The organism is Vibrio sp. D417a, assembly GCF_030248595.1.
Taxonomy (GTDB): domain Bacteria; phylum Pseudomonadota; class Gammaproteobacteria; order Enterobacterales; family Vibrionaceae; genus Vibrio; species Vibrio alginolyticus.
In genome coordinates, this window is the sequence record NZ_JAHGAM010000017.1 from 57,672 (window position 1) to 115,342 (window position 57,671).

At 44.1% G+C, this 57,671-nt stretch carries 48 protein-coding genes and 1 other RNA gene (2 of these 49 cut by a window edge); 28 read left to right on the forward strand and 21 right to left on the reverse strand.

Annotation, left to right across the window (positions count from 1 at the left end):
• From guaA to KI742_RS16640, 4 genes are all read left to right on the forward strand, one after another.
• Window positions 1–54, forward strand: partial view of a glutamine-hydrolyzing GMP synthase gene (gene guaA, locus KI742_RS16625; RefSeq protein ID WP_005381685.1) — the 3' end only. 1,500 nt of this gene lie to the left of the window's left edge; the window shows 54 of its 1,554 coding nt (coding positions 1,501–1,554); the start codon falls outside the window, past its left edge; it ends in the stop codon at window positions 52–54.
• Between the two features lie 165 nt (window positions 55–219).
• The gene (locus tag KI742_RS16630) at window positions 220–1,743 is read left to right on the forward strand and encodes a Na+/H+ antiporter NhaC family protein (RefSeq protein WP_213903820.1); all 1,524 of its coding nucleotides are present in this window, start codon (window positions 220–222) and stop codon (window positions 1,741–1,743) included.
• Between the two features lie 212 nt (window positions 1,744–1,955).
• A complete protein-coding gene (locus KI742_RS16635) occupies window positions 1,956–3,638 on the forward strand; it encodes a chitinase (RefSeq protein WP_005381683.1) in 1,683 nt (560 codons plus the stop codon).
• A gap of 182 nt (window positions 3,639–3,820) precedes the next feature.
• Window positions 3,821–4,411, forward strand: a complete 591-nt coding sequence (locus KI742_RS16640) for a GPR1/FUN34/YaaH family transporter (protein ID WP_005381682.1) — start codon at window positions 3,821–3,823, stop codon at window positions 4,409–4,411.
• Window positions 4,412–4,511: 100 nt separating this feature from the next.
• Here KI742_RS16640 and KI742_RS16645 read toward each other — a convergent pair whose 3' ends face one another.
• A complete protein-coding gene (locus KI742_RS16645; protein WP_203345928.1) occupies window positions 4,512–6,059 on the reverse strand; it encodes a sodium:alanine symporter family protein in 1,548 nt (515 codons plus the stop codon).
• A gap of 307 nt (window positions 6,060–6,366) precedes the next feature.
• On the reverse strand, window positions 6,367–7,623 hold the full coding sequence (locus KI742_RS16650; protein ID WP_005383728.1) for a D-amino acid dehydrogenase: 1,257 nt from the start codon (window positions 7,621–7,623) through the stop codon (window positions 6,367–6,369).
• 106 nt (window positions 7,624–7,729) lie between these two features.
• Between KI742_RS16650 and KI742_RS16655 the strand changes: the two genes are divergently transcribed.
• From KI742_RS16655 to KI742_RS16670, 4 genes are all read left to right on the forward strand, one after another.
• Window positions 7,730–8,641 (forward strand): LysR substrate-binding domain-containing protein, encoded by a 912-nt coding sequence (locus KI742_RS16655; RefSeq protein WP_017635708.1) that lies wholly within the window; start codon window positions 7,730–7,732, stop codon window positions 8,639–8,641.
• 117 nt (window positions 8,642–8,758) lie between these two features.
• Window positions 8,759–10,027 carry an O-acetylhomoserine aminocarboxypropyltransferase/cysteine synthase family protein gene (locus tag KI742_RS16660; protein WP_285385698.1) on the forward strand — a complete coding sequence of 423 codons (1,269 nt, stop codon included), beginning with the start codon at window positions 8,759–8,761 and terminating at the stop codon, window positions 10,025–10,027.
• A gap of 208 nt (window positions 10,028–10,235) precedes the next feature.
• A complete protein-coding gene (locus KI742_RS16665) occupies window positions 10,236–11,567 on the forward strand; it encodes an aspartate aminotransferase family protein (RefSeq protein ID WP_285385697.1) in 1,332 nt (443 codons plus the stop codon).
• Window positions 11,558–12,397: a 3-keto-5-aminohexanoate cleavage protein gene (locus tag KI742_RS16670; RefSeq protein WP_253657034.1), complete on the forward strand. Its 840-nt coding sequence runs from the start codon at window positions 11,558–11,560 to the stop codon at window positions 12,395–12,397. Before KI742_RS16665 ends, KI742_RS16670 begins: the two co-directional genes overlap by 10 nt.
• 74 nt (window positions 12,398–12,471) lie before the next feature.
• On the opposite strand, the gene KI742_RS16675 is transcribed toward KI742_RS16670, so the two are convergent.
• The 4 genes from KI742_RS16675 to KI742_RS16690 all read right to left on the reverse strand — a co-directional run bounded on the left by KI742_RS16675 (window position 12,472) and on the right by KI742_RS16690 (window position 17,349).
• The gene (locus KI742_RS16675; protein ID WP_005381672.1) at window positions 12,472–13,839 is read right to left on the reverse strand and encodes a Na+/H+ antiporter NhaC family protein; all 1,368 of its coding nucleotides are present in this window, start codon (window positions 13,837–13,839) and stop codon (window positions 12,472–12,474) included.
• A 180-nt stretch (window positions 13,840–14,019) separates the two neighbouring features.
• Window positions 14,020–14,607, reverse strand: coding sequence for a DedA family protein (locus tag KI742_RS16680; RefSeq protein ID WP_253657051.1), 588 nt, complete (start codon window positions 14,605–14,607; stop codon window positions 14,020–14,022).
• Between the two features lie 204 nt (window positions 14,608–14,811).
• Window positions 14,812–16,347: a bifunctional GNAT family N-acetyltransferase/carbon-nitrogen hydrolase family protein gene (locus KI742_RS16685; RefSeq protein ID WP_005381670.1), complete on the reverse strand. Its 1,536-nt coding sequence runs from the start codon at window positions 16,345–16,347 to the stop codon at window positions 14,812–14,814.
• 120 nt (window positions 16,348–16,467) lie between these two features.
• Entirely contained in the window at window positions 16,468–17,349 is an 882-nt protein-coding gene (locus tag KI742_RS16690; RefSeq protein WP_085569924.1) for a LysR family transcriptional regulator, read from the reverse strand.
• Between the two features lie 398 nt (window positions 17,350–17,747).
• Here KI742_RS16690 and KI742_RS16695 point away from each other — a divergent pair, with 398 nt between their 5' ends.
• Entirely contained in the window at window positions 17,748–18,311 is a 564-nt protein-coding gene (locus tag KI742_RS16695) for a porin family protein (RefSeq protein WP_005381668.1), read from the forward strand.
• A 121-nt stretch (window positions 18,312–18,432) separates the two neighbouring features.
• Here the strand turns inward: KI742_RS16695 and KI742_RS16700 are convergent, their stop codons facing one another.
• From KI742_RS16700 to smpB, 4 genes are all read right to left on the reverse strand, one after another.
• A complete protein-coding gene (locus KI742_RS16700; protein WP_262589805.1) occupies window positions 18,433–19,014 on the reverse strand; it encodes a hypothetical protein in 582 nt (193 codons plus the stop codon).
• The gene (locus KI742_RS16705) at window positions 19,004–19,489 is read right to left on the reverse strand and encodes a DUF6795 domain-containing protein (protein WP_285385692.1); all 486 of its coding nucleotides are present in this window, start codon (window positions 19,487–19,489) and stop codon (window positions 19,004–19,006) included. Before KI742_RS16705 ends, KI742_RS16700 begins: the two co-directional genes overlap by 11 nt.
• Before the next feature lie 526 nt (window positions 19,490–20,015).
• Window positions 20,016–20,383, reverse strand: a transfer-messenger RNA (tmRNA) gene (gene ssrA, locus KI742_RS16710).
• Between the two features lie 66 nt (window positions 20,384–20,449).
• Window positions 20,450–20,935, reverse strand: coding sequence for an SsrA-binding protein SmpB (gene smpB / locus KI742_RS16715; RefSeq protein WP_005381642.1), 486 nt, complete (start codon window positions 20,933–20,935; stop codon window positions 20,450–20,452).
• 119 nt (window positions 20,936–21,054) lie between these two features.
• On the opposite strand from smpB, the gene KI742_RS16720 reads away from it, so the two are divergent.
• Both KI742_RS16720 and KI742_RS16725 read left to right on the forward strand, forming a co-directional pair.
• Window positions 21,055–21,498 (forward strand): SRPBCC family protein, encoded by a 444-nt coding sequence (locus tag KI742_RS16720; RefSeq protein WP_005381641.1) that lies wholly within the window; start codon window positions 21,055–21,057, stop codon window positions 21,496–21,498.
• Entirely contained in the window at window positions 21,488–21,847 is a 360-nt protein-coding gene (locus KI742_RS16725; RefSeq protein ID WP_025768875.1) for an RnfH family protein, read from the forward strand. Before KI742_RS16720 ends, KI742_RS16725 begins: the two co-directional genes overlap by 11 nt.
• 101 nt (window positions 21,848–21,948) lie before the next feature.
• Here the strand turns inward: KI742_RS16725 and bamE are convergent, their stop codons facing one another.
• From bamE to nadK, 5 genes are all read right to left on the reverse strand, one after another.
• Entirely contained in the window at window positions 21,949–22,308 is a 360-nt protein-coding gene (gene bamE / locus KI742_RS16730; protein WP_017820585.1) for an outer membrane protein assembly factor BamE, read from the reverse strand.
• A gap of 242 nt (window positions 22,309–22,550) precedes the next feature.
• Window positions 22,551–23,033, reverse strand: a complete 483-nt coding sequence (locus tag KI742_RS16735) for a GNAT family N-acetyltransferase (protein ID WP_005381636.1) — start codon at window positions 23,031–23,033, stop codon at window positions 22,551–22,553.
• A 21-nt stretch (window positions 23,034–23,054) separates the two neighbouring features.
• Window positions 23,055–24,719, reverse strand: a complete 1,665-nt coding sequence (gene recN, locus KI742_RS16740) for a DNA repair protein RecN (RefSeq protein WP_005383750.1) — start codon at window positions 24,717–24,719, stop codon at window positions 23,055–23,057.
• A gap of 166 nt (window positions 24,720–24,885) precedes the next feature.
• Window positions 24,886–26,076 carry a DUF3103 domain-containing protein gene (locus KI742_RS16745; RefSeq protein ID WP_005383752.1) on the reverse strand — a complete coding sequence of 397 codons (1,191 nt, stop codon included), beginning with the start codon at window positions 26,074–26,076 and terminating at the stop codon, window positions 24,886–24,888.
• Between the two features lie 265 nt (window positions 26,077–26,341).
• Window positions 26,342–27,226 (reverse strand): NAD(+) kinase, encoded by an 885-nt coding sequence (gene nadK, locus KI742_RS16750; protein ID WP_005381631.1) that lies wholly within the window; start codon window positions 27,224–27,226, stop codon window positions 26,342–26,344.
• Window positions 27,227–27,372: 146 nt separating this feature from the next.
• Between nadK and grpE the strand changes: the two genes are divergently transcribed.
• From grpE to dnaJ, 4 genes are all read left to right on the forward strand, one after another.
• Window positions 27,373–27,969 carry a nucleotide exchange factor GrpE gene (gene grpE, locus KI742_RS16755; protein ID WP_021034134.1) on the forward strand — a complete coding sequence of 199 codons (597 nt, stop codon included), beginning with the start codon at window positions 27,373–27,375 and terminating at the stop codon, window positions 27,967–27,969.
• Between the two features lie 419 nt (window positions 27,970–28,388).
• A complete protein-coding gene (locus KI742_RS16760; RefSeq protein WP_005381625.1) occupies window positions 28,389–29,663 on the forward strand; it encodes a dicarboxylate/amino acid:cation symporter in 1,275 nt (424 codons plus the stop codon).
• Window positions 29,664–30,010: 347 nt separating this feature from the next.
• On the forward strand, window positions 30,011–31,924 hold the full coding sequence (dnaK, locus tag KI742_RS16765; protein ID WP_005381623.1) for a molecular chaperone DnaK: 1,914 nt from the start codon (window positions 30,011–30,013) through the stop codon (window positions 31,922–31,924).
• Between the two features lie 204 nt (window positions 31,925–32,128).
• Window positions 32,129–33,277 carry a molecular chaperone DnaJ gene (dnaJ, locus tag KI742_RS16770; protein WP_005381620.1) on the forward strand — a complete coding sequence of 383 codons (1,149 nt, stop codon included), beginning with the start codon at window positions 32,129–32,131 and terminating at the stop codon, window positions 33,275–33,277.
• A 69-nt stretch (window positions 33,278–33,346) separates the two neighbouring features.
• Here dnaJ and KI742_RS16775 read toward each other — a convergent pair whose 3' ends face one another.
• Window positions 33,347–33,778 (reverse strand): type IV pilin protein, encoded by a 432-nt coding sequence (locus KI742_RS16775; protein WP_053302986.1) that lies wholly within the window; start codon window positions 33,776–33,778, stop codon window positions 33,347–33,349.
• A gap of 103 nt (window positions 33,779–33,881) precedes the next feature.
• On the opposite strand from KI742_RS16775, the gene KI742_RS16780 reads away from it, so the two are divergent.
• The 6 genes from KI742_RS16780 to tadA all read left to right on the forward strand — a co-directional run bounded on the left by KI742_RS16780 (window position 33,882) and on the right by tadA (window position 39,336).
• Window positions 33,882–34,397: a GspH/FimT family pseudopilin gene (locus KI742_RS16780; protein WP_033905824.1), complete on the forward strand. Its 516-nt coding sequence runs from the start codon at window positions 33,882–33,884 to the stop codon at window positions 34,395–34,397.
• 8 nt (window positions 34,398–34,405) lie between these two features.
• Window positions 34,406–35,032 (forward strand): PilW family protein, encoded by a 627-nt coding sequence (locus tag KI742_RS16785; protein WP_033905826.1) that lies wholly within the window; start codon window positions 34,406–34,408, stop codon window positions 35,030–35,032.
• The gene (locus KI742_RS16790; protein WP_053306533.1) at window positions 35,032–36,327 is read left to right on the forward strand and encodes a hypothetical protein; all 1,296 of its coding nucleotides are present in this window, start codon (window positions 35,032–35,034) and stop codon (window positions 36,325–36,327) included. Before KI742_RS16785 ends, KI742_RS16790 begins: the two co-directional genes overlap by 1 nt.
• Window positions 36,317–36,727 carry a prepilin-type N-terminal cleavage/methylation domain-containing protein gene (locus KI742_RS16795; RefSeq protein ID WP_005381606.1) on the forward strand — a complete coding sequence of 137 codons (411 nt, stop codon included), beginning with the start codon at window positions 36,317–36,319 and terminating at the stop codon, window positions 36,725–36,727. Before KI742_RS16790 ends, KI742_RS16795 begins: the two co-directional genes overlap by 11 nt.
• 288 nt (window positions 36,728–37,015) lie before the next feature.
• Window positions 37,016–38,575 (forward strand): AbgT family transporter, encoded by a 1,560-nt coding sequence (locus KI742_RS16800; protein WP_017635695.1) that lies wholly within the window; start codon window positions 37,016–37,018, stop codon window positions 38,573–38,575.
• A gap of 212 nt (window positions 38,576–38,787) precedes the next feature.
• Window positions 38,788–39,336 carry a tRNA adenosine(34) deaminase TadA gene (gene tadA, locus KI742_RS16805; protein ID WP_086046558.1) on the forward strand — a complete coding sequence of 183 codons (549 nt, stop codon included), beginning with the start codon at window positions 38,788–38,790 and terminating at the stop codon, window positions 39,334–39,336.
• A 588-nt stretch (window positions 39,337–39,924) separates the two neighbouring features.
• Here the strand turns inward: tadA and mltF are convergent.
• On the reverse strand, window positions 39,925–41,502 hold the full coding sequence (gene mltF / locus KI742_RS16810; RefSeq protein WP_031779069.1) for a membrane-bound lytic murein transglycosylase MltF: 1,578 nt from the start codon (window positions 41,500–41,502) through the stop codon (window positions 39,925–39,927).
• Window positions 41,503–41,801: 299 nt separating this feature from the next.
• On the opposite strand from mltF, the gene purL reads away from it, so the two are divergent.
• A complete protein-coding gene (gene purL, locus KI742_RS16815) occupies window positions 41,802–45,695 on the forward strand; it encodes a phosphoribosylformylglycinamidine synthase (protein ID WP_285385689.1) in 3,894 nt (1,297 codons plus the stop codon).
• Between the two features lie 279 nt (window positions 45,696–45,974).
• Window positions 45,975–46,283, forward strand: coding sequence for a DUF3622 domain-containing protein (locus KI742_RS16820; protein WP_025998700.1), 309 nt, complete (start codon window positions 45,975–45,977; stop codon window positions 46,281–46,283).
• 90 nt (window positions 46,284–46,373) lie between these two features.
• Here KI742_RS16820 and KI742_RS16825 read toward each other — a convergent pair whose 3' ends face one another.
• The 3 genes from KI742_RS16825 to KI742_RS16835 form a co-directional block, all read right to left on the reverse strand.
• The gene (locus KI742_RS16825) at window positions 46,374–46,814 is read right to left on the reverse strand and encodes a DNA-directed RNA polymerase subunit beta (protein ID WP_222712425.1); all 441 of its coding nucleotides are present in this window, start codon (window positions 46,812–46,814) and stop codon (window positions 46,374–46,376) included.
• A 118-nt stretch (window positions 46,815–46,932) separates the two neighbouring features.
• A complete protein-coding gene (locus KI742_RS16830) occupies window positions 46,933–49,119 on the reverse strand; it encodes a TonB-dependent receptor domain-containing protein (RefSeq protein WP_158157274.1) in 2,187 nt (728 codons plus the stop codon).
• Window positions 49,120–49,382: 263 nt separating this feature from the next.
• Entirely contained in the window at window positions 49,383–50,450 is a 1,068-nt protein-coding gene (locus KI742_RS16835) for a succinylglutamate desuccinylase/aspartoacylase family protein (protein WP_285385688.1), read from the reverse strand.
• Window positions 50,451–50,780: 330 nt separating this feature from the next.
• On the opposite strand from KI742_RS16835, the gene KI742_RS16840 reads away from it, so the two are divergent.
• A complete protein-coding gene (locus KI742_RS16840; RefSeq protein ID WP_248487409.1) occupies window positions 50,781–51,320 on the forward strand; it encodes a DUF3332 domain-containing protein in 540 nt (179 codons plus the stop codon).
• 64 nt (window positions 51,321–51,384) lie between these two features.
• Here the strand turns inward: KI742_RS16840 and KI742_RS16845 are convergent, their stop codons facing one another.
• Window positions 51,385–52,857, reverse strand: a complete 1,473-nt coding sequence (locus tag KI742_RS16845; RefSeq protein ID WP_005381594.1) for an aminoacyl-histidine dipeptidase — start codon at window positions 52,855–52,857, stop codon at window positions 51,385–51,387.
• Between the two features lie 1,024 nt (window positions 52,858–53,881).
• Here KI742_RS16845 and KI742_RS16850 point away from each other — a divergent pair.
• From KI742_RS16850 to crl, 4 genes are all read left to right on the forward strand, one after another.
• Window positions 53,882–55,171, forward strand: coding sequence for an NCS2 family permease (locus KI742_RS16850; protein ID WP_005381592.1), 1,290 nt, complete (start codon window positions 53,882–53,884; stop codon window positions 55,169–55,171).
• A gap of 263 nt (window positions 55,172–55,434) precedes the next feature.
• Window positions 55,435–55,899, forward strand: a complete 465-nt coding sequence (tet(34), locus tag KI742_RS16855; protein ID WP_005381590.1) for an oxytetracycline resistance phosphoribosyltransferase domain-containing protein Tet(34) — start codon at window positions 55,435–55,437, stop codon at window positions 55,897–55,899.
• Between the two features lie 91 nt (window positions 55,900–55,990).
• Window positions 55,991–57,238: an esterase FrsA gene (frsA, locus tag KI742_RS16860; protein ID WP_005381586.1), complete on the forward strand. Its 1,248-nt coding sequence runs from the start codon at window positions 55,991–55,993 to the stop codon at window positions 57,236–57,238.
• Window positions 57,239–57,353: 115 nt separating this feature from the next.
• Window positions 57,354–57,671, forward strand: the 5' portion of a protein-coding gene (gene crl / locus KI742_RS16865) for a sigma factor-binding protein Crl (protein WP_005381584.1). Its footprint extends 72 nt past the window's final position; only the first 318 of its 390 coding nucleotides appear in the window; its start codon is at window positions 57,354–57,356; its stop codon lies beyond the right edge, outside the window.

Genomic DNA, 57,671 nt, shown 5'->3' on the forward strand with positions numbered 1-57,671 from the left:
CGTGTTGTTTACGACATTTCAGGTAAGCCACCAGCGACTATCGAGTGGGAATAATTTTCCTCTAGACAGTTGAGTTTATAAGAACCAGCCTTCGGGCTGGTTTTTTTGTACTTCAAGTTTGTGAAGAGGTGGCTCAACTTTTTTGTGAGAGATATATACATGCGGTTAAATTAAATATATATTCATTTTAATTGTTTGATTATCATAAATGGTATTGCTATGGAACAGGCTGACGTTACCTCTCTCATTCCCATCCTTATTACTCTTTTCCTCGCGCTGACCACAAGAAATGTCGTTGTTGGTTTATTCGCCGGTGTGGTGAGTGGTGTCGCTATGCTCGAAGGGACATTTGTCGAAAAAGGGCCACTAGACTCGTTTAGTGCATTGATGAAAAGCTATCTACTGCCGCAATTAACTGACAGCTACAATGCGGGCGTCATTTTGCTCTTGGTCTTTATTGGTGGCTTTGTTGCCTTGATGGAGAAATCTGGCGGTGGTGTGGCGTTTGCTAAAAAGGTTACTCAATGGGTTGCGAGTAAATGCCAAGCTCAACTGTCCGCATGGTTCGGTGGTGTGGTTATTTTCTTCTCAGACCTTGGTACACCACTGATTGTTGGCCCTGTTTTTCGCCCTTTATTTGATAAGTTAAAAGTATCACGCCAAAAATTAGCTTTTATTATCGATTCGACTTCCTCTCCGGTGGCAATCTTGATCCCTTTTATCGGATGGGGCGTTTACATCATGGGATTGATTCAAAAAGAGTTTACTGCCCTGAATGTCAGTATGAGTGATTGGGATGCTTTCATTGGTGCGATCCCGTATCAGTTTTACGCCTTTCTTGCGATCGCGATTGTGCCGATTGTCTCTTTCTTCAAATTAGATTTCGGACCGATGGCGAAGGCTGAACAACTAGCAGAGCAGGGCTCTGACTTTGGGAAAGTGCAGGAGTCCATGAATGTGTTTACGCATAAAGATGCAAAATCTAGTTTTGTATGGGCACCTTTGCTCGTTATGCTGGCGGTTCTATGTACCATCCTCGTGCCACACGGTTTTCCATTTCAAAAAGTGGCAGGATCAACGTTTAGGGCTGCACTTTCTTCTGCATATTTCTTCGCGGCCTTCACTTTAATTGCGCTGATGGCGTTTTATGGCGTAAGAAAGCTTTCGGATGGTATTCAGGTTTATCTGAAAGGGATGTCAAACATGATGTCAGTGGCGGTGATTCTGGTATTGGCTTGGGCGCTTAGCTCGGTTGGGAAAGAATTAGGTGCAGCTGCATACATTGCTGAACAAGCTCAAGCCGGTTTCCCTTACTGGTTATTGCCAGCGGTTGCGTTTTTACTGGCCGGTATTATCTCGTTCGCTACGGGATCATCTTGGGGGACGTTTGCCATCATGATGCCATTAGTGATCCCAACTGCCGTCGCGATTGATGCACCACTGTTGGTTTGTATTGGTGCGGTATTATCTGGTGGCTTGTTTGGCGATCACTGTTCTCCCATCTCTGAAACTACGATTTTGTCGTCGACAGGAGCGGGGTGTGAACAGTATGAGCACTTCCGTACACAATTGCCTTACGCATTACTCAATGGAATGATCGCATTGGGGTGTTTTCTTTTAGCTGGAATCAACGCCTCACCAGTGATTGTGCTTGCCGCAATTATTTCTCAGTGTGTGGTTTATTTTGTGCTGTCTAAACAAAAGTCAACCGCGAAGCTAGAGGTGGTTTCGGCAGAACAATAAAGAGAGAAACATCACAAAGCGGAGGCTCACAGGGTCTCCGCTTTTCTTTTGAGTCAAGGTAACATTTTTCTTGTGACAAAATGTGTGTGAGGACCTATTTATTCATTTTGTCTCGCAGAATCAACGTACTTGGCTCGGTGTTTCGTATATATGATCCACTATATGTCTAGTTATTCCTCGTATATTGTATTGTTGAAATCCGGAGACTAGACATGTTTGCACTCAAACATCTTCCTCTTGCATTGAGTTGTGTCTTAGCAGCACAAGTGAATGCGAGTATGAATATTCAGCCCGATCCGCAAAATCCGAATGGTTATGTTATTGCTCGTGGTGACGTTCAAGCCGTAGAGCAAAGCAAAACTTCTGATCCTATGTATGCCATTTGGTCACAAGCATTAGAGACACGCCCGAACTCAGTGGTTGAAGCGATTGTTCCAGGGGCGACAACCAACCCAGAAAACGTGAAGCGTGTAGAGCGTGTATTCCCCGAAAGTGAGTGGGACTTCCTGACTCAAATGGCGGCACCTGAATACACTTACACGCGTTTCCTACGTGCAATTGGTAAGTTCCCTGCATTCTGTGGTGAGTACACAGACGGTCGTGATTCGGATGCAATTTGTAAAAAATCGATCGTGACAGCGTTTGCTCACTTTGCACAAGAAACCGGTGGCCATATTTCGATTGATAACGTATCGGATAATCCGCTAGGGTTGGAAGAGTGGCAGCAAGCTTTGGTTCATGTGCGAGAAATGGGATGGTCTGAAGGGCAAGAAGGTTACACAACAGGTTGTGGTCAAAATGACTGGCAAAACAAACGCTGGCCATGTGAGTCTGGACAAGGTTACTTTGGACGTGGTGCAAAGCAGCTTTCTTACCATTTTAACTATGGCGCGTTCTCTGAAGTGATGTTTGATGGCGATGCATCTGTATTGCTGAAAAATCCAGGCTTGGTTGCGGATTCGTGGCTGAACTTAGCATCGGCTATCTGGTTCTTCCTAACCCCACAAGCACCGAAACCTGCAATGCTACATGTGATTGACCGTACTTGGGTGCCTTCACAGCGTGAGCTTGATGCTGGCATTGGTTACGGCTTTGGTACCACCATCAACGTGATCAATGGTGGTATTGAGTGTGGAGAGCAAAACAAAGATAAAGGTCAACCTGTTAACCGTATTCGCTATTGGGAAGGACTTGCCGCTCATTATCAAATTCCAATTGAAGCCGATGAGACCAATACCTGTTGGCAGCAGACGCCTTACGGCAGCTTAAATCTGAATGGTGCGACAGACGTGTTGTACACCAACTGGGATGGGAACTGGAAATACTACTCAGATCGTCCGGGAGGCCACTCTTTTGAATGTGAACTTGTTGGTTTCCAAACGGCTTACTCTGCGCTAGTTGCGGGTGACTATGAGAAATGTGTAACTAACTTCTACCAATCTCATGCGGGTTGGCCAGAAGTTCGTGTAGTTGACAAGTTAGACCCAGTGGATCCGGTCGATCCGCCTGTAGGTGGTGTGGCAGCTTGGGATTCTGGCAAAGTATATAACACGGGTGATCAAGTTTCTTACCAAGGTGCTGTTTACGAAGCGAAATGGTGGTCACAAGGTAATGAGCCAACGAAAGGAGACCCTTGGAAGCTGGTTTCAGGCACTCCTACGGAGCCGCCTACAACGGAACCTGAACCACCGGTGACTGAGCCAGAGCCGCCAGTAACCGAGCCAGAACCACCAGTGACAGGCAATTTTATTCAGTGGGAGCCGGGTGTAACGCAAGTCGCTAACGGCGATAAAGTGACGTACCAAAACAAATGTTTTGTTGCGAAAAATGGCCCAGGAGTGTGGGAAAGCCCAACGCAAAGCAACTGGTTCTGGGACGAGATTTCTTGTCAGTGATCGAGTAAAAAACAACCTAACCATCTATAAAGACTCTGCTTTTTTGCAGGGTCTTTTTTTATATATGTAGTGGTTTATTTATGGAATCTAAGTTTTCAATAACAGCTTTTCTCTTTTGTTCTGCAGCCCATTAAAATTCGCGCGCATTTTTTATCAACATTTTTGAAAAAAGGTATTTGTACATGTCGACAAAACTGGCTAACCCAGCACCGCTAGGTCTAATGGGTTTCGGTATGACCACTATTCTGCTCAATATTCATAATGCAGGATTTTTCCCAATTGACTCTATGATCCTAGCGATGGGCATCTTTTACGGTGGCCTTAGCCAAGTAATCGTTGGCATCATGTGCTTTAAACGCGGTGATACGTTCGGCACAACTGCGTTTACTTCTTACGGTCTATTTTGGCTAACATTGGTTGGTCTAATCGTAATGCCTCACATGGGTCTTCCTGCAAGCCCTGCAAGCTTTATGGGTTGGTACCTAGCGCTTTGGGGCATCTTCACTGGTTTCATGTTCATTGGTTCTCTATGTTACCCAACAGCGAAGCAAGTGGTATTTGGCTCTCTAACTATCCTATTCTTCTTGCTTGCTGCTCGTGATTTCACTGGTAGCGAAGTGATCGGTGCTATCGCTGGCTTCGAGGGTATCTTCTGTGGCGCAAGTGCAATTTACTTCGCAATGGCACAAGTACTGAACAACGAATTTGGTCGTGAAGTGTTACCTGTAGGTAAAGCAAAAATCGCTCGTAAAGTTGAAGCGGTTATCGCCTAAGCTGTTACTCATAATGAAGAAAGGGGGATTAACCATTGGTTAATCCCCCTTTTTTATGTCCTCAATCGGACCACTGCTTTTTCTTATTTATGTGATAACGCTATGTTGATGGTTGCTCAACAGTTTCTGCGCTATTGCTGTCTGCCGTTGGTGCTTTACCCGTTTTACGTCGGTACTTATCTTCCCAGTAATCTGCGCCTTTAATGCCCAGTGCAACAGGGTTAAATGTAAAATCGGTCACACCACGTTTTTGTTGCTCTTCGTAGTCGTTCAGTGCTTTGAGTGCAGGCTTCGACATAAAGAAGATGATCAAAATACCGATGATGTTTAGCCACGCCATCAGTCCTACGCCTACATCACCCATCGCCCATGCTAAGTTGGCGGTTTTCACGGTTCCGTAGAACACGGATGAAATAATGATGACTTTCAGAATAAACATCAGTCCATTTACTTTGAACGTACGACGAATGTAAGCAATGTTCGTTTCTGCAATGTAGTAGTAAGCCAGAATGGTCGTAAACGCGAAGAAGAATAGAGCGATTGCGATGAATGGTTTACCCACGCCAGGTAGTGCGCTTTCGATCGCCATCTGTGTAAACACAGGACCATTTGCACCAATATCCGCTGGTAGGTTTTGAACCAGGAATGTACCTTCAATCGCACCATTTACGTTGTACGCGCCAGTGATAAGAATCATGAACGCGGTTGCTGAACACACAAGTAGTGTATCGATGTAAATAGAGAAAGATTGAACAAGACCTTGCTGAGCAGGGTGATCAACACTCGCTGCTGCTGCTGCGTGAGGACCAGTACCTTGACCTGCTTCGTTGGAGTAGACACCACGTTTTACACCCCAGCCGATTGCTGCACCAACGCCTGCCATTGGTGTGAACGCGTCACCAATGATCATGCCGAAAATGCGCGGAACCTCACCAATGTTTAGAAGGATGATGACAAACGCAGTAATGATGTAAGCTAACGCCATAAATGGTACAACGACTTGGGTAAAGTTCGCGATACGCTTTACGCCACCAAAAATGATGAAAGCCAAAATGACACAAACAACCGTACCAGTGAAAATTTTAGCAAAACTGAAGGTACCAATAGCGGTTTCAATCATGTCACCTGAGCCAAATGCGGCTTCTACTGCGTTACCGATACTGTTCGATTGAACGCCAGGAAGTAGAACACCACAAGCAAAGATGGTCGCGATAGCAAAGATCCAAGCGTACCATTTTTGTCCCATTGCTTTCTCAATATAGTAAGCAGGGCCACCACGGAACTCGCCTTCGTCTTCTTCTTTATAAATTTGTGCAAGTGTTGATTCTGCGTATGCGGTTGCAGCGCCAAAGAAGGCAACGACCCACATCCAGAATACGGCGCCTGGGCCACCGAAACCGATAGCAGCGGCAACACCAGCAATGTTACCTGTACCTACACGGCCAGATAGTGAAACGGCAAGTGCCTGAAATGATGATATCCCTTTTGCTGAACTCTTCCCTGAAAGTAATAAGCGCCACATCTCAAAGAAGTGACGAATTTGTACAAAACGCGTCATGATTGAATAGAACAAACCTGCGCCAAGGCACAAATAGATCAGTACCGGGCTCCAAATAATTCCATTCAGAAAATCAACTAATGACTGCATGAGTATTTTCCCTGTTAGTTGTGTTTGTGGTTGTTTTTCACACAATACATTACCCTTTATGTAATGCAATTGTTAACTTTTTTAGCTACAAATCCTTTGTAGCGTGATGATGAACACAGAATGGAGAGTAGTTGTTAAAATTTGGTTCTTGTTGCTTATTTGCTCCTTTTAGGTAGAAGATTTGCCTGATGATTAATTATGCAGCACATTGTCATTTAAATGTGCTGCGATTTTGATGAGTTAAAAATGCCAGTGGTTATGCATTTTGTGGAGTAAGTGTCTGCCTGTTTTTTGTTCAGTCATGTCCTCAGGCGTAACGACAAAGGTTAAGCTCCGCATTATCCATCACTTTTGCTTTTTCACCTTTCATTACGCTTGCTAGCAATTGACCTGAACCACAAGCCATCGTCCAGCCCAGAGTTCCGTGTCCGGTGTTAGTAAAAAGGTTATCGTATTTAGTCGCACCGATAATTGGTGTGCCATCAGGCGTCATTGGCCTAAAGCCGCTCCAAAACTCAGCTTGGCTGAAGTCACCACAACGAGGAAAAAGATCACGGATGACCATTTCGATGGTGTTTTTGCGCTTTTGTGGAAGGGAAGCATCAAACCCTGCTAATTCTGCGGTGCCAGCTACGCGAATTCTGTCATCAAATCGAGTCATAGCGACTTTATAGGTTTCATCCATTACAGTAGATCGAGGTGAGAAGTGTTCATCTTCCATCGGTATGGTGAGTGAATAGCCTTTGACAGGGTAGACCGGAATATCAATATCGAGTTGCTTGAGTAGCGCTGTAGAGTAGCTGCCAGAGGCCACCACATATTGGTCTGCTTTAAATTGTCCTCGGTTCGTTTGGACACCTATGATCTTTTTGCCTACTGTAACCCAATTGCTTACTTCAGTATCGAACTCAAATCGGACACCGTGTGCCTTAGCAAGCTCCGTTAGTTGTTGGCAAAATTGATGGCAATCGCCCGTTTCGTCATCAGGTAGATGCAAGCCACCAACCAGTTTGTCTTTCACAAGTGCAAGCCCTGGCTCTTGTTCAATACATTGTTCGACGTCCATTAGCTTAAATCGGGTTCCGCTTTGTTCAAGGAGCTGCATGTCCTTTTCAATGGCTTGCAGCTGTTGATGTGTTCGGAATACTTGCAAGGTCCCAAACTGACGTCCTTGATACTCAATGGCGTGTTCTTGGCGTAACTGTTCTAAGCAAATACGGCTGTGGTTGGCGATCGAAAGCATGCGAGCCTTGTTAACTTGATAGCGAGGTAGGGTGCAGTTCGCGACCATTTTACTTGCCCAGCGGATCATGTCGGCATTCAGAGTGGGTTTGATTTTAAGTGGAGCATGCTCCTCCATTAACCACTTAATGGCTTTAACAGGAACACCAGGCGCAGCCCAAGGCGAAGAATAGCCATATGAGATCTGCCCGGCATTGGCGAAGCTCGTTTCCATGGCACTGCTTGCTTGGCGGTCAATGACGGTAACTTGATAGCCTGCTTGAGATAAATACCAAGCAGAGGTTAAGCCGATAACGCCGCTGCCTAATACGATGACTTCCATTGATGCACTCCACACATTTATCAGAGTGCTCAGTTTCTTTTCTTTACCTTTTGTTAACAATCGATATAAATTACACACAGCGTTTAGAAAAATTATAGGCTCAAGGATGAAAAGTAATCTGATAAGTGGTTTGTGTTTATTTAGCCAAGTCGCGGAGTACAACAGCTTTACTGGTGCTGCAAGACATTTACACCTCACCACTGGTGCCATAAGCCAACAAATTATTCATTTGGAGGCGTTATTAGGTTTTACTTTATTTGAACGCCACTCTCGCGGTATTCGTTTAACCGTAAAAGGCACTCAGTTACACCAAGCGACGCAGTTTCACTTTTCGGAACTGAGCAAATTGCTTGATGAGCTCAAAGTAGAAAAGCAAACCAATGAAATTCGTTTGAAGTTGACGCCTTCTTTTGCTTTCAAATGGTTAGTCCCAAAGCTCGAAAGCTTCCATCATGATAATCCGGATATCCAAGTACAAATCTTTGCGGAAGGTGCGCTGGTAAATAGTGAGATAAAAGACTATGACGTCGCAATTGACTATGGTCTTCATCCTTATAGAAATGCTAACGCGGAGCTGATTTTGGATGAGCATCTGCTACCGGTGATGAGTCCAAAATACCTTGAGGATCATGGCTGGCTAAAAACGTTGTTTGGTGAGCAAAAAAACTCAATGCCAGTGAAGCAATGGCAAGAGGCGACGCTACTACACGATGCGATGCCATGGGAAAAAGCGACGCGTGACTATGAGTGGCTATATTGGGCGTCAGCGATGGGGTTGGATTTTAAAACCGATATCGGACACTTTTTTAATCGAACGGATATGGCGATGTCTGCAGCCGAAGCAGGCGTTGGGATTGCGATGGCACGAATGGCACTGATTGAGGATGAATTGACGACAGAGCGTTTGGTTTCTCCATTCAAACCGATTCCTGCCAATGCAGGGTATTACTTGATCATGAACACACGTACGAATGCGACAGAAACGTTTCGTCACTGGTTACTTGGACAGTTGAATTAGCGTTTTATCTCTGTGATTCATCCCTACGTTATTTGTTGAAAAATTGTGCAATATAAGTTTTAAGCAAGGTAAGTGCTTTGCTTGCCGCTATTTGAGTGATGAAAGACAGGGAAGAACATGAAAGACGAAACGCTATCCATCCATTTTGGTTACGAAACTGACCCTACCACTAAATCTGTCGCGACGCCGATTTATCAAACAGTCGCGTACGAGTTTGACAACGCGCAGCACGGCGCTGATCTGTTTAACTTGGAAGTGCAGGGGAATATCTACACTCGCATCATGAATCCGACTAACGATGTTCTGGAAAAACGCATGGCGGCGTTAGAAGGCGGCATTGCTGGATTGGTCGTGAGTGCGGGGAGCGCAGCGATTAACTATGCAATTCTGACCTTAGCGCAAGCGGGCGATAACATCGTTTCTACGCCGCAACTTTATGGCGGTACTTATACCTTGTTTGCGCACATGCTCCCAAATCAAGGTATTCAGGTGAAGTTTGCTAAAGATGACAAGCCAGAAAGTTTGGCCGAATTAATTGATGAAAATACCAAAGCGGTGTACTGCGAGAGCATTGGTAACCCTGCGGGCAATATCATCGATTTAGAACGTGTGGCGGAGCTTGCTCATGCACAAGGCGTACCTGTGATTGTGGATAACACCGTTGCGACGCCAGTGCTTTGCAAACCCATCGAATTTGGTGCGGATATCGTAGTTCACTCTCTCACTAAATACGTTGGTGGGCATGGCACCACATTAGGTGGCGTGATTGTGGATTCAGGTAAATTCCCTTGGGCGCAGCACAAAGACCGCTTTCCTGTTTTCAACCAACCAGAACCTTCTTACCACGGCGTGGTGTATACCGAAGCGTTTGGTGAGGCGGCATTTATCGGGCGTGCGCGTACCGTACCACTGCGTAATACCGGAGCCGCATTATCACCGATGAATGCATTTATGCTTATGCAAGGGCTAGAAACGTTACCGCTGCGTATGGAGCGCCATACCGAGAACACACTCAAAGTGGCTGAATTCTTGGAACAGAATGACAACGTCAGTTGGGTAAGTTATGCCGGATTGCCAAGTTCTGAACACTTCCATCTCGCCGAAAAATACATGAAAGGTAAGCCTTCTGCGATTTTGTCGTTTGGTTTAAAAGATGGTTATGAAGCCGGAGTGCGCTTTTATGACGCTCTGAAAATCTTTAAGCGTTTGGTGAACATTGGCGATGCAAAATCATTGGCTTGTCATCCAGCATCGACGACTCATCGTCAGTTGAGCGAAGCAGAACAAAAACAAGCTGGTGTGTCACCAGAGATGATTCGTTTATCTGTGGGTATTGAGCATATTGACGATATCCTAGCCGATTTAGAACAGGCACTAAACGCGTAAAACGATTCTTTTTTTAGCTTTTGGTTACCCATAGGCCAGCCTTTAAAAAAGCTGGCCTTTATTTTTTTTATTGTTTAAATATCAAAGGTTTTATTGTTTTTGGGTTGTGGTATTCCAAAAGCTCATGGTGGGTGAAATTTATTCCCTTGTCGCGTTTGGGTTTGTTCCTGATGATATGTGCAAATCTTATACATTGGAAGGGACTCAAATGTCTTACGTATTTCACCGTCATTGCCATGCCACGCTGCCAATCATCGATAAAGGTGAAGGTGTTTATCTATTCGATAAACAAGGAAAACAGTATCTCGATGCTTGTGGTGGCGCTGCGGTATCAAACCTTGGCCATAGTCATCAAGCCGTTAAAAAAGCCATGTTGGAACAGCTCGAGAGAGTGCCATTTGCTCATACTGGATTTTTTACTAGTGACAGCAGTGAGCGACTAGCGGAATTGATTTGTCAGCATATGCCTGAGCAGTTCAACCATGTGTATTTAGTCAGTGGCGGATCAGAGGCGGTGGAGTCGGCACTAAAAATGGCGCGGCAGTATTTTGTAGAATCAGGTAAGCCAGAGAAAAAGCAATTCATCGCGCGTCAGCAAAGTTATCACGGCAATACGTTGGGGGCTTTGGCTGTCGGAGGTAATGAATGGCGACGTGAACCGTTCAAACCCATCTTACACCCGAGCCATCATATCGCCCCTTGCTATGCTTATCGTTATCAGCATAGTCATGAGTCGGAATTGGATTACTCATTGCGAGCGGCGAATGAACTAGAGGCAAAAATTCTTGAGTTGGGCGCTGATAATGTAATGGCTTTTGTCGCCGAGCCTATTGTGGGAGCCACAGCTGGAGCTGTGCCTGCGACTCAAGGTTACTTCAAACGTATTCGCGAAATATGCGACCAATACGATGTGTTATTGATCTTGGATGAAGTCATGTGTGGCGTTGGGCGAAGTGGCAGTTTTTTTGCGTTTGAGCAAGAAGAGGCAGAGCCCGATCTGGTTTGTATGGCTAAAGGGCTTGGTGCGGGTTATCAACCTATTGGCGCGGTGGTTGCGAATGATCGAGTCTATCAAGCTATTGCTGATGGAAGCGGTTTTTTCCAACACGGTCATACCTTTATGGCGCACCCTATGGCGTGCGCTGCCGCCGTGGCAACAATTGAAACCATCTTCCAAGATGACTTATTAACGGCGGTGAATCGGCAAAGTGTTTTGCTGCGTAATGAGCTTACTTCTGCATTGGCCCATTTACCGTACATTGGCGACATTCGTGGTAAAGGCTTGTTTGTTGGCATTGAGCTGGTGGCGGATAAAGAAAGCAAGGCGCCTCTGAGTAAAGCCACATTGGCAGACAAACGCATCAAACAGCGAGCAATGGAAAATGGCTTAATGTGCTATCCAATGGGCGGAACGATTGATGGCGTTAATGGGCACCATATCTTGCTTGCGCCGCCATTCATTATTCAGCCTCACCATATTGATGAGCTAGTTGGCAAACTCTCATTAACGCTAAAAGAGGTAGCGAAGGAATGGAATTAGAAAATCGATGTATACGAGAGCCTATCGCTATTATCGTGGCCCCAAACGGTGCAAGAAAAACTAAGCACGATCACGCCAGCTTACCCATGACAACAGACGAACTGGTTGCAGAGGCTATCGCTTGTCAAACGGCAGGGGCTGCCATGATCCATTTGCATGCTAGAGACGCCAACGGACGTCATTCATTAGACATCGACGACAACATGGCAATTTACCATGCCGTGAAAGAAGCGGTGGGACAAAACATGATGGTACAGCTCACCACAGAGGCGGTGGGCTTGTATTCTCCGCCACAACAGATGGCGTTAGTTAAAGCTGTGAAACCAGAAGCGGCTTCTTTTGCATTGAGGGAGTTAATCCCTGATCGCGCAAGTGAGAAAGAAGGGCATGCCTTTTTCCATTGGGTGGCAGAACACAACATCGTGAGCCAAATTATTCTCTACGATGCAACCGACATTGAACGTTATTTCCAACTGCGTGATGCGGGCGTGTTACCTAAAACGCATCAGCATGCATTAGTGGTGTTAGGGCGTTATCACCAAGCTCAACAGTCTTCGCCATGGGATTTACGAGGTTTGAATTTGGCGCGTTTTGACGAGGAAGAAATTCGATGTGCCATTTGTGCTTTTGGTGCGCGAGAGCAAGACTGTTTAGCGAGTGCGATGTTACTTGGATTCGATGTGAGAGTGGGGTTTGAGAATAACCACGTCGATGTGGCAGGCGAATTAGCAATCAGTAACGCGGCTCAGGTGGAAGCTCTACGTGATGTGGCGCATCGCTTTGCGATTCCTTTACGCAGTGCGCAAAGTTTGCGTTCAGCTTTGAAGTAAATCTGCTCGCGGAAAAGAAAAAAAGAAGAAAGGAAAGTAAAAAGGCTCCATCGGAGCCTTTTCGGTATTTGTCGTTAGTTCTCAGTTTGCGCTACAGGTTGACGAGCGGGATGTTTGATAAACACCGCGACAACAGCCGCTATCGCTAATGCAAAACAGTAGTAAGAATTGGCAACTACTTCAAGTGGCGAGAGGTTGAACACGGAACCTAGCAGTAGTACTTGAGCACCGTAAGGCAACACGCCTTGCACCACGCATGAGAAAATGTCTAACAAGCTTGCTGAGCGGCGAGGAGAGACATTATTCTCTTCCGCCAGTTGGCGAGCAACGCTGCCCGATACAATGATGGCTACGGTGTTGTTTGCCGTACAGCCATTGACCATTGATACCAAACCTGCAATACCTAGCTCGCTTGCACGACTGTTCGCATGCTTAGAGTGACTAGAGCCAAACGCGTGGATAAGGCTACTAACGAAATTTGTTAGAAAAGCAAGACCACCTTGGCGACGCATCAGTTCACTCAAGCCACCAATCAGCATGGATAACAAGAAGATCTCTTGCATGTTACCAAAGCCTTTGTATACGTCTTGGGCTAGATTAGTTAGTCCGTAATTGTCAATCGATGCCAAGCTCACGCCGCCAGCCAAAAGAATGCCAATCGACAGAACCACAAACACATTCACACCAGATACCGCTAGGATCAAAATAGTGATGTACGGCAAGACTTTTAGCCACTCAATATCGCCAGTTGCAGGCACTTGAGTCGCAGTACTGTTGAAAGCGAACACTGCAATCGCGATCAACGCCGCAGGTAAAGCAATACGAATGTTCTCTTTAAACTTGTCTTTCATCTCACAACCTTGAGAGCGTGTCGCCGCGATGGTGGTGTCAGAGATGATAGAAAGGTTATCACCAAACATAGCGCCGCTCAGTACAACGCCTGCGGTTAACGGTAAGCTCATTCCTGCTGATTCAGCAATACCCAACGCTACGGGGGCAACGGCTGCGATGGTACCCATCGAAGTCCCCATTGCTGTTGCGATAAAAGCAGAAATCAGAAAAATGCCCGGTAAAATCATGCTGGTTGGAATAGCGGATAAACCAAGGTTCACTGTTGCATCAACACCGCCAGAGGCTTTTGCTACCGCAGCAAAGGCACCTGCAAGCAGATAGATCATACACATTGCGATGATGTCTGGGTGGCCAACACCACGCATGAAGTGTTCGATTGAGCGGTTAAGTTTCTCTTTACTTAAAAGAAACGCAATGATGATGGCTGGTAACACCGCGATGGGTGCAGGCAGCTGGTAGAAGGCAAATTCCACGCCTTGCAAAGATAAGTAAGTGCCTACGCCAATAAATAGCGCAAGGAATACAATTAATGGGATCAGTGCGACCGCAGACGGTGCAACTGTTTTAGTAGTTTGTTGGGAACCGGACATGTAAACGACAATGTTAATGATAAGAGAGAAGAGCAGACTAATATCACACTTCTACATTGTCAACGTCTAGACGTCTAAATGGCTGTTTAAATTTTACACGTAAAGAAAAAGATAAAAGCTCGTGTTGCGTATCTCACTGATACCACGAGCTTTAGTTATGCGCTAATGAAGAGACTGTTGTTATTGCATTGATTTGGCTTTTTTGCGTTTAACAATACCTAAAACCATCCACGTAAATAAGACAGCAGCAAATGCCCATACCAGATATTTGTATTCGGTGTACAGGTTGCTCAACACGCTTAAATGCTCAAATGCAAAGTGAGTTAACAAGCTGAATACCAATACCCAAACCGTCGCCGCGAGGGCGTTACCGAGCAAAAACTCTCTACGTGGCATTTTCGCGATACCGCATGCAAGAGGCATAAATTGCTTCATTCCTTCAATAAAGCGGCTGACGACCAAGCACGTAGGGCCGTATTTCTGGATAGTCAATTGAAGCGTTTGCATCTTCGGGCCGGAAATGTAGCCTTTTTTATCCAACCAGCCTTCAAAGTAATAGCCGATTAGGTAACCACAGGTATTACCCAAAAAGCAGCTCAGCCACGATACCATAATTACCATACTTAGGTTCATGACTTGTTCTGACGAGAGCAAAGATGCCGCGATCATCAGTGATTGACCAGGCATCGGGATACCTATCCCTTCTAGAAATATACTGACAATCAGCGCAACGTAGCCGTATTGCTCAAGCAAAGGCTTCATTGACACGAGAAGTTCGTTAATATGTTCCAAAAGCTTTCCCCTAATAAAAGCGGAACGAAGTTGGAGTGATACTCCGAATGTCCTATTGGGTCAATTCTTGTTTCTCACCATTGAGAAAAACTGACATGCCTCTGATAATTGCGCAGAATCAACCTGCAGCAGGCTTTATTCGCCGCCACGCTCTTTGGTAGCGGCGAATTAGGGAGATCCTTATGACTCTTTGGCTTTGGTGAATGCACCATACAAATCAAGGCGGCGATGACGTAAGTTGGTGACAGAGCCTTCGGTATTAAGCTGTTTCAACTTAGTCAAATCAACATCAGCGAAGATTATCATTTCGGTGTTGGCGCTTGCTTCTGTCAAGGTCGCATCGTGTGGAAAATAGATATCCGACGGTGAAAATACGGCAGATTGTGCGTACTGGATATCGACATTATCAACACGAGGTAAGTTGCCGACACTGCCCCCAATTGCAACGTAGCATTCGTTTTCGATGGCTCGTGATTGGGAACAGATTCGTACTCGTTGGTAGCCATTTTTTGTGTCTGTCCAGAAAGGAACGAACACAATTTGTGCGCCTTGCTCGGCGAGCATTCTTCCCAACTCTGGGAACTCGCTGTCATAACAAATCAGTATGCCGACTTTGCCTGCATCGGTTTCGAACACTTGAACATTGTCACCACCGTCGATCACCCAGTCTTTTTGCTCATGGGGCGTGATGTGGATCTTATATTGAGCGTTTATTTCACCATCTCGTTGCAGCAAGTAGGCCACATTATACAACTTGCCATCTTCGATGACGGGCATACTGCCTGCAATAATGTTGATGTTGTAGGTGACGGCCATCTGCGAGAAGCGGTTTTTGATCTCTTCTGTAAAGCTAGCCAAAAAGCGAATTGCTTCGACGGAATTTTGGTCGTTTTGCAATCCCATCAGCGGCGCGTTAAAGAATTCAGGGAATAGGGCGAAATCGGCTTTGTAGTTCGCAAGAGAAGAGATGAAGAACTCAGCCTGATCGAGCAAGTCCTCTAAGTCATTCATAGCACGCATTTGCCATTGCACAACACCAATCCGAATCAGCGTTTTTTCTACATCGTGTACGGATTGAATATCCTCTTCGTAGAAGAAGTTATCCCACTCCAGTAGAGTTGCGTAGCCTTTAGAAGCACTATCCTCTGGCAAGTAACCACGCATAATACGCTTTACATCGAAGTCATTTGCAAGCTGAAAAGACAAAATAGGATCGTGAAGCTCACGGCGTTTTATCTTGTCGATGTATTCAGCCACGCTCAATTCGTCAGCATATTTGTGGTAATTCGGGATGCGGCCACCGGCTAAAATTGCTTTGAAGTTCTTACTCCGGCAAAGTTCTTTACGCGCATCATACAGACGGCGACCTAAACGCAGTCCACGGTAGTCCGGGTGAACAAATACATCGAGACCATACATGGCGTCACCGGTCACTTGGTTTTGGATGACGTTGTTCTCGGTGATGATGTCGGTGTATAGGTGAGGAAGTGAAAATCGGTTGTAGTCCACTTTGATTGTTAGCGCTGCGCCGACAATTTTTCCGTTATCCTCAATACAGATTTGTCCATCAGGAAACTGATGAATGAGATCCATGATGGTCAGGCGTGGCCATGAGCCACCAACATCAGGAAAAACAAGGTCCATTAATTCCGCGAGCTCTGGGTAATCGGTCGGCTCAATGGTGCGTAAAGAGAGTCTTGGCGTGTTGCTGTCCATATCCTACTATCCATTTATCCTTTTTAAATAGTATGGATGAGAATGCCATAAATTTGAGCAGACAGATACCGAAGTCTTTGAGTTGTTTTGGTTTACCTAAACGAGCTTAAAGAAATAACATTAACTTAGCTTGCTCTTCAGCCATTCGTGAAACACCGCTACTTTTTTAGCCGAAAGTCGATAATTTGGAATCATCACGTAATAACCATAACCGCTCTGTAAAGAAAGGTTGAGAACATGCTGAATGTCCCCTCTTAAAATCGAATACTGCGCCATAAAATCGGGAAGCAAGGCGAGCCCTTTTCCCATTCTGACAGCTTCGCAAGCTAGGTAAAAATGTTCGACGCCTACAGGTTGATAGGTAACGGGAGATTCTACAGTGTAGACAGCTTTAAATTGCTCCCATAGCTGAGGGCGAGTGATTTGAGGTATAAACGGATAATTACTAACAGCGTGCACACTCTCAATTGCAGGAGCATTTGTGCAACCGACTAATAACAATGTTTCTTCGCACAGTAAGTGGCTGTATTCATAATGTGTGGATAATGGAAGGCAGCGAATATGTAAGTCACTTTCGTTGCTCGAATCTTTGACGTTCCCATCCCCGGTACAGACTCTTACTCGAATGTTAGGATGTTGCTGGTGGAAGTCATCAATATTAGGTATCAACCAAAGGCTGGCAAAAGAAGGGGTTACGTCCACGGTGAGTAATTCTTGCTTTGAATCTGACTGGATTAAGTTGGCAGTTGCATGCTGAATAAGCTCCAAAGCTTCTGTGACTTGCGGCAGATAACGCTTGCCCTCTTCGGTTAACTCAATACCACTCGCCCCTCTTTGTATTAAAGGTAAACCCACCAATTGCTCCAGCGATGCGATTTGTTTGCTTACTGCGCTTTGCGTAATACATAGGGCATCCGCTGCTTTAGAGAAACTGAGGTAATTAGAGACCGCGACAAACGTCCTTAATGCTCGAATAGAAGGGTATTCACTGCCTTTTAACATACTTCTGTTCCATTAAACTCTGCTTAGGCAAAGAGTAGAATATTCACGGCTTGAAGCAAAGTAAGATGCAACGTATGTGTGATTAGCTTCCTTTCTTATAAAAACTAGCTAAGCGTTTTTTGACGGATTAATCTACAAGAGTATTTTAGATGTTTATTTAATTTCTTTGAAAAATCTACAAATTAACAAGAATCTTTTTCACATCATCGATTAACCTCAATTTAGTGTTGTTTATATAAAGTAAACAGACAGATCGTTTTTTCTGTTTTTGTTCGGCGTTCTTTAGAGGATTGTCAGTATTCTATAAAATTAAACATATTTTTCATTAATTTAAAGTTGGCATTGCATTTGCTCTTTACTATTCGAACCTTCAATGGAACTTATATTAGGAGAACGAAATGAAAAGCAATGTTGTTACTTTGATTAGCCTTTTTTCTTTAGCAACGTTTAGTACTTTATCACATGCTGCGGACTCCAACGATCATGGTGTATATGTTGGCGCCAACTACGGTTACTTAAAAGTTGATGGACAAGATGACTTTGATGATGACAGCGATGTTATTCAAGGTTTAGTTGGTTACCGTTTTAATCCTTACTTAGCGTTGGAAGGTGGTTACATTGATTTCGGTAGCTATGGTAATAACCTAGCAAATGCCGAAACGGACGGCTATACAGCGGCTCTAAAAGTTACCGCTCCCATTGCTGATCGTGTCGACCTTTACGCAAAAGGCGGTCAAATGTGGTACTCGACGGATTACAACGTTGCGGGCTTCCAAGGCAACAAAGATGATGAAGGTGTATTCGCTGGTGCCGGTGTTGGTTTTAAAGTTACTGATAACTTCTTAGTTAACGCAGAATATATGTGGTACGACGTAGAACTCAATGCGGAGAATGTCGCGAACGGTGCAAACACGGAAACAGACTTTAACCAAGCATCACTAGGTGTGGAATATAGATTTTAATATTGTTAACAACTCTAAGCCCTAATAAAAAGCGAAGCCTAAATAGCTTCGCTTTTTCTGAACTCAATCTAGTTGAGGATAATAGAGCGGTTTTTAGAATAATTGTTAGTGTCTTTTACTGTCACGCTACTATATTTAGAGCATTTCTAACATGACTGTCTAACCTTCTTACTAGTCTCGAAAAACAAAGTTTTATCACTCTATAAGTAATACTCGATAGGTCGATCGCTGCGCTACCTGACATTACATTCATGTGACCTAAAATACCGCGAACGTGTTCTGTATACTCGTTTTTTAGTTTTGAGATGTACGCCATAGCTTTAGCTAGTTGATCCCAAGCAGTAAGGCCTACAGTTGCTATTTGTTGTATTATATGACCCAGACCTGAAATTCTTAATAAGGTCAAAATTGAAGAGACTATTTTACTTACCCAACCATCAGTCATCCGAGCATTATATCTATTGTTGAAGTCAAGAAATACGTTGCGTTCTAGGTAAGCTTGAGATTTGGGTTGTAGTGCCGACCACTCATTACTTGTAGCGGTATTGACATAACCCGGAACAGATTTTTTTCCTAGTCCATGAGCGCAGAAGTAGATGCCAGAACTTCCATCTAGCCGATACTCAATACCACCGTGAGTAAATGGCCAAAGAGGAGACATAGGAACTGGAGTTGTATCATGAGTGCATTGTTTAATTTCCATATAAGTCAGAGTCTATATAACCAAATAAATTACATTGGCTGTTTACGTAGTAGTCATCGTTTTCTTCATCATCAATTGAAAAAGCAAAGTACTTAAGAGGGTTCTCAGTGTCACAAGCAAGGTTAGCCATGTTATTTTTTACGTAATCCTCTATTTTATAACCATCAAAGCTTCCTTCCCAAATAATAGTACTTTCATCATTGCTGAGTTCTGCGACTAAAACAATAGTTACATAGTGCTCAATAAGAGGAGTGCTTATGACGTCTTTATTTTCATAGACTGGAGAAAACTCAAAGCGACCAGTACTGTCTGTGAATGTTGATAAGTCTATTGATTTCCCTGACGTGCTTAAACCAATACTAAGGCTAACCTTCAGGCTACTAAGGGGTTTTCCTTTCTTTGTTAACACACCATTGATTTGCGGTGTGTATTGATTAACGTGTTCGTCATTCAATTTACTTTCTTCAAAATTCATTACAATGCTCACTAATATGACTGTAATAATTCCAGCAACTTAATTTTTCACAACAATATTTTCATTTTGAAATTTAAAAATCTATATATGTTGTGTTTCTGTTCAATATCTAAGGTTACTTTGTGATTAGAGTTACATTATTTTTTGTAACTACTGTTTGTAGTCATTACATCTATAGAGTTGTAATGAAACAAGCGAGTAGGGACTAACAATGAATACATCAATCAATTCATCGAGGGAGATGAGTATAGACTTTAGACTTAGATCTAGTTATCTCTTAGAAAGGATAGGTAAGCAGAAGACTTTTAAGTTACAGGGCTTTTAGTACCATGCTCTCTGCCTTTTTGATTAGTACTTATGAACTTCTTGTTTACTGATTAATACTCAACGAGTTTGTAAACCTACATGGGCCAAAGGTATGCGGTAATCCATGTAGTAAGATTTCAGAAAGCATGAATGTTTGAAAAAAGAGACTATTTTAGTTGATACAAAAAAGGCCACCCGAAGGTGGCCTTTTCCAAACGTTTGGTGGAGCTGGCGGGAGTTGAACCCGCGTCCGAAAACCGTTCATCATTGGTACTACATGCTTAGTCGATCTTTAATTTCGCCACCCACCTGCGAACCGACACGCTAATGAATGACTAGCCTGAATTAAAATTCGCCGTTCATCTCTCAGGCGGGAGAATCCGGGCTAGCGCGTTTGGGTTTGATCCCTCGTTGTTCCCCGTCTTACGTGCGGAAGCTAGGGCGAGAGAGCTCTTAGCAGGTTATTAAGCTGCTAGTGCGTAGTTTTCGTCGTTTGCGACTATTTTTTTGCGGTTTGTTAACGAGGCCTACCGCACCTCGGCATGCACCTCAGACTTCTGAATTCCCGTCGAATCCTAAATCAGCCCCAGGTAATATTCGCATAGTAACAGAAAAGCATTGGCTGTCCAGTACTATGCGTTTAAGTGGTCAAGATTAACGCAGCGCGCTCTTCATTACGCGTGCTTTTTCTCTTGCCCAGTCTTTTTCTTTTAGATCCGTACGTTTATCGTGCAGCTTTTTACCTTTTGCTACGCCAATTTTTAGTTTCACCCAAGAGCGAGACCAGTACAGTGAGAGGGCCGTTAATGTCATACCTTCACGGTTTACACGTCCGAATAGGTTATCCAGCTCACGACGACTCATTAGTAGTTTACGCACACGTGTAGGGTTCGCCACAACGTGTGTCGATGCCTGATTTAAAGGAGTGATTGTCATGCCACTCACAAAGGCTTCACCGTCACGCATAAATACGTAACTTTCAGAAATATTGGCTTTACCTTGGCGAAGGGCTTTCACTTCCCAACCTTGGAGCTCCAAGCCAGCTTCGATTTCATCATCGATGAAATACTCGTGGCGAGCTTTTTTATTCAGCGCGATAGTATTGCTACCCGCTTTTTGTTTCGTTTTTTTCTTTGCCATAATAGCGTCATTATACGGGTTGGATATCGGATAGGAAATCCTTTTATTTGCGCAATCGTGGAATAAAAGTAAAATTGGCGAGTAGCTTTAAATCTGTACATGTATCGATAGGAGTATGTATGAAGCAAGTCAGCCGTTCTGCGCTTGTGTCTTTTAGCGCCGAACAGATGTTCAATCTGGTTAATGATGTTGCTAAATACCCTGAATTTCTGCCTGGTTGCTCGGGCTCTAGAATCATTGAGTCTTCGGGGAATGGTATGGTGGCTTCTGTCGATGTGGCGAAGGCTGGAATCAGCAAAACGTTTACGACTTCAAATGAGTTGATCCCCGGTCAGGCAATTATGATGAACTTGGTGGATGGCCCGTTTAAGACGTTGCGTGGTGGTTGGATTTTTACCGCGCTAGATGAACAAGCTTGCAAGGTTGAACTAAAGCTTGAGTTTGAATTCTCAAGTAAAATGATTGAGATGGCCTTCGGTAAGATTTTTAACGAGCTTACTAGTAATATGGTAAATGCATTTACTAAACGCGCAAAACAGGTCTACGAGTGTTATGAGTATTGAGTCAGATATGATTCACGTTGAGGTTGTCTATGCTCTTCCTCATGAACAGCGTGTATTTAACTTAGTGGTAAATAATCACGCAACGGTAGAAGAGATCATTCGACAATCCGGTGTATTGGAGTTGTACCCTGAAATTGATTTGTCCAAGAACAAAGTGGGTGTGTTTAGTCGTAACGTGAAGTTAGATGCGACTGTTCGAGATCGAGATCGAATAGAGATTTATCGTCCGTTACTCGCCGATCCGAAAGAGATTCGCCGTAAGCGGGCGGAGCAGGCTAAAACCGAGGGGAGTGCAGACCCAGTCACCGGTGGCAAGCCTAGTTCTGTACGTAAAAATAAGCAGGATTAATATAAACCCAATAGCTCATGTGAGTTACTCAAAGTTTGACTAACGTGATTTCTATATAATAAAAAACCTCCCAAACGGGAGGTTTTTTTGCAAAAGTCAGTTTACTGAATTTGCTCGTAAAATGCGTCACTTTTTGGAAAGTCACCACTGATGTCTGCGAGTGTGCCTTGGTCATTAAAGTTTACAATCAGATCTTTTTGTACTGGTTCGCCATGGCCAGGAGTATGATGATAGATGTAATACCAAGTGTTTGGATAGCCGTTTTCAATAAGCATTGGCGACCCTAATACGAAGCGAACCTGTGCTTTAGTCATCCCAAACTTTAATTTATCAACCGCACTTTGTTCTACATAGTTGCCTTGGTTGATATCAATACGATAAACCAGTCTTTCCAATACCGAACATCCTGTCAGCAATGTCATTGCTAATGGTACGGCAACTAACCACTTCTTTAATTGCATAATAATTTCTTAGTAACCTTTAAAATACTGCGCTGATAATAAACAAGCTCGACGCAGATGTAAAAAGCTATGCGTCGTATGGTAGACAATCTGACAACGAATTTTGAGTTGAGTTGCATTTATTCACCGATATTAGGCGGTAAATGTCAACACATGACGTATTAGTTAGGTGACGAAGAGCACATTTCAATCGGAGGTAGGGTGATGGACGCTTTCAGCGGTGAGCCAAGCCTAGTGACTCGTTAGTCGGTTTTGGCGAATTCGCGTAATGCATCACCTGAAAAACGATAATACTCTTTTTCATGAATTAGTGTTGCACCAATTGAGCGGTAAAACTGACCTGCGGTAGGGTTACTACTTTCAGCTGTCCAGTCCAACCTTTGGCATCCACACTTGATCGCCAAAGATGCCAGATACTTCATTAACTTGAGACCAACCCCTTTTCCTCGAACCTTCGAAGATACGAACAGATCTTTTAAGTACATCTGCCCTGAGAGTTTTGGGGCAGGGAACATGACGGTATAAGATGCAAAGCCTACGACGTCATCATTATCGTAAACCGCAATGATATTAACACCAGAATGTTCAGAGAAGACTTGGCTCTTTAGATAATGGACCAGATCGTGTTTTGATGAAGCTTTTTCTTTGAAGTAGTAATGTTCTAACTCAATAAAAATAGGGATGAGATCTAAGCAGTTGGTTTTGTGTATTGCTCTGATATCCATATCTCATCCCTTGTCGATTTATTAAGCGGCGATAAGCAGTTCTTTTGCGTTTGCCAACGTTGAGTCGGTTATTTGACTACCACCAAGTAAGCGAGCTAATTCTGCCACACGTTGTTGTTCATCTAATGCGTGCATTTGGGTTTCGGTTTGGCCTGCTTTGGTTTGCTTAGCTACAAACATTTGTTGATGGCCGCATCCTGCAACTTGAGGGAGGTGAGTGACACACAATACTTGAGTAGATTCGCCAAGCTTGCGTAGCATTTTGCCCACTACGGCAGCTGTTGGGCCACTAATACCTACATCCACTTCATCGAAGATTAAACTTGGTGTATCTACTTTCTGAGCGGTGATCACTTGGATCGCTAGAGAGATGCGTGATAGCTCACCGCCTGACGCAACTTTTGCTATAGGTTGTAATGGTTGTCCCGGGTTGGTCGATACTAAGAAGCACACGCTGTCCATGCCAAGCGGCGATGGGTGCGTGTTGTCATTGCTAACTTCGATACTGAATACTGCTTTCTCCATGCTCAATTCGTGCATGCTTTGTGTGATCAGTTTGTTCAGTTCTTTTGCGTAACGGCTGCGTGATTTGTGCAGTTTTTCTGCTTGTGTTAGAAAGCTTTGGTACTTGTGTTCTACTTCTTGAGCAAGTTCATCTAAACGTTCATCGGAGCAATCTAACGCTTCTACTTGGGCCAGAAGATCTTGATGATGCTGGTAGAGTTCTTCTGGCATTACGTGGTGTTTACGAGCTACAGACATCACTTTAGAAAAACGTTCTTCTACATAAGCCATACGAGCTGGATCAACATCGATGCCGTCTAAGTAGCTGCGTAATTCATTCTTCGTTTCTTCAAGTTGAATCATCGCTTCTGACAGCATGTTAGGTAGCTCAGATAGCTTTTCATCTAATTCGGCTAATTGAATTAGGGAGTGATTGGCCGATTGCAAAATACCAAGCGCATTGACTTCTTCACCTTCGTAAATAAGTTCGATGGCTTGCTGACAGGTAGTGGCGAGTTCACCACTGTTGGATAGTCGTTTGTGCTCTTGCTCGAGCTCTGCAAATTCTTCTTCACCTAGCGATAACTCATTTAGTTCTTTGATTTGGTATTCAAGCAATTGTTTTTGCGCCTGGTTTTGCTGGCTATTTTCTTTTAGTTGCTTGAGGTTATTGTCTGCCTGACGCCAATGCTGGTAAGCACTTCGTGTGCTTTTTAGTAGGTTTAAATGCCCAGCATATTGGTCGAGCATGGCCATTTGGTGCTCACTTTTCATCAATTGATGATGAGCGTGCTGCCCATGGATATTGATAAGTAGCTGCCCTAGAGATTTGAGTTGTGATAGTGGAACAGGGCTGCCATTAATGAAGGCTCTTGAGCGGCCTTCTTTTGTGATAATACGACGCAAAATACACTCACTGCCATCTAGCAGATCGTTATCTTCTAACCAACGTGTTGCATGTAAGTTGTTGTCCAATAAAAAAGCGGCGCTAACTTCGGTTTTCTCTTCACCTTGTCGCACCATGCCGGCATCGGCTCGTCCGCCTAAGCAGAGCCCTAAAGCATCGATAGCAATGGATTTACCCGCGCCTGTTTCACCTGTAATGGTGGTCATGCCCTTAGAAAGCTCGAGTTGTAAAGACTTAACAATCGCAAAATTATTAACACTTAGATGAGCCAGCATTTTATTTACCTGTATAACCGAACAATACTGTATAAGAGAACAGTATATACTGTTTCTTTATACAGTAAAGTCAGGTGAGGAAAATTTTCTTTGTAGGCTGTTTTTTTGTGATGAAGTGGGAAAAATGAGCCGATGTGATTACAACGACTCATTAAAATTGAACAGGTTACGGACGAGTTGGGTTAATCGTTAGTGGTTCTAGTGTGACGACTGCATTCACACCTGCACCTGGGTGATCTACGTATGAAGTATCTTGCATTAGAGTGTAGTAAACGTCGACGAAGTCATCATCATTCGTGAGTACACCATCGGGGATAGTGTCGATGATCTTGTTCGTGATTTGCGGAATAATCGCGTAAGCCTGAACTTCTGGATCTGGAATCGCTTTCAATACTTCTTCGGCAACTTGAACAAGGAGTTTTGCCAATTGTTTATAGTCTGTGCCGTCATCTTGCTCCATGAGCACAATGTCTGCCGCACCCCAGCGGTAACGAGACCAGTGAATAATGATCTGATTTGGATAGTAATCTTGGTTATCGTAGTCTAAGTATGGAAGCTCCACCAAATCGAGAGTAGGTTCATCACGACTTGGATTGACGCCCGTTACGATAGCGTAGATTTCTGCCTTGCCAGAGATCCAAGGTTCTTTGTCATCGGCTAGACGGATCTTTTTCAACTGCGTGGTTTGAATTGGAGCCGCTTCGCCCACTGCGCTACTTGACAATAACGGTGTATTTTGGCGTTGTTCATCAGCAATATATGGTTGAACTAAAGCTGGTTGACCGAGTTTTTTCATCTCAGCTTGCATAGCTTGCAAGCCTGCTTTTAGCTCTGCAGAGCTATTGTTATCAACGACAAGTACAGGTACCTCAGGGAGCTGGTAAACATCGAGTTGATGGATGTTGCCATAAACATCAAATGCTTCGATGTATTGCCAATTCTCATCATCACCACTTGGTTCAAATGCAAATAATGGCTCGACCTCGCCACTTTGCCATGCTGTTATCATGGCTTCATTTGCCAAGCGAACTTCTAACAACTGATCTGAGTATTCAGAAATACCTTTCCAGCTACGAATTTGAGTGTCAGCTTGTACAAGCTGGCGGCTGAACTCTGAGTTAGGGTTTTGCTTAACAAATGCTGATACAGACACGTTAGTCTGTTGTGGAGTAATATCTCTTCTCAACATGGGTTCAATGGCAGCATAGTTCTCACTCAATTGTTGAGCGAGGGCACGCTTCGTCTTAGTGATATCTTCCGCTTTTGCGTTGGATACACTGTTGACTTGCGTTTCCTCTGATTGGCAGCCAATAAGTGCTAATGTACTGAGAACAGACAGAATGATGGTTTTCTTCATAATATGTCCTTTATTGATTTTATGAAATAGAGTTAATACTCTATTCATGGTGAGAATATCACCGGACATAGATCATTGAATTTGCTTTTCTATCTTTTGTGTAAAGTTTGCCCACAGGATCAAAATTTATAAGCTTCTCTTTAATGATGACAAATATCGTGTCGCCTCACTACTTTGTGTCTATTTCTTGTCTAAGAAAGCCAAAAGCCAGTAGCAATTGAGCTGCTGGCTTTTTTATTGAAGTTATTGCCCTGAGTAACAAGTGTTAGAACAATTTACTAGACCAGCCAAGCTTATTCCGTAAGACGTGATAGTAGCTGTAGTCTTTTGGATGGATGAGCTTTAGTACATTTGGACTTTGATAGATGTGAATTTCGTCGCCAGGGGTAACTGGAAGCGAGACTTGTCCATCACAGCTAACTTCTTGTGTTCCACGGTTTTCTGGTGATACCACCAATTTAATTCGACGTTTTCCATCAACCACCAAAGGTCGACTCGACAATGTATGAGGGAACATTGGCACGAGTGAAATGGCATTCAAGCTAGGAGAAAGAATTGGGCCGCCGCCAGAAAGTGAATATGCCGTCGAGCCAGTCGGAGTGGAGACAATCAAACCGTCGGCCCGTAAAGAGAAGGCGAAGCTTTCATCTATGTACACTTCAAATTCAATCATATGAGCAATTTGCCCTGGGTGAAGTACGGCTTCGTTTAGCGCAGCGTTATGGCTCTTTATTTGTCCGTGGCGGTGTACTTCCGCCTCTAAAAGAAAACGTTCCTCTTCAATATACTCACCGTCGAGTACCGCTTGCAGAGACGCTTGGAAGTCGTCTGGGTTCAAGTCAGTTAAGAAGCCCAAATTTCCACGGTTCACGCCTATAACTGGCACATCAAATCGGGATAAAATTCTTGCCGCACCTAACATGTTGCCATCGCCACCAACCACAATGGCTAGATCGGCATTTTTTCCTAGTTCAACTAAGCTAGCAAACTGACTCTGTGGGATATCATCCAGTATTGCGGCAAGGCGATCGTCAATGAATACTTTATAGCCCTCAGAGGTCAACCATTGGTACAACTCTTTATGAGTTTGAATTGCTTGTTGATCTCTTGGTTTTCCGATAATCGCGATCACGTTACATGGATTTTTCATAGCATTTCCGCATTAAAGAGGCTTGAATCAGGAATCTTCATCCCCATAATAATGGCAAGTCACCTAAATATGCGAATTTTTATGTGGTTAAAGCCCGCAAAAACGCGCATGGCTTTAAGGGCATTATGTTGAATTCTGGAGATATCATGAGCAACGAAGAAAACAAAGTTACAGAAGAAGAGCTTGATCAAATCATCGAAGAGGCTGAAAAAGTAGAAGCTGAAGCACAAGAAGTTGAAGCTGAGCTTGAAGAGCTTGGTGATGAGACAGACGCTAAGATTGCTCAACTAGAAGCGGCACTATTGTCTAGCGAGGCAAAAGTAAAAGAGCAACAAGATGCGGTGTTGCGTTCTAAAGCTGAAGTAGAAAACATGCGTCGTCGCACTGAGCAAGAGATCGATAAAGCACGTAAGTTTGCGTTGAACAAGTTTGCAGAAGAGCTGCTTCCTGTTATTGATAACCTAGAGCGTGCAATTCAAGCGGCAGATACAGAGAATGAAACTGTGAAGCCGTTCCTAGAAGGCGTTGAACTAACACATAAAACGTTTGTAGACGTTGTAGCGAAATTTGGCTTGAAAGCAATCAACCCTGAAGGTGAAGCATTCAATCCAGAGTTCCATCAAGCGATGTCGATTCAGGAGAGCCCTGATCATGAATCAAACACTGTTATGTTTGTTATGCAAAAAGGTTACGAACTAAACGGCCGTGTGATTCGTCCGGCAATGGTAATGGTTGCTAAGTAACTTTAACTACCTGTTTTTTTTAAATATAAAAGCGCCCATCATTTTTGATGGGCGCTTTTTTGTTTTAAACATAAATGACTGCATCGAACTTCGTTGTATATCGATAAATGAAAATTTGATCCCCTTCATATTTTTTCCTATTGGTTAATTATTTTCCTATAGGAGATTTTCTCTCATCTCGCTGCGTGTTTATTAACGGAAAGGACTATAAGTGATTGTAATCATTCGCTGTGTGAATGTTTATTCTGCATAGGAATGTAAATATAGTCATTTTTTCTAAAATAATTTCGTTAACAAAAATGTAAATTATCACTTTATTTTGTAACTTCGGTGTGTATGATTTGCGACTAATGCTTTAAAAGTAAGCATATATAACTACAAAAATGTAAATAGCAAACACAACATATCGGAGATTTATAATGGATAAATCGCTTTCTAGTAAGATTTTTATAGGCTTGTTTGCCGGCCTTGTGCTGGGGACAGCAATTCAGTACTTATTTAGCGGTATTGCGATTTTTGATACATACCTACTTGGAGCAGCAGAAGGTGTTGGCGGCATGTTCGTCTCACTGATCAAATTGCTTGTTGTTCCTTTAGTTTACGTTTCAATCGTATGCGGCATTGTTGACTTGAAAGACATCAGTGCATTTGGTCGTCTTGGTGGAAAAACTTTTACCCTTTACATTCTTAACACCATCATTGCGATTACGGCGGCTTTGACTGTCGGCTTGATCTTCCAGCCAGGAGCGGGCGCTAATCTAGCAGGAACGGTATCTGAGGCTGTACAGCTGACAACGACAGAGACGCCGGACATTTTCTCTTTAGTTGTTAACATTGTTCCTAGCAACCCTGTACAAGCGTTTGCTAGCGGCGACATGTTGCAAATCATCTTTATGGCAATTTTGACGGGGCTTGCAATTCAAGCTTTGGATTCTCGTGGTGGCCCAGCTATTCGCACATTCAAAATGGCAAATGAAATCATGATGAAATTGGTTGGATTAGTGATGAGTCTTGCACCATATGGTGTGTTCGCACTAATGATTCAACTAGGTGCAACGCTAAACGCCAATACATTAATGTCCGTTGCCGGTTACGTGGCTTTGGTGGTTGCGATGTTGGTGTTCTGGATCTTCTTCTTCTACCCAATGGCAGTGAGTATTGCGACAGGAACCTCTCCAAAGACTTTCCTACGTGCAACTCGTGAGCAGATTCTTTTCTCTCTATCTACCGCGAGCTCAAACGCGACTATCCCGGTAACGATGCGCACACTGACAGAAAAGCTTCAGGTCTCTAAATCGGTTGCTGGCTTCGGTGTACCACTGGGCGCAACGATGAATATGTCTGGTGTGTCTATCTATATTGCTCTAGCAACGATGTTTGTTGCGAACGCTTTTGGCCAGCCAATTAACACCGCAGACATCTTCACACTTGGCTTAACTATTCTTCTGTTATCTATTGGTGCGGGCGGCGTTCCTGGGGGTGGCGTGGTAATGGTAGGCGTTTTGCTTCACCAGCTAGGTTTACCACCTGAAGGTTTAGCAATCATTGCAGCGGTCGACCGTATCAATGATATGTTCTGTACATCATCTAACGTTGTCGGCGATACGGCAGTGAACACCATTGTTGCAAAAACAGAAGGTGAGATAGGTAAAGAAGAAGGTGTTGATGCTGAGCCTGCTCAAGCGAACGCCTAATACCTTGAATAATTTATTTTAACCCTAATATTGAAGCGAGCTCTTATGAGCTCGTTTTTTATTTAGGAAGAGTCGGACATTCATAAATTTATCTGGGAAATGACGTTTTGTTGCGCTACAGCAGTGTGACGAGTTCCCAACTAATCAGAAAGAAACACATAAATTTCGAAAAAAGACGCTTTTTTTTAATTCTGCCCTTGAAAAGCATTTTGCCGCCCTTATCTATGTGGCATAGAGAAGCAAACATTGATTATTTTTGTTTGTGAGCAAGGGTTGAAACCCGATTCTCCTCCCCCCACATTGGGGTTATAACCAAACGAAAATAGAATTTATTCGGAGATAGCCAGATGGGTAAAATCATTGGTATTGACTTAGGTACTACTAACTCATGTGTTGCTGTATTAGACGGCGACAAACCACGTGTAATTGAAAACGCAGAGGGCGAACGTACTACTGCATCGGTTATTGCTTACACTGACGGTGAGACGCTAGTAGGTCAACCAGCGAAACGTCAAGCAGTAACTAACCCAGAAAACACGCTATTTGCAATTAAGCGTCTAATCGGTCGTCGTTTTGAAGACGAAGAAGTTCAGCGTGACATCGAAATCATGCCTTACAAAATCGTTAAGGCTGACAACGGTGATGCTTGGGTAGAAGCGAAAGGCCAAAAAATGGCAGCTCCTCAGGTTTCTGCTGAAGTTCTTAAGAAAATGAAGAAAACTGCTGAAGACTTCCTTGGTGAGGAAGTAACTGGCGCAGTTATCACAGTACCTGCTTACTTTAACGATGCTCAGCGTCAAGCGACAAAAGATGCTGGCCGTATCGCAGGTCTAGAAGTTAAACGTATCATCAACGAACCAACGGCAGCTGCGCTAGCTTACGGTCTAGATAAGAAAGGCGGCGATCGCACTATCGCGGTATACGACCTTGGTGGTGGTACATTCGATATTTCAATCATCGAAATTGATGAAGTTGAAGGCGAGAAAACATTCGAAGTTCTAGCAACTAACGGTGATACTCACCTAGGTGGTGAAGACTTTGATAACCGTCTAATCAACTACTTGGTTGATGAGTTCAACAAAGAGCAAGGCATCAACCTTAAGAACGACCCACTAGCAATGCAGCGTGTTAAAGAAGCAGCAGAGAAAGCGAAAATCGAGCTTTCTTCTACTTCTCAAACAGACGTAAACCTACCTTACGTTACTGCAGATGCAACTGGTCCTAAGCACATGAACATTAAAGTGACTCGTGCAAAACTAGAATCTCTAGTTGAAGACCTAGTACAACGCTCTCTTGAGCCATTAAAAGTAGCTCTAGCTGACGCTGACCTATCAGTAAACGACATCACTGACGTAATCCTAGTTGGTGGTCAGACTCGTATGCCAATGGTTCAAGCGAAAGTTGCTGAGTTCTTTGGTAAAGAAGCGCGCCGTGACGTAAACCCTGACGAAGCAGTAGCAATGGGTGCTGCAGTTCAAGGTGGTGTACTTGCTGGTGACGTTAAAGACGTACTACTACTAGACGTAACTCCACTGTCTCTAGGTATCGAGACAATGGGTGGCGTGATGACTAAGTTAGTTGAGAAGAACACAACTATCCCAACTAAAGCGAACCAAGTTTTCTCTACAGCGGAAGACAACCAGAGCGCGGTAACTATCCACGTTCTACAAGGTGAGCGTAAGCAAGCGATGTACAACAAGTCTCTAGGCCAATTTAACCTAGAAGGCATCCAGCCTGCACCACGTGGTATGCCACAAATCGAGGTTACTTTTGACCTTGATGCGGATGGTATCCTACACGTATCTGCGAAAGACAAGCAGACTGGTAAAGAGCAGAAGATCACTATCCAAGCTTCTGGCGGTCTAAGCGATGAAGACATCGAGAAAATGGTTCAAGAAGCAGAAGCTAACAAAGAAGCGGACAAGAAGTTCGAAGAGCTAGCAACTGCACGTAACCAAGCTGACCAAATGATTCACGGTACTCGTAAGCAAGTAGAAGAAGCTGGTGAAGCGCTACCTGCGGAAGAGAAAGAGAAGATTGAAGCAGCAATTTCTGAGCTAGAAACAGCACGTAAAGGCGAAGACAAAGAAGCTATCGATGCTAAAGTTCAAGCACTAATGACTGCTTCTCAAAAGCTGATGGAAATCGCTCAACAACAAGCTCAAGCGCAGCAAGCACAAGGTGCTGACGCAGGTGCACAGTCTAAAGAAGACGACGTTGTAGATGCTGAGTTCGAAGAAGTTAAAGACGACAAGAAATAATATTTCTTAACCAGATGGCTACTTAGCCATCTGGGGTCGATAAGACTTCGTGTGCGGGCGTTTGGGGCAACTCTTACGCCCGTCTGTTTGTAAACGCTGTCTTTCTAGTTAAGTATGTTGCAGACAAGTGCACTTACCTAGAACGATACAAACACCAAGCGGTGAATCGATGCCGTTTGTAGTAATTAACTGGTGACGAAGAACATGTCAAAACGTGATTTTTACGAAGTATTAGGCGTAAGCCGTGATGCCTCAGAGCGCGATATCAAAAAGGCGTATAAGCGTCTAGCGATGAAATTCCACCCAGACCGAAACCAGGGTGATGATTCTGCGGCGGACAAGTTTAAAGAAGTAAAAGAAGCGTACGAAGTTCTGACCGACCCTCAAAAGAAAGCGGCGTACGACCAATACGGTCATGCTGCTTTTGAACAAGGCGGCGGTGGTTTCGGTGGCGGCGGCTTTGGCGGCGGCGGTGCTGATTTCGGCGACATCTTTGGCGATGTATTCGGTGACATCTTTGGTGGTGGTCGTCGTGGCGGTGGTGGCCACCGTGCCCAGCGAGGTGCTGACCTACGTTACAACATGGAATTAACGCTAGAAGAAGCAGTTCGTGGTGTAACGAAAGAGATCGAAGTACCGACACTAGTACACTGTGATACCTGTGATGGTAGTGGCGCGAAGAAAGGTTCATCTGCTGAAACATGTGGTACCTGTCATGGTCATGGTCAAGTACAGATGCGACAAGGCTTCTTCGCAGTGCAACAAACCTGTCCTACCTGTCACGGTAAAGGTAAAATCATTAAAGACCCTTGTAATGAGTGTCATGGTCAAGGTCGTAAGCAGAAAACAAAAACACTTAACGTTAAGATCCCTGCAGGTGTTGATACTGGCGACCGTATTCGTCTATCTGGCGAAGGTGAAGCGGGAGAAATGGGGGCGCCTGCTGGCGACTTGTATGTACAAGTGCACGTGAAAGAGCACCATATCTTCGAGCGTGATGGCAACAACCTATACTGTGAAGTGCCAGTAAGCTTTGCGATGGCGGCTCTAGGTGGTGAAGTTGAAGTGCCAACTCTAGATGGTCGCGTAAGCCTAAAAGTACCTTCAGAAACGCAAACAGGTCGTATGTTCCGCATGCGTGGTAAAGGTGTGAAAGGCGTTCGCGGTGGCGGTGTTGGTGATCTTATTGTGAAGTTGGTTGTTGAAACACCAGTAAACCTAAGCTCACGCCAAAAAGAACTGCTCAAAGAGTTTGAAGAGTCTTGTGGTGGTGAAGCGGCGACAAAGCACAAGCCTAAATCAGAAGGCTTTTTCAACGGTGTGAAAAAGTTCTTTGATGATTTAACCAGCTAAAACGTTAGTGAAAAGCACAAATACAAAGGCCTGCTAAAATGCAGGCCTTTTTGTATCTCGGTGTTCTTGCTAGTTCCAGCAATCACTTGGTTCTTCGACATTTGTTGACGTTAAAGTAATCGTTTTAGAACCAGTCAAGCACTCGTCGTCGTCTTGTCCAAGAGGTGATTTTGCTGTTGCTGTAATGGTATAGGCCGTACTTGCAGAGCTAGCAATATCGAAAGAAAATCTATTTTTGTCTGAGTCACATAGAGTGCATGTTCCTCCAGAGAGAATATGACTCCAGTCGTACCCACCATCATAAGATGTCTCTAGCTCTAGCTGAATTCGACTAAGATCGCTCAAGGCAACCGTCCTATGAGACTTGATTACATGATTAGTGTAAGAAGGGTAGGCGATCGCAGCAATGATCCCGACAATCACGACAGCTATCAGTAATTCGATCAATGTCATCCCTCTCAATCCTTTTTTGTAGCCGTTACAACGAGAAATTCGAATCATCACGAGTAGTTTCCTTTTCACTTTTCCGCCTATTTTTGGCAGGTGATAGCATCTGTGCAAGATGAATTACGGCCCTTTTGCCGTTTACATAGGAATTTGGGAAATGCCTCGCGGGTTTACGTTGTTGGAGCTTCTTATTACTGTTGCTGTACTGAGTGCTTTATTGGCTACAGCTGCACCATCTTTCAAGAATGTCTTTGAAACCAACAAAATGCAGCGCTTAGCTAATGAATTGCATGGCTTTGTTATTGAAGGCAAGTCTGAAGCAGTATTACGGCGTGAAAGACTTTGGGCACACATCATCATGTCTGGGAGCTCATCCAGTGACGGAAACTGGCGTATTGATTTGACAGATAACGGAGCTGAGGGAGCTGGGACTGTGTTGTTCTCTTTATCAGGTAAGCCGTATTACGGTATTGTCGTTACCCCGAGCTATGCTTCCGATCAAATCAGCTTCGACGATGTCCATGGTCGACCATCATCAGGAAACTTGAAGTTTCATCCTGTTGGTGAATCATCAAAAGCCTTAAAACTCATTTCTCATACTTTATCAGCCCGCGTAAGAGTATGTAGTGATAACAGCGGCACAGAATATTACGGTTATTCAACTTGCTCTTAAGGATGGCTATGTTTAAACAAAAAGGGGCTAGCCTTATTGAGTTTATGATCGCATCTGTGCTTGGGCTTATTTCTCTTGCGACAGTGGGGTCAATCTATGTGAGTGGTCAACGAGTGATAATGGAGCGTTCGAAAGAGTTAATGTTGTTACAGAATTCTGAAAGTGTCGTGCAGATGCTCAAGAGCGACATTCAGCGTGCTGGTTTTGACGGTAACAATGGTCATTCTATAAAAATATCGGGCTCAGCGAACACAATTTACACTCTTGATGATGTTGATAGAGGGCTAATTGCTTACGCCTATTACATAGGTGTTTCTGGCTCTGCTCCTTTATATAAAAACGTGGCTTATGAGCAACGAGTTAATACGCCAGAGTCGCTATTTGTGTGTGAAAAAAAGCAAATAACGATATGGGATGTTAATGACGTGGTCAACCTTGCAGGCACAGGCTCATGTAACACTCTCTTTGATAAAAAAGTTATTCACGTTAATCGATTTGACCTGACTAGTGATTTGCTAGAAAGCACTGATGCAAAAAGTGCGCTGGTGACCATTACATTGGGAACCGAATTGAAAGACGTGACAGATATTCGCACGCAGCAGTCGTTTACTGCGATGCAAAGGAACTGGCAGTAATGAAGAAACAACAAGGTGCAGCAGCGTTATTAGTTGTGGGTGTATTGCTAGTTGCGGCATTAATGATGTCGCTTGGTAGCTACAAGTCTCTTTTTTATCAGATCAAGCGTGCCAACAATCAAATTGAAGCACGACAAGAACATTGGCTTGCAGAAGGGGGATTGGAGTGTTTCTATTCTTTAGTTCAAAGTACCGGTGATATTTCTTCTGCAACTTCACTAATTTCAAGCCGATGTGAAACACCTTTAGGTTTACATCAATTAGCATTGGAACCCGACAACAAGCTGTTAAGCAAACCAGCTCCAAACTCCAGCCGGACCGTTGAAAAACAACTTGTCCTTTCAAGAGGAAGAGCGTCCGGAGCACTAAAAAGTAGTACAGATTTATACGTTAATGGTAGCTCCGCATTTTCAACACCAGATCCTGGCGAATTTGTAGGAAGTGGGTGGGAGTGTGTTGCTATTCGCTATAAGAATGCATTTCACTCACGTGCTGGAGCGACAAACCAAGGGGTTATACATGGTTCTGCCCCTTATGCTGATTTTGTTCACAACAATATAGATTGTAAATCGGAACATATGAGTGTGACCTCTTCTGACTCAGATTACGGAGAGGACTTTATTCAAGATGCAGACCTAGAGCCATTTTACGACATTTTTAGAGAGCAACGCAGTGACTGGAACTCGGTGAAATCAGGCTGGGGGTTTACTACGATTGATTACGACGACTCAACTAACCAAGTCGTTACTGATTGTGGAAAGAAAGTTGGGGAGCAAATTTCAGCAGGGAAAACTCATATTTGGGTTACGGGGTCCTGTGAGTTTACTTCCTCTAAAAAGAATAGCTCTGGAGAGTATGAGAATGATTCTGATGGGATACTAATCAAAGGAGGCATTGATTATCTTAATGAAGCTTTTGCCGCTACTGGAGAAGCTCCAATATTACTTGTGGTTCAAGATGGTATTTTTGCTGTACATGGTTCAATGACATTCCCTGGTATGCTCTATCAACTTACGACTAATTCACTTACAGATTTAGATACACATTGGAACTTGTTCGAGGCCAAAGATCATTTTGGGGATGCGGCTAACTTTCCCACGCTTGCTCTAGATAAAGTCGTTTACCTGCAGCGTGGCTCATTTAGTTTTTCGGGGGGACAAGTCTTAGATAGTCCAGGTTACAGTGCTTATTTTGTTAACTCTCTAAATTTTGCTTACAACCGAGATAACATCGATGAGGTCGTTGATCCGATTATTAATTTCCGCTGGAAGAAGGGCTCCTGGAATGATCTCTAAACAAAAAGGTTTTAACCTTCTTGAAGTTCTAATTTCTTTTCTGCTTATCGGTGTTGGGGCTCTAGGTTTAACTAAGCTAAACGTGTATCTAGAACGCGAATCCGAATATGCCATAAAAAGTATTGAAGCACTTCGTCTAGCAGAAAACCAGCTCGAATGGTTCCGGACGCGTGGTGCTTCTGCGGCGATGTCTACCATCACACCTGCAAATTTTGCTTCTATTGCAACAGGCTCTTCTGTTACTGGATCTTATGTCGTCGAGTGGGAAGTTCCAGCTGCCACGGTTTCAGGAACACTGAAAACTATCACCATTACCTCTAGCTGGAAGGATAGAATCGGCGAGACGCGATCAGTTCAGCTTAAAACGATGATCTCACAATACAGTGAATTCGAAAACTAAGTTCAATTGCATACATGGGCTGGGACAAATGCGGGTGTAATTCCTGTTTAATACCGGATTTGTCACGGTTAATAAATGGTTTTTGAACTGTTAATTGAGTTGATGTGCTACTGTTTTTATTATGTTTAATTGAAGTGGTGTTTTTGCAAAATATGTCTCCAATTATGAAAAAAAATCTAGAACCTTGTGCTTTCCCCATTAGTGTTTACTAGAATACTCGTTGGATAGTAGGCCGTTATAATTATTCAAATAGGCCTTGGCACCAACATCATTCACTATGGAGTTACCATGAGTAACCAAGCTGTAAATAAGGCACCATCATCGAAGCCGAGCGGGATGGAGCGCTTTTTAAACTTTATCGAGAGGACAGGTAACAAAATTCCTGACCCTGCGATTTTGTTCTTCTGGGCATTGATCATTACTTGGGCGGCGTCAGCACTTTTGTCGAATGTATCATTCGATCTTCCAAACCCTCGAACGGGCGAAGCTCTTACTATCACCAACTTACTTACGGGCGAAGCGCTAGCAAGTTTCCTTGCTAACATGGTGACGACGTTTACTGGCTTTGCGCCACTGGGTATCGTACTTGTCGCAATGCTAGGTGTGGGTGTTGCAGATTCTTCGGGCTTTATTACGACGGGTCTTAAGAAGATGCTGAACTTCACGCCAGCTAAGCTTCTTACTCCAATGCTTATTTTGGTTGCCATTGTATCGCATACTGCGGCAGATGCAGGCTATGTTCTGGTTATTCCTCTTGGCGGTATTATCTTCCATGCGGCAGGTCGTCACCCTTTAGCAGGTATTGCGGCAGCATTTGCAGGTGTATCTGGTGGCTTCTCTGCAAACTTTATCCCTTCAGGTATAGATCCACTACTAGCAGGCTTTACGCAAACTGCGGCGCAGGTTCTTGATCCTGAATACGTGGTTAACCCATTAGCGAACATCTTCTTCACTGGCCTATCCTCTATCATTATTGTGGGGATTGGTTGGTACGTGACAGAGAAAATTATCGAGCCTCGTTTATCAAAAATGCCAATTGATGATGATGCGGAAACCGCGCCAAACCTAGGTTCATTTACTGAACTGGAATCAAAAGCATTCCGTTATGCAGGTTGGGCAATGATGGCGGGTATTGCTTTACTTGTTGCAGCGTTAATTCCAGAAACATCAGCACTTCGCTCGCCTGAAGGTGAAATTACTGCCTTCTCAGCACCGATAATGAAGTCTATCGTGCCGTTGATCTTTATTCTGTTTATCATTCCTGGTTACGTTTACGGTAAAGTGTCTGGAACGTTCAAGACCAGCAACGACATTATCAAAGCGATGGCTGATACTATGTCAACCATGGGCGCATACATTGTTATGTCGTTCTTCTGTGCTCAGTTCCTATCTGCATTTGCTCAGTCAAACATCGGTACGATGCTAGCGTTGTATGGCGCAGAAGGCTTAAAAGCGATGAACCTACCAGGTGAAGTGACCATCATCGGTATGATCCTTCTAACCGCGTCTGTAAACCTACTTATTGGTTCGGCATCGGCAAAATGGGCTTTAATTGGTCCAATCCTAGTGCCAATGCTAATGGCGGTTGGTATCTCGCCTGAGCTGTCTCAGGCGGCTTACCGTGTGGGTGACTCTGTATCGAACATCATTTCGCCTCTAATGGTATTTTTCCCTCTTGTTGTGGTTTACTGTCAGCGTTATGTAAAGTCTGCTGGTATCGGTACGCTTGCGTCACTAATGATGCCATTCTCGATCGCAATGCTGATCGGTTGGTCTATCTTCCTAGTTGCTTATTGGATGGTAGGTATCCCGCTAGGCATTCAAGCTCCTTACACTTACACAATGTAAAAACGTGTAGGGTGTGAAAGCCGCTAATTGGCAGCCAAAAAGCGCAGGTCTTCGATCTGCGTTTTTTTGTTCTCGTAAAACGAACATCGATAGGTCTTGTAACTAGTTTTTTGGAGTTGCAGACTTTGTCCCGTGATGTGTTGCTGTAGTGAAACCGAAGTTGGTGATAAAATTCCTGACTTCAATCGTTTTTTGTTTCTTTGGAGCCTCCTTTGTCTAACCATCCGTTTTCCCCTCAAGATGAATTGTTTATGCGCAGAGCGATGGAGCTTGCTGAGCAAGCAGAAGCTGAGGGGGAAGTACCTGTTGGCGCAGTGCTTGTCAAAGATGGTGAAATTATCGCTGAGGGCTGGAACCGCTCTATTGGTACTAATGACGCTACCGCACATGCTGAGATCCAAACACTGCGTAAAGCAGGCCAAAAGCTAGAAAATTACCGCCTTCTGGATACGACGTTATATGTAACACTTGAGCCATGCCCAATGTGTTCCGGAGCCTTATTGCATAGCCGCGTTAAGCGGGTTGTTTTTGGAGCGCCAGATTTAAAAGCTGGAGCAGCAGGAACAGTGCTTAATTTGTTTGAAAGTCAAGCCGCTTACCATTACGCCTTAGTTGAAAAGGGGCTGCTAGAAGATGAGTGCCGTACTCAGCTACAAGCGTTTTTTAAGCGCCGCCGAAAGGAAATTAAAGCGAAGAAGCAAGCACAAAAAGCATTAGAAAATGGAGAGAGCGAACAAGGTAGTAGGAGTAGTGAGGGCTAGCAAACACCTACAACGTGGTAGATGTTTGCTTGGACGCACTAGTGATTGACTAAATGTACAAAAACACGATTACGTGAACTTACTTTCTTTTTCATACATGTCAGTTTACGTTTACGTCGGATAGCAGCTACTGTGTTATTTAAACGCTTTGACTGCACTCTACGTCTTCTCATATTCAAAACCTCCTGCAGACAAGACTTTTACCAGTAAAGTGCGGCTCATCGATGCTTGGCAATAGGCTCGATAATCGCACTAAACATTGTATGGTTTAAACGTTCTTCATTTGACTTCTGCATTGCACAGAGCCAGCAAACAATTTCAATACGATGCTTAATAATAGGAGTGACGTTATTTCGGCAGAGTGTAGCCGAAAGCGCCGCTTCATCAAGTGAGCTAAACCATGTGGTTGTAAAGTAATCTGTTACAAAGCAATCAGTTTTACTAACGATGAAGAAAAGGCGACCAACCAAAGGAATGGTTGAGTGTGGTTGGTGTCACTCAGAATATTGGAGTCTAGATAAGTTTTCGTTAGGACTCAACAAAAATGACGAGCTTCATAGGCTCGTCATTTTTTAGTTTACCGCGGGTTTATTCTTCAATGCTTTCTTGTTCGGTGTCTTCTTCAACCGTGACGTCAGAAGCGCCAGAGACTTGTTCTACGACGGTCTCTACTGCGCCCGATATCAAAATGTCGGGGTTGAGCGGCGGAATCACTTGCAAGTCATCGCTATTCTCATCAATCGCTGGCTGTTGGCTGACATGACCAATGATGGATTGGTAGTAACGTCGAATATTTTCTACGTAATTACGCGCTTCATCGCCTCTGGCGTACCCATAGCGAGTTTGGCTGTAATAGCGCTTCTGACGCAGTAAAGGCAGCCTATCTTTTACATCGGCCCAAGCGTTCGGATCGCCACCTTGTGCTTTGGTGAGTCGTCGTGCGTCCATCATGTGGCCGTAACCAATATTGTATGAAGCTAACGCAAACCATATTTTTTCATGCTCGTTAATGCTATCAGGCACGCGACTTACAATACGACGTAAGTACTCGACACCACCACGAACAGATTGCTCAGGGTCTAAACGGTTTGTTACCCCGACGCTTTTCGCTGTTGGCAGAGTCAGCATCATCATCCCCCTAACACCTGTTGGCGATTTTGCTGTTGGTTTCCAGTGTGACTCTTGATAAGCCAATGCTGCAATTAAGCGCCAGTCGAACTCTTCGCTGTATTTTTGGAATAAAGGTGCCCATTTAGGCAATTTGTCATCCAGAGCTCGAATGAATGCGCGAGTATCAACGTAGTCAAATGCTTCAATATGACCAATGTACTTTTCTTCGAGGGTGGACAGTTCTCCTGATTGTTTGATGTTACCGAAAAACTCTATCAGCATCGCATACAAACTTTCGTCTTCAGAACGTCGAGTAAACCAAGATACTGGTTGATCTTCTGTAAGTTCAAACGCGAGCGCAAGATCGGGGTAAAGGCGTTGAGCAAGGGAAAGTTCCACCGAATCAGTCACAGTAAAACGTAACTCACCCGTCGATACGTATTTGAGTAAGTCTCTCGTGTCAGCATCACCAACAATTTCAAACTGAAGTTCTGGATACTGCTTCTTTAACGCTGTTAGGGTCGGAACATATTGCGATTGTTCAACGATCTTTAATGTTTGAGCGCCTGCATTTGTATCTTCGTCGGACTCGTCGTCTTTCGAGGCTTGGTATTCAATGAGTTGTTCGATATCACGTGGTCGAAGTTGCCCTTTTTTATATACCACTTGTTGGCTTACATAATAATAGGCAGGGCCTGGTCTAAATCGTTTGACTGCTTGTGACGTTTGATTTAAACCCGTAGCGATGATATCGATATCTCCTTTCTTAAGAGCAGGAAAAAGCTCAGCCTGGCGAAAGGCTGGTTTAATCTCGAGTTTGACGCCGAGCTGTTCCGCAAACTGACGCGCCAATTCGTAATCCAACCCTGCGGGACCATCGGGACCTATGTAGTAGGAAAGCTGATTGTTTAGCGTGCCAACACGAAGCACACCACGTTCTTGAATTTTTTCAAATTCACTTTTGGGCTCCGACTCAATCTGGCAAGCTGAGAGCAAAAGAACAGAAACTAAAATTAGAGCACTGCGCTTGAGCCGGTTGAAGTGACTTATTTGCATTAATAGGTACATCTTGGAAAATTTCTATTTGCCTTTATATCAAAGCGAGCTCATGGGGCAAAGTGAATCACACACTTATAACGTGACATTGTGTGTTTTATCGACATTTTAGTTGTAATTCAAATTTGACAAAAAAAATGACGCAAACGGTTGCTTTTGGTGTTACATCACAAAAACAATTACTATATAATGCGCTCGCAATGACGAGGTGGAATCGGCATAGGTTCGACAGGGCTTATTTTAAGTGTCTGAATTTATTCCAATATCACCTTAATCAATTGCATAAGAGACCTAAGCACATGAGAATTTTGCGTGGCTCCCCAGCTCTTTCTGAGTTTCGTGTTAATAAACTACTGGAACTTTGTCGTGAACAAGATCTGCCTGTAACTGGCATTTATGCCGAGTTTATGCACTTTGCCGATCTAAAGTCAGACCTTGATGACCAAGAGTTAGAAAAACTTGAAAAGTTACTAACTTACGGCCCAACCATCGAAGAGCATGAGCCTGAAGGTCTTCTACTTCTTGTCACGCCTCGTCCTGGCACTATCTCGCCTTGGTCTTCTAAATCTACCGATATCGCTGTTAACTGTGGTCTGGATAAAGTGAAACGTCTAGAGCGTGGTACGGCTTATTATGTCGAGTCTTCAGTTGTTCTATCAGAAGCTCAAGCTGACGCTGTTAAAGCGTTAATTCACGACCGCATGATGGAAACAGTATTCACAGAATTTGAAGCCGCATCAGCATTATTTACTGTTGCAGAGCCTAAGCCTGTCGCACATGTTGATATCTTAGCTGGCGGTCGTCTTGCGCTTGAAGAGGCAAACGTTTCCCTTGGCTTGGCACTCGCAGAAGATGAAATTGATTACTTGGTAGAGAACTTTACTAAGCTTGGGCGTAACCCAAACGACATTGAATTGATGATGTTTGCTCAGGCGAACTCAGAGCATTGTCGCCACAAAATTTTTAACGCAGATTGGACTATCGACGGGGTAGATCAACCTAAGTCTTTGTTCAACATGATCAAAAACACTTTTGAAACGACACCTGACTATGTACTGTCTGCATACAAAGACAACGCAGCCGTTATGACAGGTTCTAAAGCGGGGCGTTTCTTCCCTGACCCTAAATCTCGTCAATACACGTACCACCATGAAGATACGCACATCTTGATGAAGGTAGAAACGCACAACCACCCAACGGCAATCTCTCCATGGCCGGGCGCATCGACTGGCTCAGGCGGTGAAATCCGTGACGAAGGCGCGACGGGTATCGGCGGTAAGCCAAAAGCGGGTCTGGTTGGTTTTACAACCTCTAACTTACGTATTCCTGGTTTTGAACAGCCATGGGAAACCGACTTCGGCAAGCCGGGTCGTATTGTAAATGCGTTAGACATCATGCTTGAAGGCCCTCTAGGAGGCGCGGCATTCAACAACGAATTTGGTCGTCCAAATCTATTGGGTTACTTCCGTACTTACGAAGAAAAAGTCACTTCTCATGCGGGTGAAGAAATTCGTGGTTACCACAAACCAATCATGATTGCTGGTGGTATGGGTAACATCCGCGATGAACACGTGCAGAAGAAAGAGATCCCTGTAGGTGCGAGCCTAATCGTACTTGGTGGTCCGGCAATGAACATCGGTCTTGGTGGTGGTGCGGCATCTTCCATGGCATCTGGTCAGTCAGCAGAAGATCTGGACTTCGCTTCAGTACAGCGTGAAAACCCAGAGATGGAACGTCGCTGTCAGGAAGTGATCGACCGTTGTTGGCAGTTAGGCGACGACAACCCAATCGCATTTATCCACGATGTGGGTGCAGGCGGTATCTCTAACGCATTGCCTGAACTTGTCGACGACGGTGAGCGTGGCGGTAAGTTCCAATTACGCGATGTACCAAACGATGAGCCGGGCATGAGCCCACTGGAAATCTGGTGTAACGAATCACAGGAACGTTACGTTCTAGCGGTAGCGCCAGAAAACATGGAAGCATTCGACGCCATCTGTAAGCGTGAACGCGCACCGTATGCAGTGGTGGGTGTGGCGACAGAAGAGCGTCATCTAACGCTAGAAGATTCTCACTTCGACAATACGCCGATCGATATGCCAATGGATATCCTGCTTGGTAAGCCACCGAAGATGCACCGCGACGCAACCACACTAAAAGTGGAAAGCCCTGCCATTGTTCGTGATGGTATTGAGCTTAATGAAGCGGTGGATCGCGTACTTCGTCTTCCTGCTGTTGCAGAAAAAACATTCCTAATTACTATCGGTGACCGAACAGTAACGGGTCTGGTTGCTCGTGATCAAATGGTTGGTCCTTGGCAGGTACCAGTAGCAAACTGCGCAGTAACAGCGGCAAGCTACGACACTTACCATGGCGAAGCAATGTCGATGGGTGAGCGCACGCCAGTTGCATTACTAGACTTTGGTGCATCGGCTCGCCTAGCCGTTGGTGAGTCACTAACGAACATTGCGGCAACAGACATCGGTGATATTAAACATATTAAACTGTCTGCGAACTGGATGTCTCCAGCGGGTCACCCAGGTGAAGATGCGGGTCTTTACGAAGCAGTGAAAGCGGTTGGTGAAGAATTGTGTCCTGCGTTAGGTTTGACTATCCCAGTTGGTAAAGACTCCATGTCGATGAAAACCAAGTGGGAAGAAAACGGCGAGAGCAAAGAAGTCACTTCTCCACTGTCGCTAGTTATCACGGCATTTGGTCGTGTGGAAGACGTACGTAAGACCGTGACTCCACAACTATGCACTGACAAAGGAGATACCTCTCTAGTTCTTGTTGACTTGGGTAACGGAAAAAACCGCTTAGGTGCGACAGCATTGGCACAAGTATACAAACAGCTGGGTGACAAACCTGCTGACGTAGATAATGCAGAGCAGCTAAAAGGCTTCTTTGATGCAATGCAAGCGTTAGTACGTGATAACAAGCTAGTGGCTTACCACGATAAAGGCGACGGCGGTCTGTTTGTTACACTGGCTGAGATGGCGTTTGCGGGTCACTGTGGCGTAAAAGCGAACATCGCAGAGCTGGGTGATGATGCGCTAGCCGTTCTATTTAACGAAGAGCTAGGTGCGGTTGTTCAAGTTAAGAATGATGATCTAGATTCAGTTCTATCTACTCTGGCGGCAAACGGCTTACAGGCATGCTCACATGTGATTGGTTCTGTTGAAGCTTCAGACGACTTTGTTATCACTTCTGGTGATGCTGTTATGCTTGAACGTTCACGTACCGAACTACGCGTTATCTGGGCTGAAACAACGCATAAGATGCAAGGTCTACGTGATAACCCAGCGTGTGCAGACCAAGAGCACGAAGCTAAGAAAGATAACTCTGACCCGGGTCTAAACGTTAAGCTCAGCTTCGACGTAAATGAAGACGTTGCAGCACCGTACATTGCGAAAGGTGCTAAACCTAAGATGGCAATTCTACGTGAGCAGGGCGTTAACTCCCACGTCGAAATGGCAGCAGCGTTTGACAGAGCTGGTTTTGAAGCAACCGACATCCATATGAGCGATATCCTAACAGGCCAAGCGGTACTGGATGAATACCATGGCCTAGTAGCTTGTGGTGGCTTCTCTTACGGCGACGTACTAGGTGCGGGTGAAGGTTGGGCTAAGTCTATCCTGTTTAACGCACAAGCTCGTGAACAGTTCCAAGCCTTCTTCAACCGTGAAGAGACGTTCTCTTTAGGTGTATGTAACGGTTGTCAGATGCTATCAAACCTGAAAGAGCTGATCCCAGGTGCAGACTTGTGGCCACGTTTTGTGCGCAACGAATCTGAGCGTTTTGAAGCGCGCTTTAGTCTAGTTGAAGTTCAGAAATCTGATTCTGTATTCTTCGACGGAATGGCTGGTTCGCGCATGCCAATCGCGGTTTCCCACGGTGAAGGGCGTGTAGAAGTACGTGATGCAGAGCACCTAGCAGCGATTGAAGCATCAGGTACGGTTGCGGTTCGTTACGTGGATAACCTCGGTAACCCAACACAACAATACCCGAACAACCCGAATGGTTCGCCAAATGCGATTACCGGTTTAACAACAGCAGACGGTCGCGTAACTATCATGATGCCTCACCCAGAGCGCGTATTCCGCACAGTTGCGAACTCTTGGGCTCCGGAAGGTTGGGGTGAAAATGGCGCTTGGATGCGTATGTTCCAAAATGCCCGTAAGAATATCGGTTAATTAACCAAAGGTTAATCTAGCTTAAGTAAAGCGTTGGTTGAGAGACCAGCGCTTTCTTTTTTCTTCGTCGCTCTTTCTAGTGACTTGGCGAAACGTTGCTTTGTTCTGCCTCTTCTTTGTCATCTATTATCTAGCGTAAAAAACTTGCAGCGTTTAGATTACTTTTATGCTCTAATACCGCGCTTACCAAGGGATGGTGTTAAACAGCTCAGCTTAGATGGAGTTATCAAGTTGACCGAATCCCTGATTGATCCCTAAATCCCTTAGGAAATGAAAGAAATGTCTAAGAATCCAAAATTTGCTATCCGCGTCACTGAAAAACGTAACGGCTGGAGCGCAGAAATCACTCGCCAAGTGACATCTCGTAAGACTGTAGTATCAAAGCGTGAAACAGGCTTTGACAGCGAAGAGAAAGCACAAGCTTGGGCTGAACAAGAACTGGCTGGATTTATCCAAAACCAAGTGGTTCGTAACGAGCGTAAAGCAGCGCAACGTCAAGAGCGTGAAGCAGAACAACTAGCGGCAAAAGTTCGTAAAGAAGAAGCCCGCAAAGCACGTGAAACCGAAGTAGACACTGACGAAGAATAAGTTTAAATCGGTGAGATGGTGACGTTACCCATCAAACAAATAGTGAAAATGCCCTGAGTTTTGTCTCAGGGCATTTTTTATTTATATCGGCTAAAAACAATCCGATGATACGGACAGGCTAAACGTGCCGTCTTCAGGGGCTGCAAATTGTTTATTGCCAGGAAGAAGGTGAGGGTTATTAGCATAAGTGCGATGTATCGATTTGACCTTTGCAGAATGTCTTTCCGGTAAATCAAAGTGTTGTAAGCCGTCAGATAGATCGTTTGCTTCACCGTAGTCGAAATGTGTTGCGACGTCTTTGGGCTGCTTGGCGTAACGACAGTGATCCGGCTTACCATCTTCGTGCCAAGTTAAAGAGTTAGTTTTTGCATCTAGATTCAGGTTATTTGCTGTTGGCTGTGCGTAAAAATCTTCTGAAACTTGGTGCTTGCTTTGTTCTTGTAAGTAACCTGCAATGTTCTCAGAAGCTTGCGCTAGGCTACCTACAGGGAAGAAGCAAATCAGAAGAAGCCGTGTTTTTAGATTGTTCATAATGTGTATGCAAGCAAAAGGAAATGATAATACTGATAAATAAAACGGCGTGCAATTATGGCCATTGGATACGATATAACAGGGCAGTTAATGTCTGCCCTGCATCTTTTAGGTATGGTTAGTATTGATAAGTGAGGTGCAGTTTGACTTCGCGACCAGGCGAAGGCACGCCATTAGATAGGTATGCTTCGTAGTAACGATCGGTTAAGTTTTTCACAACCGCGCCAACGCTCAAGCCTTCGACTTGTTGTATTTCCCAAACCACGTAAGCGTTTTGTAGCGTGTATTGCTCACTTGGCGATTTCACTTTTAAATTGTTACCGCTTGCCTTGGTTTTGGTTTGCGCATCATACCAACGGACTTCCCAGCCCGCACGTAAACCAGGAATCCATTCGTAACCTAAACCCAGATTAATGTTTAATGGCGGTACATCAGGATGATCATCATCTGAACCTGTAGAGTCAGATAGGCTACCTTTGTTTTTGCCGCGAATGTAACTTGCTGAGAAATTACTGTAGAAATCTTCAATCCGGTATTGTGAAATTAGCTCAAAGCCATAGTTTTTAAAGCCATCTAGGTTTGTATTCCAGCTTTGTAACTCAGTAGTATTTTTGTCGAGGTTTTCGCCCGTTCGTATATCAACTGTGTCGCTAACATCGTTATAGAACATAGTTAACTCTGTTGCGAGGTTATCGCGAGAGTTCACCAGCCCTTCCGTTAAGTTGATAACGCTTGCTTGATAAGCATGGATACGAGACACGTCCAGATTCAAAGCAGTAGCCGTAGCGGTAGCTCGCGCATATTGCACTGAGTAGATGTTATCAACGGTTGGTGCTTTTAAAGCGTAGGCGTAGGAGGCGTTTAAACGCGTATTATTGCTCGCATCAAAGTCGATATCCAAACGTGGGCTAAAGCCTTTATGCGTCGTTTCACCGTAGTTATGTCCGGCAGCTGGATCATTATAATCCGGCGCTGCGTTCCCTTTTCCTTCACTCTTGATGTATTCGTAACGCAGAGAAGGTGTGATTGTTAGGCGGTCTGTTGCTTGATAGTGATCAGCAATGTAAGCGGCATAAATTGACTGCGTGCCAGATGGTTCGTAGTAAGGGGTGTACCAACCGTAGTTTTTCGCTTCATTACTGTCGTATGATGCGTTGAATACTAACGAGTCTCTATCGGTTTTTTGATATTGAAGCCCAGTGACTAGAGTGTGGTCTCCGAATTGCGCTTGGTTAAACACATCAACGTAATCACGCTCGTAACTCAGCCATGACTCATGACCGTAACTGCCAACAGAAACGAACATTTTCTCGAATGCTACGTCAGGGCGAACCCAATGACGATCGTTTTCGGAACGTGCCATTTTGATATTGAAATCAATATACGGGTTAGTCGGCATGTAGTGGTAAGAGATGGTCGTGGTGTTGTCCGTGTATTTGTTATCGACGGTGTAAGCGTATTGGGCTTTTTCTAATGAGCCGTATTTCTTGATATTGTATTCGGTGATGTTAGGCATTTTTCCGCGGCGGTTAGCCCAAGGTTTACGACCTTCATCTTTGTAGCGAGTGTGGCTAATTTCAAACTCGTGATCGTTATTTTCATAACCGACCTTTACGAGCATGTTTTCTTGCTCATAACCTGAGTAATCCAGCGTTTCACCACCTCCGACTTTAATGTCATCAGAATCTTTTACCGAGCCATTCGCTAGAAAATAAAAACCAGTATCGTTTTTACCATAGAGTGTTAGCGTGTAGGCGTTCTCATCGCCGTTGGTGTTGTATGCACTTGAGATGCGGGCACCAAAGTTTCTTTCGCCGTACAGGAGATCATCGACACTTTTGGTTTTAATGCGAATGGAGCCACCAAACTTCCCGTTGAGTGCTCGATAGTCGTGCGCGCCCTTGATAATTTCTGCTTCGCCAATTAAGAACGGATCAAAAAAGAAGGTACCGTAGCGGTATTGTTGAAAGCCAATTGGAGCGCCATCGACAAAGACGGCGATATCGCTTGGATCATCAAAACCACGAATGTTAATACGTTCGCCACCAGAACGACCGCCACCATCTATTGATGCACCGGGAACGGCATCGATCATTGAGGCAAAATTAGAGTACTGTTGCTCTTCAATCTCTGACCAATTAATGGTGGTTTGCGCAGGCTCAGCAATGGTAATAGGTTTGGCATAACGAACGCCTATGACTTCAAGCTCTTCATTTGGCGCTGTCTCGGCATATGAATAAAGAGGGAAGAGCAAAGCCAGTGAAATGAGATTTACTTTGAATGGATGACTTTTTAATCGTTTCATATTGATGATTTATAGTGTTTTTATGAAGCTGGGATTATAAGAACATTATTACGATTAATAAATGATAATGAGATTAATTATCAAATGTGTTTTTGCGACGGATTGTAAAGTTTTTTATCCATTCGTGGAAACTACGATAAGTATCGTTAGCGTACATAAAACAAAAAGCCCAGCATCATGGACGCTGAGCTTATTGGTTTTAAACAAGATAGTGCGAGCACTGTTGCCCCTTTTGAGCTAATCAGGCGCCTACTTGGTAGGAATTACTGAGTTTCTAACGGTATCTGTCCGGTGGTCAGCGGCTCGGCATCGAATTCAGTGAGGCCTTCAATATAGCTTTCGACTGCTTGCTCTAAAGCATTATCACCTTGGTTAAAATAGGCAAGGTGGAAAATTGCATCGCCTTCGTTCACCAATGGTAATGTTTGTTGACCGATAACCAAACCACGCTTCGGGGCTTTTAGTTCTATCTCATCATGACCAAGAGGAGAGCTAATATAAGCGAGCGTTTCCCCCTGTTCTACTTTGTCTCCCAGATTAACGACAGTACGCAAAATGCCGTTACCTGACGCGCGAACCCAGCTGGTGGACTTCGCTATGATAGGCTCAGGCAGCTTTTTCCTGCTCGCACGCAACATACCAATGGCTTGCATTACGCGCCGAACCCCGAGTACACCAGCGCTTATCGAAAGTGGATCAAAACGCAATGCTTCGCCAGCTTCGTAGGTGAGCACTGGAATATCGCATTTTTCTGCTTCACTGCGTAAAGAGCCATCACGCAATGCTGAATCAACAATCACTGGCGTCGAAAATGCTTGAGCAATACGTAGAGTTTCTGGGTTGCTTAAGTTTGCGCGAATCTGTGGCAAGTTCGTGCGATGAATTGCCCCTGTGTGTAGATCCAAAATGTAGTCACAACGCTTGGCAATGTTGTTAAAGAACCCGTGTGCCATACGAGATGCAAGTGCGCCTTTTTCACTGCCAGGAAAGCAACGGTTGAGATCTCGTCGGTCGGGCAAGTAACGAGATTTATGGATGAAACCAAAAACGTTAACGATAGGTACTGCAATGACAGTGCCTTTCAGTTTTTGTGGTTCCAGTTGGTTAATGATCTGACGAACGATTTCTACGCCATTAAGCTCATCACCATGGATAGCGGCATTCACCATTAACACTGGTCCTTCTTGTTTCCCATGGATGATTTCCACAGGAATAGATAAAGGCGAATGTGTATATAGCTTCGCTGCTTCAAATTCGATCTCTAATCGTTGTCCTGGTTGTATTTGATGTCCTAAGAGCTCAAACACTTTGCTTTTTTTACTTCTGGCCATAAACCATCTCTGTCAAATGCGTCATCAGCAATGTAACAATTGCTGCAAAATCGCACTAATCATTCTCATTAAGGACACGACAAATTACTTTAATCGTCATGCGTGAAATTTTGGTATGTGTGAAGTTTTTGTTTTCAATATGATCTTTTCTATCAGTTTAATACATAACAAGCCATAGAGAAGAGAGCGCAATAATAGCCTTAAAAAATGTGACTGTATTAAAAATAATACTGTTCATGGAGGACAAAAAAACGGACTTTTAACCCTACTTTTTATCCGATAATATCCGCGCCGAATTTGAGGTTTCACACTTTCTAACTAGAGGTTTTGATGAAAAAGGCAATTGCTAAAATTGGTGCATTGACTGCGGTAGCAGTTTCACTTTCAGGTTGCGTAGGTAGTAATGCCGTGACAGGTTATGTCATGGGGTTTAACTTGAAAGCTGTTGACAACCGTTACGCTCGAGGTGGCCTAAATATGCTTTTAGCGCCTGTTTATGGTGTCGCGATCGCAGCGGATTATATCGTGTTTAACTCTCTAGAATTTTGGACGGGTAAGAACCCGTTAAATGGTAAGCCACATATCTTCGATACAAAGGTAGATACTTACATTGATGTCAATCACCAGTTAGATAAATCGTTAACGACGGCACCAATTGCACCATTAGCGGATAACCGTGTCATTGAGCAGGGGCGAATGCAGCAAATCGATGAGAACACTGTTCAAATGGATATTACTTACAGTAACGGTGAAAAGGCGACACTCTTGGGTGTACGCGATGGTGAGTTTGTTACTTACTACATTGATGGTGAAGTTGTTGCACAAACCTCAATGGATGAATTAGCCGCTTACGCGCAAAACCGTGTGTAGTTGGGTTCAACTAAACCAAAAAAAGGGTGCCGTATGGCACCCTTTGTCGTTTTTCGTGATTGAATTATGCTTTCTCTGGAATCGCTTCTAAAAGCGCGACCATCTGATCCCAGTACAACTGAACAGTATCAATCTTCACTTTCTCATCTGGAGAGTGAGGGAATTTTATTGTTGGACCGAAAGAAACCATATCCATGTGTGGGTATGGTTCTTTAAATAGGCCACACTCAAGACCAGCATGGATGACCATGATGTTCGGCTTATGACCGTAAATGCCTTCATACATATCACGGAAAATTGCCATGATCTCGGAATCTGCATCTGGCTTCCAGCCAGGGTAAGCGCCTGAGAACTGAATTTGTGCGCCTGCTAGCTCAGTAATCGAGCGCAGCATGCTTTCCACTTGGCTACGGCCAGAGTCAATGAGAGAACGAATCAAGCAAAGCACGGTGACTTTATTTTCTTCTGTGCTGATCACACCAACGTTTAGAGAAGTTTCAACAACGCCTTCCACCTCATCACTCATACGGATTACGCCGTTTGGACAAGCGTTAAGTGCCGCAATGAATCGTTGCTGATCGGCGATTGAAAATACTTGCGCGTCAGTCGTGATCGCTTCATTAAAGGTTACGATACCTGTTTCGATTTTACCCAATTCAGTTTTAAGCAGCTCAGTGTAGTGGTTGAACAGCTCAGCAAGTTTGTCTTGGTTTTCGACAGGAAGCGCGACAGTAACAAACGCTTCGCGAGGGATTGCATTACGTAAGCTACCACCACGGAATTCGACTAAACGTAAATCAAGCTCTTGAGCATGACCGGCAAGGAAACGACCAAGTAATTTGTTGGCATTACCGCGACCTGTGTGAATGTCACAACCTGAGTGACCACCTTTTAGGCCTTTCAGCGTCAGTTGGCGTGTTACAAAACCTGCAGGCGTTGATTCTCGAGAAATATCGAAAGTCATGGTGCCATCAACGCCACCTGCACAACCCATGTAGACTTCGCCTTCTTGCTCAGAGTCTGTATTTAGAAGAATCTCACCCTCTAACCAACCAGCTTCAAGGCCAAATGCGCCAGTCATGCCTGCTTCTTCATCAATCGTCAGCAGAACTTCGAGTGGACCGTGCTTAATATCTTTAGATGCCAATACAGCAAGGCAAGAAGCCATACCAATACCGTTATCTGCACCAAGCGTCGTGCCTTTCGCAGTTACCCATTCGCCATCGATGTAAGGTTGGATTGGATCTTTGGTGAAGTCGTGTTCAGTGTCTTCGTTTTTCTGCGGCACCATGTCGATGTGTGCTTGAAGTACAACAGCCTTCTTATTTTCCATTCCTGGTGTCGCGGGCTTTTTGATGAACACGTTACCGGTTGGATCACGGCGAACGTCAAAGCCTTGCTCTGTTGCCCAGTTGATAATGTACTGTGCTAATGCTTCTTCATGTTTCGATGGATGAGGGATAGAACAAATCTTATCGAAAAACTGCCAAAGTGGAGCAGGTGATAAGGTACTGATCTCAGAATGGAACTCAGACACGGAGGACTCCTTTTGATGTGCTTTGCCAAATATATACCGTAAAAATATTGTCAAGGTAGCATTAAATGCTAGACGATTTGGCCTTCAAATTGCCGTTAGCATACCACCAGATAAGGAGTACGAGTAGTCGCGATCACAAGGATTTCTCTCAGAACTGTCACAGTTTGTGAATACAATAACAAGCACTATGTGTTCTCTATCATACATTCTGAAAGTGGCTTTATTTTTTAATTCATAAAATTGTAATTTAATTACATATAAACTTTGATAAAGGTCAATTTATGTATTTTTTGTGATTCCAATCACTAAAATGCTTGTAATTAAATTTCTTGGTGGTATATTTGTAACCAGCTTCTGAGAGAAGAATGAAATGCTCAAAGGATGAGTCCGTTTTATCGCCTCCAAGGAACCGAGAAATCAACGAATGTTTAATTGATTTAAAAGGTGATAGTTATGAAAGGTTTACCAAGTACAATGTTCTGGAATAGCAAGTCTGTTTACACCGGTAACTTTGTATACCCAACAAGCTTTGGCTACTAAGTGAAGTCAACGCATGTGACTCGAACAGTTTGTTCACCCCTATAAATTGGAATTTTTTTTCAGTGATAGTGCTGACATGATTCACCGCCACCCAAATTGGGTGGCGTTTTTTTATCTCTATTTTCTCTTCCTGACTCACTTATTGCCATCAAAGCCTTCTTCTATTCCCCATTCTTCGGTTTTATCGACTTTTCCATCAAATCTGTTAGATACCATGTTAAAAATGGGCCTTTTTCATCTGAAAGTTTAGTACATTGCTCAGTTTTTATTCTCTTTTAGGGAACTGTGTTATCTAGGTTACCTATTGTTTTGTAAGAATATATTCCTTTGCCTACTTTGATAGGTTAGAGAATGTGTTTCATATCCAAAGAAAAAAAACGCATTAGAGTGAAGATTCTATCTAGAATTTGCTATTTGATAACTTTATAATTCCCGCCAATCGATTACGCAACCGTTTACTTTTTTACCTTTACAGGATTCGATCATGCTCGAGAGGCTTTTTAAACTCAGTGAAAATGGCACAAATGTGCGTACTGAGATCATTGCAGGTGTTACGACCTTCCTAACTATGGCTTACATTATTTTTGTAAACCCAGCGATCCTGTCGGATACCGGTATGGACCGTGGTGCCATTTTTGTCGCGACTTGTCTTGCTGCCGCAATCGGCTGTTTTATCATGGGATTTGTTGCCAATTACCCAATCGCACAGGCACCAGGAATGGGCCTGAACGCATTTTTTACTTACTCTGTTGTATTGGGAATGGGTTATACGTGGCAAGTTGCGTTGGCGGCTGTATTTGTTTCTGGCCTTCTGTTCATTCTTTTAAGCGTATTTAAGATCCGTGAGTGGATTATTAACTCGATACCGCATTCTCTACGAACAGGTATTTCAGCTGGTATTGGTCTTTTCTTAGCGTTTATCGCATTAAAAAATGCAGGTATCGTCGTTGATAACCCAGCGACATTAGTTTCTATGGGAGAGATCACATCATTGCCATCTGTATTGGCCGCGATTGGCTTCTTTCTTACGATTGCACTGGTTCACCGTGGTGTGAAAGGTGCGGTGATGATCGCCATTCTTGGCGTTACAGCGCTTGGTCTTCTATTTGGTGATGTGCAGTGGGGCGGTATTATGTCAACGCCACCAAGCATTGCGCCAACTTTCATGCAACTGGATTTCTCTGGTTTGTTTGAAGTAGGCATGATTTCCGTCGTATTTGCTTTCCTATTTGTCGATTTATTTGACACCGCAGGTACGCTCGTTGGCGTTTCTCAAAAAGCAGGTCTAACTGATGAGAATGGCAACATCCCTCGTTTAAACAAAGCGTTACTTGCAGACTCAACAGCAACGTCAGTAGGTGCATTACTTGGTACCTCTAACACGACATCTTATATTGAAAGCGTTTCTGGTGTGGCTGCGGGTGGGCGTACTGGTCTAACAGCCGTGGTTGTTGGTGTACTGTTCCTACTTGCTCTATTGTTCTCACCACTTGCGGGTATGATCCCTGCTTATGCAACGTCAGGTGCGCTATTCTATGTGGCGATCTTGATGCTGTCTGGGCTAGTAAGCATTGATTGGCGTGACTTAACTGAAGCGTCGCCAGTTGTTGTGACTTGTTTGGTGATGCCGCTAACATTCTCGATTGCAGAAGGTATCACGTTAGGCTTTATCGCATACGCGGCGATCAAATTATTTAGCGGCAAGGGCCGTGAAGTGTCGATGAGTGTATGGGTGATGTCAGCCATCTTCATCGTTAAATACCTCGTCGGTTAATTTCTCGAGCAAAAAGCCAGTGTGGATTTATTCACGCTGGCTTTTTCTTTTTTACGTTGTTCACAGAAGACGGTTTTTCTGCGGAATAGGCAGAGAATTTTGATATCACCGTTGGTATTAGCGGTGTGTTTCGGTAGAATAATCGTTTGCGCAGCTTGAAATCCTCGTCTCCAAACATTTTGGAGAAGTTAGTGAGCATTCCGCTTTTGAGTGACTTCGCTAGATTTTGAGGATGCATATTTTCAAATTATTAGGTTATTACAATGAGTAAAAAATTCATTATCACTTGGGATGCAATGCAGACTTACTGCCGTGAACTGGCTGAAAAACAAATGCCAGCTGAGCAATGGAAAGGAATTTGGGCGGTAAGCCGCGGCGGTTTGGTTCCTGGCGCTATTTTGGCTCGTGAACTGGGTATTCGTTACGTTGATACAATCTGTATTTCAAGCTACGACCATGATCATCAGCGCGATATGACGGTACTAAAAGCACCTGAAGGTGATGGCGAAGGTTACCTAATCGTTGAAGACCTAGTAGACAGTGGTGATACAGCGCGCAAACTACGTGAGATGTATCCAAAAGCGAAAATGATCGCTGTGTGTGCGAAACCATCAGGCAAAGAGCTGCTGGATGATTACGTTGTAGATATTGCTCAAGACACTTGGATCGAGCAGCCTTGGGATATGTCAATCCAGTATGCTGAGCCAGTAAACCGCAAGCAAAAATAAACGCGGTTAAAGAATATTGAGAAATGCCCCTTTATAGGGGCATTTTTTTTATTATGATATTAAATCATGCTAATAGCCTAGGGTTCTTCCTATGTCTGAAGACGTCAGTAAAAATCTTTCCGAAACTTTGTTCGTGAAACATAAGCAAGCAAAAGAAACCTCCGCGCTTACCCAGTACATGCCGACCAGTAAAAAAATACTTGATGAACGAGAAGCGCAAGGTGATCGTGCTTGGTATCGTCATTTGCGTCGCTTGCAATGGGCTTGGCAAGGATTGTCTCCGATCGAAATGGAAGGCGTACTGTCCAAAATTGCTTCATCTTCTCACTCGCGAACCAATGATGATTGGTTAGACACTGTAATGGGTTATCACAGTGGTAACTGGACATTTGAGTGGATCAAGCTTGGTATGGATCATCAGAAGCGAGCAAATGAAATGCAAGGAGAAGAGGCAGCGGATGAACTCTTCACTGCTTCTTTGTGTTTTAGTATTGCAGGCTACCCACATTTAAAAAATGACAACTTGGCATCGCAAGCTCAAGTTCTGGCAAACAAAGCGTATTCTGACGGCGCAGAAAAAACTAAGTACACCATCAAGCAAATTGAAGTGCCTTACCAAAATCGCAAAATCATCGCGAACCTCCATTTACCAAGAACGGATAAACAGTTGCCTGTGGTAATGGTGAGCGCTGGTTTGGATACCCTACAAACCGACATGTGGCGTTTGTTCCGTAATCGTCTTGCACCGCGAGATATTGCGATGTTAACCGTGGACATGCCTTCGGTAGGGCATAGCTCTCATTGGCCCTTGACCGAGAATTCAAGTTGCCTACATCAAGCGGTATTGAATGAGCTTTACTCGCTACCTTGGGTTGATCATCACAAAGTGGGGTTAGTTGGGTTTCGTTTTGGTGGTAATGCAATGATCAGACTCTCTTTTGTCGAGCAGGAAAAGATCAAAGCTTGTGTCGCTCTAGGCGCACCCGTACATGATATTTTTACTTCCCCTCAGAAGTTACAAAAAATGCCGAAGATGTATTTAGATCTTTTGGCTTCCCGTTTGGGGAAAAATGCGGTTGATATTAATAGCATGGCTGGTCAGATGATGGCGTGGTCATTGAAGGTTCAGGGCTTCCTGAGCAGTCGAAAAACCAAAGTGCCTATTTTGGCTTTGAGTCTTGAAGGCGATCCAGTGTCGCCACACAGTGATAATCAACTTGTTGCTCTATTTAGCCAGTATGGTAGAGCAAAAAAAATCAGTTCCAAAACAATTACAAAAGGATATGAGCAATCCCTCGATTTAGCCATAAAGTGGCTAGAAGATGAATTATTAGGGTGACAATTCTCCTAAATTAGTTAAGAGTGATATATCTGAGCAAAAAATAAGCTCATGATAATTAAAAATAATAATCATTCTTGGGTGTTTACTTTTAACTATGAAAACGGAGATTCATATGTCAGAGACGACTCAGGGCCCGACTCACTTTCGCTTGATGTCAAAGTTGAAGGCGATAGGGCCTTACCTGCGCGAACCACAATCGCAAGAAGGGCGCTATTATTTTGATTGTTTATCTGTATGTGTAGACGACAAAAAATCGCCTGAGAAGCGTGAATTTTGGGGCTGGTGGATGGATTTGGAATCCATCGAGGGAGGCTTTACTGCTAAATATCATATTGGCAAGTACAACAAAGAAGGGCAATGGGTATCTGAAGCCCTTCCCAAAAAAGTAGTAGAGGAAGTGTATCTCACGCAGAGCACATTCCATCAAAAG

Excerpts from the sequence above, each read along its gene's own strand:
- KI742_RS16630 (WP_213903820.1), top strand. The coding sequence starts at position 220 with ATGGAACAGGCTGACGTTACCTCTCTCATTCCCATCCTTATTACTCTT.
- KI742_RS16635 (WP_005381683.1), top strand. The coding sequence starts at position 1,956 with ATGTTTGCACTCAAACATCTTCCTCTTGCATTGAGTTGTGTCTTAGCA.
- KI742_RS16640 (WP_005381682.1), top strand. The coding sequence starts at position 3,821 with ATGTCGACAAAACTGGCTAACCCAGCACCGCTAGGTCTAATGGGTTTC.
- KI742_RS16645 (WP_203345928.1), bottom strand. The coding sequence starts at position 6,059 with ATGCAGTCATTAGTTGATTTTCTGAATGGAATTATTTGGAGCCCGGTA.
- KI742_RS16650 (WP_005383728.1), bottom strand. The coding sequence starts at position 7,623 with ATGGAAGTCATCGTATTAGGCAGCGGCGTTATCGGCTTAACCTCTGCT.
- KI742_RS16655 (WP_017635708.1), top strand. The coding sequence starts at position 7,730 with ATGAAAAGTAATCTGATAAGTGGTTTGTGTTTATTTAGCCAAGTCGCG.
- KI742_RS16660 (WP_285385698.1), top strand. The coding sequence starts at position 8,759 with ATGAAAGACGAAACGCTATCCATCCATTTTGGTTACGAAACTGACCCT.
- KI742_RS16665 (WP_285385697.1), top strand. The coding sequence starts at position 10,236 with ATGTCTTACGTATTTCACCGTCATTGCCATGCCACGCTGCCAATCATC.
- KI742_RS16670 (WP_253657034.1), top strand. The coding sequence starts at position 11,558 with ATGGAATTAGAAAATCGATGTATACGAGAGCCTATCGCTATTATCGTG.
- KI742_RS16675 (WP_005381672.1), bottom strand. The coding sequence starts at position 13,839 with ATGTCCGGTTCCCAACAAACTACTAAAACAGTTGCACCGTCTGCGGTC.
- KI742_RS16685 (WP_005381670.1), bottom strand. The coding sequence starts at position 16,347 with ATGGACAGCAACACGCCAAGACTCTCTTTACGCACCATTGAGCCGACC.
- KI742_RS16690 (WP_085569924.1), bottom strand. The coding sequence starts at position 17,349 with ATGTTAAAAGGCAGTGAATACCCTTCTATTCGAGCATTAAGGACGTTT.
- KI742_RS16695 (WP_005381668.1), top strand. The coding sequence starts at position 17,748 with ATGAAAAGCAATGTTGTTACTTTGATTAGCCTTTTTTCTTTAGCAACG.
- KI742_RS16700 (WP_262589805.1), bottom strand. The coding sequence starts at position 19,014 with ATGGAAATTAAACAATGCACTCATGATACAACTCCAGTTCCTATGTCT.
- KI742_RS16705 (WP_285385692.1), bottom strand. The coding sequence starts at position 19,489 with ATGAATTTTGAAGAAAGTAAATTGAATGACGAACACGTTAATCAATAC.
- smpB (WP_005381642.1), bottom strand. The coding sequence starts at position 20,935 with ATGGCAAAGAAAAAAACGAAACAAAAAGCGGGTAGCAATACTATCGCG.
- KI742_RS16720 (WP_005381641.1), top strand. The coding sequence starts at position 21,055 with ATGAAGCAAGTCAGCCGTTCTGCGCTTGTGTCTTTTAGCGCCGAACAG.
- KI742_RS16725 (WP_025768875.1), top strand. The coding sequence starts at position 21,488 with ATGAGTATTGAGTCAGATATGATTCACGTTGAGGTTGTCTATGCTCTT.
- bamE (WP_017820585.1), bottom strand. The coding sequence starts at position 22,308 with ATGCAATTAAAGAAGTGGTTAGTTGCCGTACCATTAGCAATGACATTG.
- KI742_RS16735 (WP_005381636.1), bottom strand. The coding sequence starts at position 23,033 with ATGGATATCAGAGCAATACACAAAACCAACTGCTTAGATCTCATCCCT.
- recN (WP_005383750.1), bottom strand. The coding sequence starts at position 24,719 with ATGCTGGCTCATCTAAGTGTTAATAATTTTGCGATTGTTAAGTCTTTA.
- KI742_RS16745 (WP_005383752.1), bottom strand. The coding sequence starts at position 26,076 with ATGAAGAAAACCATCATTCTGTCTGTTCTCAGTACATTAGCACTTATT.
- nadK (WP_005381631.1), bottom strand. The coding sequence starts at position 27,226 with ATGAAAAATCCATGTAACGTGATCGCGATTATCGGAAAACCAAGAGAT.
- grpE (WP_021034134.1), top strand. The coding sequence starts at position 27,373 with ATGAGCAACGAAGAAAACAAAGTTACAGAAGAAGAGCTTGATCAAATC.
- KI742_RS16760 (WP_005381625.1), top strand. The coding sequence starts at position 28,389 with ATGGATAAATCGCTTTCTAGTAAGATTTTTATAGGCTTGTTTGCCGGC.
- dnaK (WP_005381623.1), top strand. The coding sequence starts at position 30,011 with ATGGGTAAAATCATTGGTATTGACTTAGGTACTACTAACTCATGTGTT.
- dnaJ (WP_005381620.1), top strand. The coding sequence starts at position 32,129 with ATGTCAAAACGTGATTTTTACGAAGTATTAGGCGTAAGCCGTGATGCC.
- KI742_RS16775 (WP_053302986.1), bottom strand. The coding sequence starts at position 33,778 with ATGATTCGAATTTCTCGTTGTAACGGCTACAAAAAAGGATTGAGAGGG.
- KI742_RS16780 (WP_033905824.1), top strand. The coding sequence starts at position 33,882 with ATGCCTCGCGGGTTTACGTTGTTGGAGCTTCTTATTACTGTTGCTGTA.
- KI742_RS16785 (WP_033905826.1), top strand. The coding sequence starts at position 34,406 with ATGTTTAAACAAAAAGGGGCTAGCCTTATTGAGTTTATGATCGCATCT.
- KI742_RS16790 (WP_053306533.1), top strand. The coding sequence starts at position 35,032 with ATGAAGAAACAACAAGGTGCAGCAGCGTTATTAGTTGTGGGTGTATTG.
- KI742_RS16795 (WP_005381606.1), top strand. The coding sequence starts at position 36,317 with ATGATCTCTAAACAAAAAGGTTTTAACCTTCTTGAAGTTCTAATTTCT.
- KI742_RS16800 (WP_017635695.1), top strand. The coding sequence starts at position 37,016 with ATGAGTAACCAAGCTGTAAATAAGGCACCATCATCGAAGCCGAGCGGG.
- mltF (WP_031779069.1), bottom strand. The coding sequence starts at position 41,502 with ATGCAAATAAGTCACTTCAACCGGCTCAAGCGCAGTGCTCTAATTTTA.
- purL (WP_285385689.1), top strand. The coding sequence starts at position 41,802 with ATGAGAATTTTGCGTGGCTCCCCAGCTCTTTCTGAGTTTCGTGTTAAT.
- KI742_RS16820 (WP_025998700.1), top strand. The coding sequence starts at position 45,975 with ATGTCTAAGAATCCAAAATTTGCTATCCGCGTCACTGAAAAACGTAAC.
- KI742_RS16825 (WP_222712425.1), bottom strand. The coding sequence starts at position 46,814 with ATGAACAATCTAAAAACACGGCTTCTTCTGATTTGCTTCTTCCCTGTA.
- KI742_RS16830 (WP_158157274.1), bottom strand. The coding sequence starts at position 49,119 with ATGAAACGATTAAAAAGTCATCCATTCAAAGTAAATCTCATTTCACTG.
- KI742_RS16835 (WP_285385688.1), bottom strand. The coding sequence starts at position 50,450 with ATGGCCAGAAGTAAAAAAAGCAAAGTGTTTGAGCTCTTAGGACATCAA.
- KI742_RS16840 (WP_248487409.1), top strand. The coding sequence starts at position 50,781 with ATGAAAAAGGCAATTGCTAAAATTGGTGCATTGACTGCGGTAGCAGTT.
- KI742_RS16850 (WP_005381592.1), top strand. The coding sequence starts at position 53,882 with ATGCTCGAGAGGCTTTTTAAACTCAGTGAAAATGGCACAAATGTGCGT.
- frsA (WP_005381586.1), top strand. The coding sequence starts at position 55,991 with ATGTCTGAAGACGTCAGTAAAAATCTTTCCGAAACTTTGTTCGTGAAA.